The following is a 55,144-nucleotide window of genomic DNA, read 5'->3' as shown; positions in this document are numbered from 1 at the left end:
CAGTCTGTGCCAATCTCAGGTACGCGGCGTGCAGCCTTAACGAAAACTGTCCCAACTCCGTCAATCCGATGCTGACGCCGGAATTGCTTTCTCGAAAAAACAAGCGAAAATCCGCGGCATTGCGAATTCACATCTCGATCTCGCCATGCGAATCAAACCAACATTGGCAATGTTGTCGCGCGGCACAAGTTCGTACTGACTTCAAGCACTTGGCCTCAGTGGACCGATCGCGCTATAGTTGTGAACGTGGATATGGGCAAGCACCTCTCGGTTAGCACCGGCGAGCTTGACGGCTTCGAAGGACTCCACGACGCCGTCAAAGGTTCGCATGTCGAAGTCATGCAGCTCGAGCGCGGCAAGCTGCGCGGCACTTTGTCCCACGTCGGGATCGGCGATTTTTCGCTCAGCATCGGCGCGTTCAATGTCGGGGTCCGCACCCAGCGCACGTCCGCCGACGACAAGCTGATCATCGGCATGCTGCTTCATGCGACCGACCGCGTCACCCATTGGGCGTTCGACATGCAGCCGGCCGACGTGCTGGTGATCCCTCCGTCGGTCGAGCATGACGGGGTGTTTCACCGGGCCTCGTCCTATGCGGCGATTCGCTTCGACATGGCCGATCTTCCCGACCTGTTCGGCGGCGAGCCGCGGCTCGCCGATGCCGCGACATGGCAGGCGAAGAACCACTTTCGCGCCGACCCCGCCATCGGCATGAGCGCCGCCGACCGGCTGCCGCAGATCATCGCGCATCTTGCCCGGTATCCGGACGCGCTGTCGGAGGCGTCGGCCGAATTCTGGAAGCGCGCGATCATCGACTGCGTGACCGCGACGGTCGTCACGTCGCTGCCGCCAGACGGAACGAGCTATCTGCCGTCGGCGATGAAGCTGGTGCGCGACGTCGAGGACTATCTGCACGCCGCGGGCGCCCGCCCGGTCCATGTCTCGGAAATCTGCACCGAGCTCCGGCTGTCGCGGCGCAGCCTGCACCGCGCCTTCCATGAGGTGTTCGGCGTCGGCCCGGTGACGTTCCTGCGCTACAAGCGGCTCTGCATGATCCGTTCGATCCTGCGCGAGAGCAGGCCGGAGCAGACCACCGTTTCCAAGGTTGCGATCGAACAGGGCTTCATCGAGCTCGGGCGCTTCTCGCAGTACTACCGCGCGATGTTCGGAGAATACCCGTCGCAGACGCTTGGCTACGCCGGCTAGAACGAACCGGCCTCAGCGCCTGCGCGCGCTCATTTCGATCGCCCCGGATCGCCATTGCCGGACAGCACCTGCGCGGCGCCGCCGACGCCGCGGCGGAAGGCTTCATCGAAGGTGACGCCGCGGAACTGCCATTTGTAGTCCCGGCCGTGCCAGGCCATCCGCCATTGCGTGGCCCAGCCGAGATCCTTGTCGTCCCAGACCAGTCGCCCGACCAGGGTGGCCTCGCCACCCTGCGGCGCGACGATCGGGGCAAGCTTCGCCGGCTGCGTCTTCAAGAGCTCGGCCGCGGTGACGCCGGCGCTGGTCAGCGCGGAAGCGGCTGGCAGCACGAAGCGCATGCCGCGCTTGCCGGCCGCGGCCGCGAGCGCGTCGCGCTGCAAGTCGGACTGCGTGCCGTCTGATGTGACGATATAATCCTTCGGGCCGTGCAGCATCTCGACGAAGACGCCGAGCACCGGCCGCTGCGATCGCCACGCTTGAGGCCGAGCCTGGCGAGAATGCCGTCGATCTTGGTCTCGTCGAACGCCACCGTCAGGTCGTAGGGCCGGTCGCGGGTGCCCTGCTCGTCATGATGCGGCTTGCCGGCATACTGGTCGTGATAGTCGAAGCTGCTGACGAACTCTTTGGCCCTGGATTTATAGCCTGCGAGCCGGCGGTCGCTTGCCAGCATCGGCTGGCCGGAGACCTTGATCAGGACGTCCTCCAGGCATGCACCGAAGCCGATGATGCGGTTCGGTTCGCCCTGGCCGGTGACGACGGTCTGCGCGCGATAGAGGCTGTCGTCGGCAACCGCCATCGTGATGCCGCAACAAATCAATGCAGCGGCGAGCAGCATACGAACCACGCAGCGTGCGAAGGTGGCGATCGGATCGCGCTTCGTCTCAAGCAAGGCAGCCATCGTCACCTCCGCCCGGTTGCATCATCGCCAGCTCAGATTGGCGGTATTTTTCGGCACCGCCAAGTTGTTCGGGCATGGGCCATTCCATCGGCCGCACCGCGCTATGGCCACGCGCGGCAGCCATGACATATGCTCGGTGCATGTGCGGCAGCGCCGGAAGCGCTGCCCAGGACAACAACATCCAGGAGACGTCCCGTGAAATGCTATGAGTTGCAAGGCCCCGGCGGCGTCGATGCGCTTGCGCTGGTCGACAAGCCGGTTCCGCAGGCCGGTCCGGGCGAAGTGCTGGTGCGGCTGAAGGCGGCGACGCTGAACTATCGCGACCTGCTCACGGTCAAGGGCGGCTACGGCTCGCGCCAGAAATTTCCGCTGGTACCGGTCTCCGACGGCGCCGGCGTCGTCGAGTCGGTCGGCCCCGGAGTCAAGAGCTTCGCGCCCGGCGACCGCGTGACCGGCAGTTTCTTCGAAAGCTGGCTCGGCGGCGAGCCGAGCGAGGCGCGGATGCGCGCAGCGCTCGGCGGCAGCGTCGACGGCGTGCTGACCGAATACCGCGTCTTCCCGGCGCACGCGCTGGTGCGCACGCCGGACCATCTGAGCGACATCGAGGCTGCGGCGCTGCCATGCGCCGGCCTCACGGCGTGGAGCGCGGTGGTCAAGCTCGGCGACATCAAGCCGGGACAGACGGTGCTGACCCAGGGCACCGGCGGCGTCTCGCTGTTCGCGCTGCAATTCGCCAAGATGTGCGGCGCCCGCGTCATCGCCACCTCTTCCAGCGATACCAAGATCGCGCGGCTGAAACAACTCGGCGCCGATGTCACGCTCAACTACAAGACCACGCCCGACTGGGGCAAGAAGGCGCGCGAGCTGACCGGGCGCGGCGTCGATCTGGTCGTCGAGGTCGGCGGCGTCGGCACGCTGAACGAGTCGATCCGCGCAACCAGAATCGGCGGCACGATCGCCTTCATCGGCGTGCTCGCAGGTCCTGCCTCCTCCGACAGCCGGCTGCCGCTGATGGTGATGCAGCAGCAACGCCTGCAGGGCGTCACCGTCGGTTCGATCGAGGATCTGCAGGCGCTGTGCGACGGCATCAGCATGCATGGCGTCAAGCCTGTCGTCGACAAGGTGTTCGCGTTCGACCAGGTCAAGGATGCGTTCGCCCACATGGCGAGCGGCGCGCATTTCGGCAAGATCGCGATTGCGATCGGCTAGTATCGGCGCGGCCAAGCCCTAGCGCCCCGTGAACTGGGCCTTGCGCTTCTCGACGAAGGCCTTGCGGCCTTCCTGCGCGTCGACGGTTTCCCGGATCACCTGCTGCAGCTCGATCTCGCGACGGAACTGTTCGGCATAGCTCGCGTGCTCGCTCTCCTCGAGCAGCTGCCGCGTCGCGACCAGCGCGCGCGTCGGGCCGTCGGCGAGGCGGCCGGCGAGCACTCTTGCCTCGTCGAGCAGCCTTGCGTCATCGACGACGTCGCGCACCAGGCCCCACTCCTTGGCCCGCTCGGCCGGCAGCGGCTCGTTCAGCAGCATCAGGTCGAGCGCGCGCTGGCGGCCGATCAGGCGCGGCAACAGCCAGGTCGAGCCGAGATCGGGCACCAGGCCGATCCGGCTGAACACCTGGATGAAGCTTGCCGAGCGCGCGGCCAGGATGATGTCGCCGGACATCGCAAGGCTGAAGCCGCCGCCGGCTGCGACGCCGTTGACCGCGACCACCACCGGCATCTGGCACTCGCGCAAGGCCTTCATCGCCGGCCAATAGTGCTTCATCACGCCGAGATAGATATTGTCGCCGAGCGAATTGAACGCCTTCAGGTTCTGCCCGGAGCAGAAACCGCGCCCCTCCCCGGTCAGGATCAGGGCGCGAATACCGGGTTCGACCCCCATCTCGCCGATCGCACGGGCGAGATCGCCGAGCAGTTCCGGCGTCATCGCGTTCAGGCTGTCGGGATCGTTCAGCGTCAGGATGCCGACCTTGCCGTCCCGCTCGCGCTTCACACTGCTCATTTTCCGCTCCCTGAAATTGGTTCTTGTTGTTGCACTGACAGTGCCATGCCTGACATGCTACGCCAACGTGACCCGCCCGCAACAAGAACAGCGAAAGCAACGCCATGTCCGATCAGTTCTCCAACTCGCAAGTGATCCGCAAGCCGGCCGTCAGCGCCAAGGGCGGCATCGTCGCTGCGCAATCGCGCAAGGCGGCCGAAGTCGGCGCCGAGGTCCTGGCAGCGGGCGGCGATTGCGTCGACGCCGTGATTGCAACCACCTTTGCTCTTGGTGTGCTGGAGCCGTGGATGAGCGGCGCCGGCGGCGGCGGCGCGATGGTGCTTTACCGCGCCAAGGAGAACCGCGTCGAGGTGATCGACTACGGCATGCGCGCGCCCGACGGCCTGCGCCTCGATGACTATCCGCTGACCGGCGGCGCGGCCTCCGACCTGTTCCCCTGGGCGCGGGTCAAGGACGACCGCAACCTGCACGGCCCCGGCTCGATCGCCGTGCCGGGCGTGGTCGCCGGCATGGAAGAGGCGCATCGCCGCCACGCCAAAATGCCGTGGAAGGATCTGCTGGCGCCGAGCGTCAAGCTCGCCGGCGAAGGCTTGCAGGTCGATTGGTGGACCACCGACATGATCGCAAGCTCCGCCGCCGATCTGCGGCGCTATCCGGCCAGCGCCGCAGCCTATCTGCAGGATGGCCTGCCGCCGAACGCGCAATGGGGCATCCGCTCGGTGGTCCGCATGCCGCAGGACGCGTTGAAGGCGACGATGGCGCAGCTTGCCGCGGCGGGTCCGCGCGATTTCTACGAGGGCGATCTGGCGCGCAGCATCGCCGACGATATTCAGGCCGCCGGCGGCGCGCTGTCGGTGCGCGATCTCGCCGCCTTCCGGGCCCATCTGCGCGAGCCGCTCAGGATTCTCTATCGCGGCGGCACGGTCTATGCGACGCCGGAACTGACCGCGGGCCCCACCATGGCACGCACGCTGGGTCTGCTGCAGAAGGCGTTGGCGCCGGCGCAAGGCGGCCCGGATGCGGCGGCTTACGCGGCCTATGCCGAGGCACTGCAAGCGGCCTATCGCGAACGCCTGAAGGACATGGGCGACGTCGACGGCCGCCGCGCGCTCGGCGCCGAGGCGGTCGCGCCAAGCTGCACCACGCATTTCTCGGCAGTCGACCGCGACGGCAACCTGGCCGCCGTGACGCAGACGTTGCTGTCGACCTTCGGCTCCAAATTCGTGACGCCGAACACCGGCCTCACCATGAACAACGGCATCATGTGGTTCGATCCGGTGCAGGGCAATCCGAACTCGCTCGCGCCCGGCAAGCGCTGCCTGACCAACTACACGCCTGTGGTAGCGGAAGCGGCCGATGGCCGCCGTCTCGCCGCTGGCGCATCCGGCGGCCGCCGCATCCTGCCCGCGGTGTCGCAGCTCATCTCCTTCGTGATGGACTTCGGCATGGATCTCGACACCGCGATCCATCAGCCGCGGATCGACGCCAGCGAAGGCGCCATCGTGATCGGCGACGTCCGCCTGCCGCAAGCCGTGCGCGAGGCGCTGCGCGGCCGCTTCGACTATGAGGAGGCACGCATCCAGACCCAGCCGAAGAAGTTCGCCTGCCCCAGCATCGTGCTGCGCGACGGCACGACAAACAGCGGCGCCACCGAGCCATTCCACCCGTGGAGCGATGCCATCGCGGAAGGGTGAGAAGGTCGCGGCGCGCACAACAACAACAATCTCGGGAGGCCGTCTTGAACTACGAGCAGATCACATGCGACATCGACGGCCCCCTGATGATCGTCACGCTCAACCGACCGGACAAGCTTAACGCCTACACCGGCACGATGGGCGCGGAGATCGCCGACGCTTTTCAGCGTGCTGACCAGGACGACGACGTCCGCGCCATCATCGTCACCGGCGCAGGCCGCGCGTTCTGCGCCGGTGCGGACGTCTCCGGCGGCGCCAACAGCTTCGACACCTCCGGCAGCCACGGCGCTGGCGTGTTCGCAAGCGCCGGCCAGCGCAGCGGCCGCTTCGTCGAGGCGATCTTCAACTGCCGAAAACCCTCGATCGCCGCGATCAACGGCGCTGCGGTCGGCGTCGGCATCACCATGACGCTGCCGATGGATATCCGCATCGCCTCGCGCGGCGCCAAGATCGGCTTCATCTTCGCGCGCCGCGGGCTGGTGCCGGAGGCCGGCAGCGCCTGGTTCCTGCCAAAGCTCGTCGGCCTGCCGCAGTCGCTGCGCTGGTGCCTGTCCGGCCGCACCTTCGATGCGGACGAGGCGCAGGCCGGCGGCCTCGTCAGCGAGGTGGTCGAGCCCGACGCCCTGCTCGAACGGGCGCGGCAGATCGCCCATGAGATGACGGCGGAAACCTCGGCGGTGTCGGTCGCGCTGACCCGCCAGATGCTCTGGCGCTTCGCCGGCGCACCCGACCCGTTCGAACTGCTCGCGATCGACAAGCCGATGTCGGTCGAGCGCGGCAGCCACGCCGACGTGCGCGAGGGCGTGCAGTCCTTCATCGAGAAGCGCAAGCCGGCCTTTCCCGGCAAGGTCTCGCAGGACATGCCGAGTCAGTATCCGTGGTGGCCGGCGGCGGAGTGAAGCGTGATCTCCACCGTCGTCCCGGTGAAAGCCGGGACCCATACTCCGCGGCAGATGTTGTCGGCGGGACTCGTCGTTGCAACATCGCGCAACAATCAGCATTTGTGCTAATGGGTCCCGGCCTTCGCCGGGACGACACCGAATGTATTGCGCGGCCGATGGGTCATACATCCGCGTTCTCGCGACACTATCTGCCCGAGCTTTCCAACGGACGCTGCGGCGCGTGACGCGTCTCCTCCGCTGCGCTATGGTGAGAAGCCTCATTCAACGATGAATTGGAGCACCGCCGGATGATTACCTGCTACCTGCGCTATGAGATCAGGCTAGGCAAGCTCGCCGACTTCGAAGCTTATGCCGCAATGTGGCTCGAGCTGCTGCCGCGGTTCGGCGGCGTCCATCACGGCTACTTCCTGCCGTCCGAGGGCGCGAGCGACGTCGCGCTGGCGATTTTCAGCTTTCCGAGCCTCGCGGCCTACGAGCAGTATCGAAAGGATTCCGCCGCCGATCCGGACGTGCAGAAGGCGATCGCTTTCGCAAAGGAGACCGGCTGCTTCACGCGCTATGACCGGTCGTTCTTCCGGCCGTTGTTTCCGAAAGCGGCCGAGCAGCAAGCGCGGTGACCGGATTGAGTGAAGCACGTGCAGACGTACCGCCCGGCGCGCAACTTCTCGGACGCGAGTGGCTGGGCTTCGACGGCGAGGTCACCTCGATCCGCTTCGAAGCGAAACCTTCGTTCACCAACCGGCATGGCACGATCCAGGGCGGCTTCCTCGCCGCAATGCTGGATTCGGCCACGGGCCTCGGCGCGCTTGCAGCCCTTCCCGCAACACAGACGGTGATCACCAAGACCCTCGCTACGCGATTTCTCAAGCCGGCGCGCACAGGTCCGATCACGGCCAAGGCGAAGGTCGTCTCGCAGACCGGGCGCGACATGATCGTTGAAGCCGACCTGATCGATGCGGAGAACGTAACGGTCGCCACCGCCACCGCCGAGTTGCGAATTCTCGACAAGCGATAGCCAGATGCGTTGGTCTGCCTTTCTGTTGTCCGCTCTGGCTTTGCTCAGCCTCTCCGCCGCACAGGCGGCCGGACTGCGGGCTTTCAACGTTCCCGCGAGCAGTGACGGGCCCGCGATCAGAGGGGTGGTATGGAGTCCCCGCGCTGAGACGCCGCGCGAGATCGATGCCCGCGGCGGCCGAACATTCTTCGGCGTGAACGACTGCCCGATTGTCGGGACAAAACTTCCCCTCATCGTGATCTCGCATGGACGACGCGGATGGCTCGGCGGGCATCACGACACCGCCGCTGCGCTGGCGGATGCCGGCTTCATGGTGCTGACGTTCAATCATCCGACCGACACTGAACGCGACACCAGCGGCACCGACAGTCTTGCCGCTACGGTCGAACGGCCCGCCGACATCAAGCGCGCGATCGACTACGCGCTTCAGGGATGGCCCGATGCTGCTCACATCGACGCCGGACGAATCGGCCTCTACGGTTTCTCCTGGGGCGGCTATACCGCCCTCGCGGCGATTGGCGGCGAGCCCGATCTCCGCAAGGACCTGCCGAACTGCCAGACCTCGAGCTTGCGCGCCTGCAAGGAACTCGAAAGCGGAGAAAAGCCGAGCGGACCGGTCGTCCATGATCCGCGGATCAAGGCCGCCGTCATCGTCGATCCCTATCCTGTGCTGTTCTTTGCGGCCGAGAATCTGAAAGCCGTGACGATTCCGATCCAACTGTGGAGCTCGGACCCCGCGCAGAAAGCCGACGGCCTCTCCGGATGCTGTGCCGCCCCCATCAACGACCGGCTTCCGGCCAAACCGGACTTTCACCTGGTGAAGGACGCGAAGCACTTCTCTTTCCTCGCGACTTGCACGCCGGAGGAGACAGCGAAGATGGCCGGCATTTGTACCGACGCGCCGGGCTTCGACCGCGTCGCCTTTCATCAGCGCTTCCACGCCGCGGCCATCGCGTTCTTCAGGATGCACCTCGGCGACGCCGGGACACGATGACGAACGCGGTTGGCCCCCGAGCCGGCGGTGGCGGCGGCTCGCCGGAATGCATGCAGATGGAGGAGGATCGAGTCTTACCGATATCGAAGCCTCCTCGCATCGCATTCGCCTAGGCGGGTTTCTGCACCGGAGCCGCATCGAAGCCGACCCTCGGAAAGTGAAGATTCACTTTGCCGACCGAGGGGTCTTCGTGCCGGATCACAATCTCATCTTGTGTCCATGCGAGAATGTTTCCGTGCACGGGATTGCCGTAGTCATCGGGAGTGACGCTGACCCAGTCGCCTCGCCGAATTCCGACATTCTGCGCTTCCGATGACCAGCTGTCGGGTTCGCTCGGTTGATGGCCACGGGCAACCTCGATCGCCTCGTCTGGCGTCATGTCCGTGTGCCTGCCGTGCCCAAGAGCCGCAACGCGTGCATACCAGGGGTCAACAATATCAGCGAAAGCAATCAGCTTCGCGATCTCCGGGCCGCCATTCTGCCGTGCGAACCAGATCGGATGATAAACCGATAAGTCGGCCGCTGAAGGATCGTTTCCGAGGACAAACTTGCGGCCATCAGCGAGAACTTCGGCGAGCCACGCAAGATGGGCGTTGAGCCGCTGCAAATAGATCGCCCGTTTCGGAAGCAGCACGTCCGGGTCCAGATTGACACGGAATAGCGGACGCCGTTCGTCGACCAGCTCCTGCGGGATTTTTCCGCCCATATTGCCGATGGTGAGGCATACCGCGTTCAGGAAGGAGCCCTTTTCGATCCACCAGCCGAAGATCTTGGCGAGGCCCTCCTGCCCATTGGGATAAAGCGCGGTCGGGCCGCCCAGCTTTTCGATGACCTGAAGTATGAGCAGCGTATCGCAATAGAACTCTGCTCCGATTTGGAGGATCGGCGTGCGCCGATAGCCTCCCGTCATCGGCGTGAGCTTGGGACGCGGCGTCCAGACCGGGATCTCGACCGAGCGCCAGCTCTGGCCCTTGAGGCCCAGAGCCAGGCGCGTCTTCTCCGAATAAGGCGAGAGCTGGTAGTGATGCAGAATGACTTCGGACATGGGTTTCTCTCCCTGGGATTTACCTTGAGCCGAGCTACTTCTGCGGCGCGGGCAGTTCGACACCGAGAAACTCGAACGCAGTCTCGCCGTTGGTCCAGCCATGCAGGGTATTCGGCTGAAAGACGATTACGTCGTCCGGCTTGTAGGCGACTTCACCAATCTGCCCGCCGCCCTTGTCGTTCAGGGACAGCTTGCCGCTTCCGCTGATGACATAGAGGATGTAGGGCAGCGCGCCGTCGTGAACGGCAATCGAGCCTTTGGCGTCGACGTGTCCGCGCATGACGTGGGTGGCCGCCCCGGGTAGGTCATAGAGCATTCCATAGTTGAAGCCCTGGTTCTGCTTGCCGTTGGGCATCACCGGCACGGCTGCAAGCGCGGATGCCTCCTTCTTCACGGCGACCGGGTTGTTTCCCTGACCGTTCTCGATGACATAGATTCCGCCGGCGCATGCTGGAACGGTGGCGGCAAGTGCAGCCAGCAACGTCGCAGCACAAACTAGACCACGCATATCTTCCTCCCTCGTTGATCACTTGTTTGAAGTCATGAGTCGAGCGCGGCTCCGGGCCGCTGGCAGCAGCGGCCCGCCGATGGTGCGGATTGAACGCCGGATCAGCCTCCGGTGCGCGCATCCAGGAAGAGTTGCGTGAACGGCTTGGCCAGGACGGGCTCGAGCTTCGGCACAATGGCCTTGATATCGGGCGTGACCATGTGGGCGTCGAGCGCAGCCTTGTCCTTCCAGCGCTCGAACGTCAGGAAGCGGCCCGGCTCGCCGATCACTTCCATCAACGTGTAGACGATGCACCCCGGTTCCTTGGCCGACGTTTCGGCAAAGGGAACGAGCAGCGCGCGCAGCTCATCCGCCTTGTCCTTCTTGGAGACGATCTCCGCAATCACGAAGTAGCCGCTCTGTCCGGCGGCCTCGGCCGATGAGGCAACCAGAACCGCGGCCGCCACGGAACCGATGGCGGCAGCTCCCACAAAGGCACGGCGATCCATTTCCGACATGCAATTCCTCCCCTCTCTGTTTGTTTTCATTTGCAATCCGGCCGTTGAACGCGCGCGGGCCAGATGCCTCATGTCAATGATGTGCAAATAATTTGCACACAAAGTAACGAGAGTCAATGCTTTGTGGTATGATATGCTGTAACCACAGAAAATTGTGCCCGTTCGGCTTGGCTGACGCGACGGCTAACGATAGGATTTGGCTCAACGATTTGTTGTGCCAGCGGACTGACAGGAATGAAGACCCGAACGACGAACGCGCGACGCGAACCAAGGAATCGCCCTTCACAGGGCTCCATCGCACCGGTCGAGATGCCGGGCCTCGACAGTCACCTTTGCTTTGCGCTCTACAGTGCAAGCAACCACATGACGCGGCTGTTCGTCCCGTTCCTGAAGAAGCTTGGCGTCACCTATCCGCAGTATCTGGTTCTGGTCGTGCTTTGGGAGCGCGGAGCACGGGGCGTCGGAGACCTGGCCTCGGCGCTGCAAATGGACCTCGGCTCGCTCTCGCCGATGCTCAAACGTCTTGAAGCCAAGGGATTGGTGACACGGCGGCGACAGCCCAACGATGAGCGGCGCGTGCTTGTCGATCTAACTGCCAAGGGCGTGTCGCTTCGCCAGCGGACCGAGCAGATGCTGGGCGAGTTCTACTGCTTCCTCAACATGCCCCTGGATGAGCTTTTCGACCTGAAGGACCGGCTGCGCCACTTCGTGAACTCGGCGGGGCCCAAGGAGACCGCACCGTCGCCCGTCAAGCTCACGGAGCCGGCGCTTTGAAAGCGCCGCAGACGATCTCTCTTACACCCCGAGCTTGTCCCGCACCCGCCCGGTCAACACCGCGGCGGTGACGCCGACCCGCCAGAACGCGTGCATCGGCATCGGCTTGATGCCGGTCACGGGCATATCGATCTCGGCCTTCGAGCCGCCGATCAGGCGGCGGGCGAGTTGCGCGCCCATCGCAGTCGATAGCGCAACGCCGCGGCCGTTGCAGCCGAGCGAGATCAGCAAGTTCTCCGCCGGCTCATGGACATGCGGATAATGATCGGCAGTGATGGCGAGGCGGCTGTTCCAGCCATGGGTCCAGTTGACGCCCTTGAGCTGCGGCCACAGCCGCTCGGCGTAGCGGATCAGATAGGCGACGTCGGTCGGCTTGCTGATCCAGCGCATCGGGCCACGGCCGCCCATCAAGAGGCGGTTGTGCTGATCGATGCGGTAGTAGACGGTGATATGGCCGCTCTCGTAGAGCACCGGGCGCGTTGGCATGATCGAACGCGCGACCTCGTCGGATAGCGGCGCGGTGGCCGCGATCGACGAGAACACCGGCACGATGGTGCGGCGAAGCGCGGGCCAGAGATCGTCGGTGAAGCCATTGGTCGCGATCAGCACCTTGTCGGCGTGCACGATAGCGCGCGGGGTTTTGATCCGCCAACGGCCGCCGTCACTGTGCAGCGACAGCGCCGGCGTCTCGCCATGGACGGCAACGCCGGCTCCGATTGCGGCGCGCGCCAGGCCGCGGGCATAGCTCAGCGGATGCAGGTCGCCGCCGCGGGCATCGAGCATCGCGCAGAGATAGCGGTCGCTGCCGGTCGTCGTGCGCAGCTCGGCGGCGTTGAGCAGCTTCACCGGCATGCCGCGCCGGATGCACTGTTTCGCGGTGGTCTCGATTGCGGCAGCACTCGCCTCATTGTAGGCGGCGCGCAGCGTGCCGTTCTGCCGCGCCTCGCAGGGGATCTGGTAGCGGCGGATCAGGTCATGGGTGAAGTTGGTGGTGCCGTAGGAGAATTCGATCATGCGGCGGCCGAGATCGGCGCCGAAATCCCGCTCGATCTGGTCGGGGTCGTGCTTCAGCCCGGGATTGGTCTGCCCGCCATTGTTGCCGGAGGCGCCCCAGCCGGGCTCCTGCGCCTCAAGCACGGTCGCGTGCACGCCCTGCTCGGCGAGGTGCAGCGCGGTCGACAGGCCGGTGAAGCCGCCGCCGATGATCGCGACCGGCACGCTCTTGTCCGTTGTGAGCGGTGGCGTCGGCGTCGCCTCCACCGCGGTGTCGGCATAGAGACTCGGGGGCAGCGGGAGACGTTCAGGTGCATTCATAGAGAGTACCGGATCATAGCGGATGCAGCACGCGGCGCAGGAAATCCTGGGTGCGTGGGTGCTGCGGTTGGTTGAGGACGGATTTGGCGGCGCCCTGCTCGACGATCACGCCGCCGTCGATGAACAGCACGCGATCGGCGACGTCGCGGGCAAAGCCCATCTCGTGCGTGACCACCACCATGGTCATGCCGTCGTCGGCGAGCTTGCGCATCACCGACAGCACGTCTCCGACCAGCTCGGGATCGAGCGCGGACGTCGGCTCGTCGAACAGGATCGCCTTCGGCTGCATCGCCAGCGCGCGGGCGATCGCGACGCGCTGCTGCTGGCCGCCGGAGAGCTTTGGCGGGTGCACCTCGGCCTTGTCGGCGAGACCGACCTGCGCGAGCAGCGCGCGACCGCGGGCAATCGCCTGCTCGTGCGGCTCCTTCTTCACATAAAGCGGGCCCTCGATGACGTTTTCGAGCGCGGTGCGATGCGGAAACAGGTTGAAGCGCTGGAACACCATCGAGACCTGGGTGCGGATCGCGACGATCGAGCGGTCATTGCTGTCGACGCGCGCGCCCTCGACGCTGATCTCGCCGCGATCGTAGCTCTCGAGCCCGTTGATGCAGCGCAGGATGGTCGACTTGCCGGAGCCCGAGGGACCGATGATGCAGACCACCTCGCTCTTGGCGACCGAGGCGGTGATGCCCTTCAGCACCTCGACCTTGCCGAAACTCTTGTGGACGTCGTTGAGCTCGATCATTTGCGGTTCGCCTTGTTCTCGAAGTGCCGAACCAGCAGGATGAGCGGAATGCTCATGGTGAGGTACATCAGCGCCACCAGCGTGAACACGCTGGTATTCTTGAAGGTCGAGGAGGCGATCAGCTTGCCCTGCAGCGCGAGCTCGGCGACCGTGATGGTGGACGCCTGCGAGGAATCCTTCAGCATCATGATCATGATGTTGCCGTAGGGCGGCAGGATGATCCGGACCGCCTGCGGCAGCACCACGCGGCGCATGGTGAGCCACCAGCCCATGCCGATGGTCTGCGCCGCCTCGATCTGCCCCTTGTCGATCGCCTCGATCCCGGCGCGGAAGTTTTCCGCCTGATAGGCCGAGTATGCAATGCCGAGCCCGATGATCGCGGCCTGCAGCGCCGAGAGCGCGATGCCGAAATCCGGCATCACGAAATAGATGTAGAACAGCAGCACGATGATCGGGATGCCGCGGATCACATTGATCAGCGCGGCGCTGAGCCAAACGAGGATGCGGATGCCGGACACTCGCATCAAGGCCCACACCAGCCCGAGCACGGTCGACAGCGCGAGCGAGCCGACTGTGACGACGATGGTCAGCCAGACACCCTGCAACAGGATCGGCACGAACTCGACGGCGTCGTGGAAGAATTTTTGCATCGGCTCAGAGATATCCAGTCCCGTTACGCTCGACCGTCATGCTGAGGTGCGAGCCTTGCGGCGCGCTTGCGCCGCTGGGCGAGCCTCGAAGGGTGCACGCCCCGGCTGGTGGCCGTCGACCCTTCGAGGCTCGCTCCGCGAGCACCTCAGGGTGACGGATCACGGTCTCACGACGCGTTGGCCTTCTGGCCCCATTTCTCCAGGATCTTTGCAATCGTGCCGTTGGCCTTCAGCTTCGCCAGCGAGGCGTTGATCTTGGCGAGCAGTTCGGTGTCGCTCTTGCGCACGCCGATCGCAACCGTGCCGACGGTGACGGGCTTGTAACCCTCGACCAGGCGGACGTCGGCGAAATTGCCTTGCTGCAGATTGTAGGCGAGGATCGGATAGTCGGCGAAGCCGGCCTTGAGGCGGCCGGCATTCACGTCGCGCAGGATGTCGGGAATGGTGTCGTAGACCTTGACCTCGCTGAACAGCCCGGTCTTCTTCAGCGCATCGACGAACGCAGTGCCGACCTGGGCGCCGACCACCGTGCCTTTCAGATCCTCCTGCGAGGCGTAGGCCTTGGTGTCGGTCTTCGGCACCACCAAGCCTTCACCGTAGGTGTAGACTGGCTCGGAGAAGTCGATCACCTCCTTGCGGGCGGCGGTGGCGAACATAGCCGCGGCGATGATGTCGATCTTGTTTGCGGTCAGCGAGGGGATCAGCGCCGAGAACTGCATCGGCTCGATCTGCACGGAGAAGCCGGCATCCTTGCCGATCTCGGTGGCGAGATCGACCATGATGCCCTGGATCGAATTGGTCTTGGTGTCGAGGAAGGTGAAGGGGATGCCGGTCGGCGTCGAGCGACCTTGAGCACCTGCTGCGCCTGTGACGGCGCGCTCAAGGCAAGGGCAAGCGCCGCGACCGCGGCCTGAACGAGACGCTGAAACGACATCGCACCACCTCCCGAGATCGGCCCCGGCGCCGCATCGCCCGCTGTATCGGCGGTTTTGGTTGCGGGCGACGCCGTTCCGGCCTATTTTCACCAATATGAAATTGTGGTCACGAAACCGCGGCCAATGCAAGCGGTTTTCATGCACATGAAGGAAGCTGTGTGACGTGAGCGGCGGCAAGAGAATGCGCAAAGGCGCGGCAGCGAGGCCCGCGACGGCACGCCGCGCCGCCAAGAAACTGCCGAGCAAGCCGGCCGAGCCGGCGATGGATCTGGCGGTCGGACGCCGCATCCGCGACCTGCGCCGCACCAAGCAGATGTCGCTGGAGGTCGTTGCCGCGCGCACCGATTTGTCGATCGGCTTCATCAGCCAGATCGAGCGCGGCCTGTCGTCGCCGTCGCTGCGCGTGCTGGCGACCTTGGCCGACGTACTCGGCGTCGGCATCGCCGCGCTGTTCGGCGCGACGCCGAAAGATGACGGCGCCGGCGGTGTCGTGACCCGCGAAGTGCAGCGCGCCGAGCTGAAACTGTGGCGCACCGGCATTTCAAAGCAATTGCTGAGCCCGGCCGGCAGCGAGAGCCGCCTCAACCTGTTCCTGGTGCATCTCGACCCCGGCGGCAACACCGGCGACGAGTTCTACACCCATGACGGCGAAGAGGCCGGCCTCGTGCTCCAGGGCGAGATGACGCTGACTGTCGATACCGAGACCTGGACGCTGAAGCAGGGCGACAGCTTCCGCTTCGCGAGTCGTAGGCCGCACCGGTTTTCCAATCCCGCCACCGATGCGAGGGCCGTGGTGCTTTGGGTGAATTGCGTGACGGCGGCGGGGTAAGTGCGGCGCTCTCTCCGTTCGTCGTCCCGGCGAAGGCCGGGACCCATTGCCACCAGTCTTGATGATCGCAGGGAAAGCGGCCCCAGCGTCGTGCCACAACTCACATTTGGGGTAATGGGTCCCGGCCTTCGCCGGGACGACACTGATTGTCGCCTCGCTATCGCATCAAACTGACAACCCCATCACCACTTCCTCGATCTTGATCGGGAAATTCCGCACCCGGATGCCGGTGGCATGGAAGACGGCGTTGGCGACTGCGCCGGCGCTGCCGGTGATGCCGATCTCGCCGACGCCCTTGATGCCGAGCGGATTGACGTGCGGATCGTGCTCGTCGACCATGATCACGTCCATCGTCGGCACGTCGGCATTCACCGGCACATGATACTCGGCGAGGTTCGCGTTCAGGATGCGCCCCGAACGATGGTCCATCACCGCCTCCTCGTGCAGCGCGAACGAGAGGCCCCAGATCATGCCGCCGCGCAGCTGGCTCTGCACCATCAGCGGATTGATGATGCGGCCGGCGGCGAACGCACCGACCATCCGCGTGGCGCGGATCTGGCCGAGCTCCGGATCGACCTTGACCTCGGCGAACACGGCGCCATGCGCGTGCATTGCATATTGCGATTGCGCCGCCGCGTCGGCCGCACCAGTGCCGCTGCCCTCGACCTCGGCGACGCCGGCGCGCGCCAGGATCTCGGCAAAGCTTTCGCTGCGCGCATCGTCGTCCCGGCGATAGAGCCGTCCACCCCGCGCCACCACGCCGGCGTTGCCGGCGCCGAACAGCGGCGAGCGTTCATCCGAGGTCGCAAGCTCGGCGAGTTTTGCGATCACGGCAGCACCTGCGTTATGGATCGCGGCGCCGACGGTTGCGGTATGGCCCGAACCGCCGGCGATGCCGGCGTCGGGCAGATCGGAGCTGCCGGAGCGGAACGTCAGCCGATCGATATCAAGCCCGAGCGAATCGGCCGAGATCTGCGCAAGCGCAGTCCAGGCGCCCTGCCCCATGTCGTGCGCGCCGGTCTCCATCACGCCCTTGCCGTCGGCGCGGATCACCGCGCGCGCATTGCCCTGGAACATGATCGCCGGGAAGGTCGCCGTCCCCATGCCCCAGCCGACCAGAAAACCGTTCTCGTCACGCATCTGCCTCGGCTGCAGCGGACGTCCCGCCCAGCCGAAACGTTCGGCCGCCTTGGCGTAGCACTGGCGCAGCGCCTTGGAGGAGAACGGCTTGCCGGTGGTCGGCTCGACCTCGGCATAGTTCTTCAGCCGGAACTCCAGCGGATCGATGCCGCAGGCGAACGCCGCCTCGTCGATCGCGCTTTCCAGCACGATCGATCCGGTGGCCTCGCCCGGCGCGCGCATGAACAGCGGCGTGCCGGTGTCGACGCGCACGGCTTCATGCGCGGTGCGGATCGCCGGGCTGGCATAAAGCGTGTGCGAGGCGTCGGCCGCTGGCTCGTAGAAATCGTCGAAGCTCGAGGTTGTGACGCGCGCCTCATGATTGATCACAGTCAGCGCACCGGCATCGTCGGTGCCGATCCGGATGCGCTGGCGGGTCGGCGGACGGTGGCCGACCGGACCATACATCTGGCTGCGCCGCAGCACGAGCTTGACCGGACGCCCGATCAGCTTGGCGGCCATGATACCGAGCACCTGCGGCCCGGAGATCAGCCCCTTGGAGCCGAAGCCGCCGCCGAGGAACGGGCTGTTGATATGGATGTTCGCCGGCGGAATGCCGAACAGCCCGGCGATGCGCATCTGCGCGAAGCCCATACCCTGGCTCGGCGTATCGATGAACAGCCGGTCGCCATCCCACACCGCGACGATCGCATGCGGCTCCATCGCGTTGTGATATTGCGCCGGGGTCTCGTAGGTGGAGTCGGTCAGCTTCGATGCCACAGCCATGCCGGCATTGATGTCGCCGTGACGGACCTCGGCAGGATTGCCGATTCCGACCACCGGCGGTGCATAGGCCTCGCCGGCGTCGAGACCGACGCGTGAGATCTCGACCTGGTAACGCGGCGACAGCAGCGCGGCACCTTCGGTCGCGGCCTCCAGCGTCTCGGCGATCACGACCGCGATCGCCTGGTTGGCGTAGCGCACCTCGTCGCTCTGCAACAGTTCCATGCGGAAGGCGAACGGATTGCCCTTGGCGTCGGGATCTTCCGCGAGCTCGGGCTTGTGCGTCGGCGTCATCACGTCGATCACGCCGGGATGGCGCTTGGCGGCGGCGACATCGAGCGATTTGACCCGGCCGCGCGCGATGCAGCTGGTCGCGATCACGGCATAGACCATGCCGGGCGGATGATTGTCGGCGGCATAGCGCGCCTTGCCGGTGACCTTCAGCACGCCGTCGGTGCGGGTTAGCGGTTGGCCAATGTTCGAGCCATGTCGGATATGGGCGGGGTCGCGGGTCAGACTGATCTCAAGCGTCATGCGTCACGCTCCTGCAACGGACGAGAAGGGAGAGCCGGGCAGCGCGGCAATGCGGTCCGGCGTGCCTCTGGCAGCAAGGGTGAGCGCGCGCACGACGATGCGCTGCGCGAGCTCGATCTTGAAAGCGTTGTCGCCGGACGGCTTTGCGCCTGACAGCGCGGCACGCGCCGCCTCGCGATAAACAGCCGCATCCGGTGCGGCACCCGCGAGCACCTGCTCGGCCTCGCGCGCCCGCCACGGCTTGGCCGCGACGCCGCCGAGCGCGAGCCGGGCTTCGCGGATCTTGCCGTCCTCGATGCGCAGGCCAGCTGCGGCCGAGACCACGGCGAAGGCATAGGAGGTGCGCTCGCGGACCTTGATGTAGCGGGCATGCCTGGCGAAGCCTTGCGCCGTGGCCGGCAGCCGCAGCGCGACGATCAGATCGCCGCGCTCGAGCGCGGTCTCGCGCTCCGGCGTCTCGCCGGGCAGGCGATGCAGCTCCCCGAGTGGCAGCTCGCGCCGGCCGGCCTTGCCTTCGATCTCGACGACGGCGTCGAGCGCGACCAGTGGCACGGAGAAGTCCGACGGATGGGTTGCGATGCAGCCCTCGCTCCAGCCGAGCACCGCGTGCAGGCGATTCTCGCCTTTGAGCGCGTCGCAGCCGGCGCCCGGCCAGCGCCGGTTGCAGGCGCTGCCAGCGTCGTAGAAATAGGCGCAACGTGTCCGCTGCATCAGATTGCCGCCGACGGTCGCGGCATTGCGCAACTGGGCGGATGCGCCCGACAGCAGCGCCTCGGCGACCGCCGGATAGTTGCGCGCGAACTCGGCGTCATGCGCGAGATCGGCATTGCGCACCAGCGCGCCGATGCGAAGCGAACCGTCGGCGAGGCGCTCGATGCGATCGAGCCCAGGCAGTCGCGTCACATCGACGAGGACGCTCGGCCGGCTGACGCCGCCTTTCATCAGATCGAGCAGATTGGTGCCGGAGGCGAGATAGGTCGCGCCCTTCTCGGAGGCCGCCGCGATCGCATCCGCGACACTGGCCGGCCTGACATAATCGAAGTTCATCATGCGGAGCGCCTCTGCTTGGGAGCGTTGATGTCGGCCTGTGCCTCGAGCACGGCCTCGGTAATCCCCTGATAGGCGCCGCAGCGGCAGAGATTGCCGCTCATGCATTCGCGCACCCGCTCCGGATCGTCGCCGGCCTGCCCCTCCTGGATCAGGCCGATGCCGCTCATGATCTGGCCCGGCGTGCAGAAGCCGCACTGGAAGCCGTCATGAGCGATGAAGGCGGCCTGCACCGGATGCAGCTCGCCGCCGCGCCCGACGCCTTCGATGGTGATGATCTCGGCGCCGTCATGGCTGACGGCGAGCGCGAGGCAGGAATTGATGCGGCGGCCGTCGACCAGGATGGTGCATGCTCCGCATTGGCCGCGGTCGCATCCCTTCTTGGTGCCGGTGAGGTCGAGCCGCTCGCGCAACAGGTCGAGCAGAGTGACGCGGGGATCGTCGAGGACAATTTCCCGGCGGACGCCGTTGATGGTGAGACTGAGAGGGAGATTCATGCAGGGCTCCGATCCGTGTATGGTCGGGTTGAATCGAGGCAACGCGAACCCGTGGCCGCCGATCCAGGGGTCGGCGCGCCTTGTCAGGCCCGGTGCTGGTCGCCATATACGGAGGCATCCTCCGTTTACAAGGGAGGGTGAAAAGAAAAAGGAATGGCCGGTTCATCACCAGAAATTGTCCGCAAGCCGCGCGCCGATGCGGTGCGCAACCGCGAGCGCGTGCTGGAAGCAGCCAAGGCCGTGTTCTCGGCCGGCGGCAGCGAGGCGAGCCTGGAGGCCGTCGCGCGCCATGCCGGCGTCGGCATCGGCACGCTGTATCGCCACTTCCCGACCCGCGAGGCGCTGTACGAGGCGGTCTATCGCCGCGAAGTCGAGCAGCTCGGCGATCTGGCCGAGCAACTACAGAACGCGCCCGAACCGGTCGAGGCGTTGCGGCGCTGGCTGCGTGCCAATGTCCAGTTTGTCGCGACCAAGAAGGGCATGGTCGCCGCGCTGGCGCTGGTCGCGGCCGCCTCGAGCGAGCTGCAGGCCTATTCGTTCGATCGCCTGACCAAGGCGATCGGCACCCTGCTATCGCGCGCGGTTGCGGCCGGCGCGATCCGCGACGACATCAGCGCCGAGGACGTGCTGCGCGCGCTGATCGGCATGTGCTACATGCACGACCAGCCCGGCTGGCAGACCACCGCGCTCAGACTGTTGGACGTGTTCGTGGACGGCTTGCGGGTGCGGCCAGCGGCGAAGGCCGGCCGGAGACCGTCGCGCAAGGCATAGCTGGCCGGACGCGGTCAAAAAAGAAATCGGCAAATGTGAAAAAGTGCACAGACGATCTGCCTGGCGTCCGGCTAGATCGTAGCATTGACGCGTCCAAGCTCATATTTGCTCTAGTTCATATTTGCGATCCAGCCCGGCCAGCGCGCCGGGCTTTTCGTTGATCCATCGCAGTCGGCCGAACCGCACAGATATATCGTAATAAGATATATCACGCGCCAAGCACACGTTTGACGGCTGTCCAACATCCGCCAATTGAACGAAGGTCGAATGGGTCATCCGACGTTTCCATTCGCACGTCGTCCCCGGGAATGAGTATGCTGGCAAAAAACAGGTAGACGCGAAGGCCAACTCCGCGATCTGCCGACCGGCCATGGCGAGGAAAACGCGCGTTCGCGCTCGAGCTTTCGAGGACGACTCCCGGCATTCGGGAAAAGATGCGCCTGCCGTTCATTTGGATTGCAGAAATGAACGAGAGCATCTCATCTCCGTTTATCCGCTACCCCATTGGCACCTCGCTGCTGATGGCCGGCGTTCTGTTCGTCGGCATGGTCGCCTATCCGCTGCTGCCGGTGGCGCCGCTGCCGCAGGTCGACTTTCCGACCATCCAGATCTCCGCCAGCCTGCCCGGCGCCAGCCCCGAAACCATGGCCTCCTCCGTCGCGCAGCCGCTGGAGCGGCAATTCGCGCAGATTCCCGGCATTGCCAGATGACCTCGACGAGCTCGCTGGGGTCGACCGCGGTCACCATCCAGTTCGATCTGAACCGCAACATCGACGGCGCCGCCAACGATGTCCAGGCGGCGATCAATGCCGCAGGCGGCCAGTTGCCCAAGAACCTGCCGTCGCCGCCGACCTATCGCAAGGTCAACCCGGCGGACTCGCCTGTCCTGATACTGTCGGCGACCTCCGACACCCTGCCGCTGATCAACGTGAGCGATGCGGTCGACGCCCAGCTCGGGCAGCAGATCAGTCAGATTTCGGGTGTCGCCCAGGTGTTCATCGGCGGGCAGCAGAAGCCCGCCATTCGCGTGCAGGTCGATCCCGCCAAGCTGGTCGCCAAGGGGCTCTCACTGGAAGACATCCGCGGCCAGATCGCCATCACAACGACCGACAGTCCGAAAGGCAACATCGACGGCGCGAGCCGCGCCTACACGATCTACGCCAACGATCAGCTGCCGGATGCCAAGGACTGGAATGACGTCATCGTCGCCTACCGCAACGGCGGCCCGTTGCGGATCCGCGACATCGGCCGGGCCGTCGCCGCGCCGGAAGACATGAAACAGGCCGCCTGGGCCGATGGCCAGCGCGGCGTGTTCCTCGTCATCTTCAAGCAACCCGGTGCCAATGTCATCGGAACGGTCGACAAGATCAAGGAACAACTCCCGAGACTGATCGCCGCCATTCCGCCCGCCATCAAGATCAAGATCATCAGCGACCGGACGTTGACGATCCGCGCGGCGGTCGAGGACGTGCAGATCACGCTGCTGATCACCATCGTTCTCGTCGTCATGGTGATCTTCCTGTTCTTGCGCAGCTTCTGGGCCACGGTGATTCCGGCCGTCACCGTGCCGCTCGCGCTGCTCGGCGCCTGTGCGCTGATGTGGGTGTTCGGCTATACGCTCGACAATTTGTCGCTGATGGCCTTGACGATCGCGGTCGGCTTCGTGGTCGACGACGCCATCGTCATGCTGGAAAACATCACGCGCTATGTCGAGCAGGGCGAGCGGCCGCTCGCCGCGGCCCTACGAGGCGCGGGCGAGATCGGGTTCACCATCCTGTCGATCAGCATCTCGCTGGTCGCGGTGCTGATCCCGCTGCTCCTGATGGGCGGCGTGATCGGCAGGCTGTTCCGCGAGTTCGCGGTGACCCTGGCAATGGCGATCTTCGTCTCGCTGGTGGTGTCGCTGTCGCTGACCCCGATGATGGCATCGCGCTTCCTGCGCGCGCATGCCGAAACCAGGCACGGCCGGCTCTACCAATGGAGCGAAGCGGCGTTCGATCGGATGCTGCACGGCTATGAGCGCGGCCTCGATCTGGCTCTGCGCTGGAGCCGCACCACGCTGTGCATCTTCTTCGCAACGGTGGCCCTGTCGGTCTATCTGTTCGTGATCATCCCCAAGGGATTCTTCCCGCAACAGGACAACGGCTTCCTGATCGCCGTATCGCAGATGGCGCAGGATATCTCGTTTGCCGACATGAAGCGGCATCAGGAGGAGCTCAGCAGGATCGTCCGGGCCGATCCCGCGGTCGACAGCATGGCCGAGTTCATCGGCGGCGGCGGCACCGCGCTGAATTCGGGCCGCATGTACATCACGCTGAAGCCGCGCGAGGAGCGTAACGCGAGCGCCGAGCAGATCATCGCACGGCTGCGGCCGAAGCTCGAGGCGGTCGAAGGCGCGCGGCTCTACATGCAGGCCTCGCAGGACGTCCGGCTCGGCGGCCGCGCCACGCGGACGCAGTTCGAGTACACGCTGCAGGACGCCAACCTCGCCGAGCTGAACGAATGGGCGCCGAAGATCCTGGCTAGGCTCAAGACCCTGCCCGAACTGCGCGACGTCGCCACCGACCAGCAGACCGAGGGCACGACGCTGACGATGACCATCGATCGCGACACCGCCTCGCGCTTCGGCATCCAGCCGCAACTGATCGACGACACGCTTTACGACGCGTTCGGTCAGCGCCAGGTGACGCAATACTTCACCCAGCTCAACAGCTATCACGTCATCCTCGAGATCCTCCCCGAACTGCAGGGCAAGCTCGATACGCTCAACAAGCTCTACATCAAGTCGCCGACGACCGGCGACGAAGTGCCGCTCTCCGTGTTCGCCAAATGGACGACGGTTCCGGTGCGCCCGCTCGCGATCGCCCACCAGGGGCAGTTTCCGGCGACCACGATCAGCTTCAACCTCGCGCAAGGCATGGCACTGGGCCAAGCCACCGATGCGATCCAGAACGCCGTCGCCGACCTGGGCGCCCCGGGCACGCTCAGCTCGAGCTTCCAGGGCACCGCGCAGGCCTTCCAGCAATCACTGAGCTCAGTGCCGCTCCTGATCCTGGCCGCGCTGGTCGTGGTCTATCTGATCCTCGGCATGCTCTATGAAAGCTACATCCATCCGCTCACGATCCTGTCGACGCTGCCGTCGGCCGGGGTCGGCGCGCTGGCGATCCTGATGGCGTTCGGGTTCGATTTCAGCCTGATCGCGCTGATCGGCATCATCCTCCTGATCGGGATCGTGAAGAAGAACGGCATCATGATGGTCGACTTCGCGATCGCCGCCGAACGCGAGGAGCATCTGTCGCCGCAGGAATCGATCCGGAAGGCGGCGCTGCTGCGCTTCCGCCCGATCATGATGACGACGATGGCAGCGCTGCTCGGCGGCGTTCCGCTGATGCTGGGCACCGGAACGGGATCGGAAATCCGTCAGCCGCTCGGCTATGCGATGGTCGGCGGCCTGATCGTGAGCCAGGCGCTCACGCTGTTCACGACGCCGGTCGTGTATCTCTACCTCGACCGGCTCTCGAACGCGCTGTCGAGCTGGACGGCAACCAAGCAGGACGACGATGCCGAACCGCAGGTGAAGAACGCCGCCGAATAGCGGTTCGCCGGCGACCGCGACACCTCACCCGAACCTGTGATCGTAGCGCGTGATCGACAGCTCCTTGGTGTCGATCTCGGGCGTCTTCCCGGAGAGCATGTCGGCCAGCACCCGGCCCGAGCCGCAGGCCATGGTCCAGCCGAGCGTGCCGTGGCCGGTGTTGAGGTGCAGATTGTCAAAGCGCGTCGCGCCGATCACGGGCGGGCCGTCCGGCGTCATCGGGCGCAGGCCGCACCAGAAGGTGGCCTTGGCAAGATCGCCGCCGCGCGGAAACAGATCAGTCAGCGAGTGATCCAGCGTCGCGCGACGCGCGTCGTAGAGCTTGGTCGAATAGCCCGAGATCTCGGCGGTGCCGCCGACCCGGATGCGATCGCCGAGCCGTGTGATCGCGACCTTGTAGCTCTCATCCATCACGGTCGATTCAGGCGCGCCGCTGGCGTCCTTGATCGGCACCGTGATCGAGTAGCCCTTCACCGGGTAGACCGGCAGCGAGATGCCGAGCGGCCGCACGAGATGCGGCGAATGGCTGCCGAGCGCGAGGACATAGGCGTCCGCGGTCATCACGCCCGCGCTGGTCGCAACGCCGGTGATGCGGCTGGCATCCGCGTTCAGCCCGTCGATACCGACATTGAAATTGAAGCGCACGCCGATCTTCTCGGCTTCCAGCGCCAGGGCCTGCGTGAACATGTGGCAGTCGCCGGTCTCGTCATGCGGCAGCCGCAGCCCGCCGGCGAATTTCTGCTTCACACCGGCCAGCGCAGGCTCGGCGGCGATGCAGCCCTCGCGGTCGAGCACCTCGAACGGCACGCCGTACTGCTTGAGCACCGCGATGTCATCACCGGTGCCATCGAGCTGCTGCTGGTAACGGAACAGTTGTAGCGTGCCTTTCGCGCGCTCATCGTAGCGGATGCCAATCTCGTTGCGCAGCGCCTGCAGGCAGTCGCGGCTGTATTCCGCGATCGGGATCATGCGCGCCTTGTTCACCGCGTAGCGCGCCGTGGTGCAGTTGCGCAGCATCTTGAGCAGCCACAACCACATCACCGGATCAAGCTTCGGGCGGATCACCAGCGGGCCGTGCTTCATCAGCAGCCACTTCACCGCCTTCACCGGCACGCCGGGGCCGGCCCAGGGCGACGAATAGCCCGGCGAGACCTCGCCGGCATTGGCAAAGGAGGTTTCGAGCGCAGGCTTCGGCTGACGGTCGATCACCGTCACCTCATGGCCGGCGCGCGCGAGATAGTAGGCCGACGTGACGCCGATCACGCCACTGCCGAGAACAAGGACCTTCACTTTTCCTCACATCGCGAAAACGCAATCGCCGCTGCGAAACCAGTCTGCTTCGCAACGGCGACAGCAATTTGTAGAGCTAGCGATTATCTCGCTAGCAATTATCAGGCCACGCGCTTGATCGAGTCGCCCAGGATCGAGACGATGTCGTCGATATGCGACTTCTCGACGATCAAGGGCGGCGACAGCGCGAGCGAGTCGCCGCTCATGCGGAAGTAGAGGCCGGTGTTGAAGCAATCGACCATCACGTCGTAACCGCGCGCGCCGACGACGCCGTCACGCGGCGAGAGCTCGACCGCGCCCATCAGACCCTGGTTGCGGATGTCGACGACGTTCGGCAAGCCCTTCAGCGAGTGCAGGGCGTCGCGCCAGTAGTCGGCGATCGAGGCGCCGCGGGTCAGCAGGGCCTCGTCCTTGTAGATGTCGAGCGTGGCGAGACCCGCCGCGCAGGCCACCGGATGCGCCGAATAGGTGTAGCCGTGGAACAGCTCCATGGCGTTGTCGGGGCCGACCATCAGCCCGTCATGGACCTGGCGGCTGGCGAACACCGCGCCGCACGGCACGGTGCCGTTGGTGATGCCCTTGGCGGTCGTCATCATGTCGGGCGTCACGCCGTAGAAATTGGCGGCGAACGGGGTGCCGAGGCGGCCGAAACCGGTGATGACCTCGTCGAAGATCAAGAGGATGCCGTGCTTGGTGCAGAGCTCGCGCAGCCGCTGCAGATAGCCCTTCGGCGCCGGCAGCACCGCGGTCGAGCCGGGCACCGGCTCGACGATCACCGCGGCGATGGTGTCGGCGCCATGCAGCGCGACCATCCGCTCGACGTCGTCGGCGAGCTCGGCGCCATGATCCGGCTGGTCCTTGGCGAAGGCGTTGCGGGCGAGATCATGGGTATGGCGGATGTGGTCGACGCCCGGCAGATGGGTCGCGAACTGACGGCGGTTGGCGACCATGCCGCCGACCGACATGCCGCCGAAGCCGACGCGTGGTAGCCGCGCTCGCGGCCGATCAGACGGGTACGGGTCGGCTGGCCGGCGGCGCGGTGATAGGCCAGCGCGATCTTCAGCGCGGTATCGACCGACTCGGAGCCCGAATTGGTGAAGAAGATCCGGTCCAGCCCCTTCGGGGCGATCTCGGCGAGACGCTCGGCGAAATCGAACGCCAGCGGGTGACCCATGTTGAAGGACGGCGCGAAGTCCAGCGTCGACAGCTGGCGCTCGACCGCGGCCGCGATCTGCGGGCGGCCGTGGCCGGCGTTGACGCACCAGAGGCCGGCGGAGCCGTCGATCACCTGGCGGCCGTCGACCGAGGTGTAGTACATGCCCTTGGCGGAGGAGAACAGCCGCGGCGCTTTCTTGAACTGCCGGTTGGCCGTGAAGGGCATCCAGAACGAATCGGTCTTGATGGTGTTCGGAATCTGATGAACGGTCACGGCGGCGCTCCATTGTTGGTTCGCGTAGTCGGACCACTCTTCACGGCACTCAACAAGTCCTTTTCTGTCGCACCGCAAGCCATTGATCTTGTTGAGGCGGTCTGCGAAGATTTGTTCGATCCGCAACACCTGCAACAGGGATCCTGTCATGAGCGTCGACATCGGCGGTCGGCTTCGATTCATCCGCGCGCGGCACAAGCTGTCGCAGCGCGAGCTCGCCAAGCGCTCCGGCGTGACCAATTCGACGATCTCGCTGATCGAATCCAACCAGATGAATCCGTCGGTCGGCGCGCTCAAGCGCATCCTCGACGGCATCCCGATGGGGCTTGCGGAATTCTTCGCGATCGAGCCGGAGCGGCCGCGCAAGGCGTTCTACCGCGCCGACGAGCTGACCGAGATCGGCAAGAAGCCGATCTCCTATTTGCAGATCGGCGACAGCCTGTTCGGACGGGCGTTGCAGATCCTGAAAGAGCGCTACGAGCCCGGCAGCGACACCGGACGGGTGCCGCTGGTGCATGAGGGCGAGGAAGGCGGCATCGTGGTCTCGGGCCGGCTCGAGGTCACGGTCGACGACGAGCGGCGGGTGCTCAACGCCGGCGACGCCTATTACTTCGAGAGCCGCCGCCCGCACCGCTTCCGCTGCATCGGCGCCAAGCCGTGCGAGGTGATTTCGGCCTGCACGCCGCCGACGTTTTGACGCTGGACTATCCTTGCGTGCATGAATAAAATAATGCGCCTACTGGTGTATTAGTTCAAATTGCTTGCTTCTGGATCGTACAGCGGCGGCGAGAATGCGCGTCGCAGTTTGCCGACAACGGGATCTTTCCCGCAGACCGTAAAGCGTCAGCGCTTGTTCACGAAGGCCGCGACCGCCTCATCGACGACCCCGGGCTCGAACGACCTTCGGCTTGCCAAATAAGGCGCCCGGATCAAACCAGCCTTTGCTCACAGCCTTTGTCGGGGAGTGTCCAAGATGGCAAAACGGATTGCACTGCATCAACTCGTCGAGAAGATCCAGTCCGGCAAGCTCACGCCCCAGGAAGCGCGCGACTACTTCCTGGTCGAACCCAATGCTCATCGGCCGTTCGACTTCAACACCTACATCAATACGGACAATGTCGACGTCCGGAATCTCGAAGCCCTGGCGCGCGATGCCGACCAGCTTGTCCGGCACATTCCCGCTGCGCCGGCAGCCAGGAAGAAGAAAGCAGTCCGGCGACGCGTGACACCTCGCCCGATCGTGGCGGAAGGCGATTCCTGGTTCCGGCTCCCCCAGATATTTCCGTTCCCGAACACCTGCATCGATTACCTGCAGCAATTGGGCTACGCGATCACGAACCTCGCCCACTGGGGCGACACGCTCGACCAAATGCTGCTGGCCGGCCGGTTCTGGCCGTATATCGACGGCGGCGACGATCTGCTGCTCTTCTCGGCCGGCGGCAACGACATCATCGGTAACGGCGGGCTGGCCACGTTTCTCAACATGTTTGATGTCGACCACACCAAGCCAAGCGACGCACCGTACTACGTCAAGCAGGGGTTCTTCGACAATCTGGAGGTGGTCGTCTCCAATCTCGAGCTGGGCTTGATCCGCCCAATGGCCGCGCGCCACGCCAACAAGAAGATCATCATGCACGGATACGACTACGCGATTCCGCGCCCCCAAGGAGAGTGGCTCGGATCGCCGATGCAATCGCAGGGTCTCGATCCCACCTTCAACGCCGGCCTGTGCCAAGCCATCGTTCGTTTGATGATCGACGCGTACAATGTCAGGCTGAAAGCACTCGCATCGAAATACAAGGATCTGTTCATTTACCTCGACCTCCGTGGAACGATCGGAAAAGCCGAGTGGTATGATGAACTCCACGGCAATGACGCCGCAGCAAGGAAAATCGCCGCCAAGTTCGCCAAGGCGATCGATGCCGCGACGGTAACGACGCTTCAGAAGTCGGTCGCCAGGGTCTATCTCCCCTCGCGCGCCGCGGCGTAGGTTTGCAGCGAACGCCGGTTCGGTCTTGTCGGCGCGGAAACCGCGCCGGGTCTGAGTGACGAAGCACGCCTCCGCCTGGCCCACAGGGCGAGTTGCGCATTGCCCTGAACCAAAGTCTCGCAGCCAGCAACTAATGCAGCGCAGGTGTGCTCGTTCCCATTGCCAGGCGCCGCAAATCATGTCCGCCCTCCCTCGCCTCATTGCATTCGCCGTCGCCGCTTCCGCCCTGCCCCCGACCACGGCATTTGCGATGGACGACTACCTGCGCGCATCGAGCAGCGCGCCGACCGCGATCACACTCTGCGGCGATACCAGTGATGACCGGATCAAGACCGCCGACTGCAGGAAGGCCGGTACCGACAGGCTGGTGGCGCAGATCGACAAGGCGTTCGACACGGCGCTCGCGAAGATGCCGGCGAACGTCAAGCCGCTGCTGAAGCGCGACCAGGCCTGGTTCAACGAGATGATCATCGACGCCGCCGAGGTGCTGGCCGATGCCGACGCCGACGAGCTGAAGCAGAAATTTGCCGAGACGTTGCGGCGCCGCGCGGCCGCGCTCGAGGCAATCGCATCCGGCCGGCCCGGCATCGCCGGCAGCTGGGTCAACGCCTTCGGCAGCATCACGCTGACGCCGGCCGACGGCGGCGCCTATCGCCTCGCCGCCGATCTGCGCGGCGACTATGGCGGCGAGCGCAGGCGAACCTGCAAGCTGACCGCCGACCTGAAGCCCGCGGGCGGCTGGCTCTCCGGGCCGGTGGTGATCGAGAGGGACCGGCCGGCCGACAAGACCAAGGCCGACGCAGCCGCCACTCCCGCAAAGCCGCCGTCGTTGAAGCTCCGCCGCCAGGGCGAGACCTTGCGGATCGTCGGGACCATCGATGACGAGGACTGGGACGGGCTCAACGACTGTTCGTCGATGTGGCAGGTCACCGGCAGCTACTTTGCCGCCGGCAAGGACGTGGCATCCGACAAGTCCGACACCGCGTTCGCCGCGCCGACCTTCGACTGCACGAAACCTGAGACCGCGACCGACGAGGAAATCTGCGCCGATCCTGATCTCGCCGCCAACGACCAGCGGCTGAACCGCGCCTGGAAGGCATTGCAGCCGCGGCTCGACGAGGCGACCCGGCGCGCTCTGATCGACGACCAGCGCAATTGGGTGAAGAGCCAGACCGAGCAGTATCCGGAGTTCCTGCATCCGGCCTGGAACAAGCAGAGCTCACAGGTCCACTTCACGGTCGATGCACGCGATCACGTCAATGGCTTGCAGCGCGAACGCCTGGCGCTGCTCGAAGGCTTTGACGACAAGCGCAGCGGGCTGGCCGGCATCTGGCTCGCCTACAACGCCGTCATCAAGGTCACCGCCGACGGCAACGGCGCCGTGACGGCCAAGGGGTGGAAATGGGACCAGGGCGACTGGAAGGCCGGCTGCGACTACGAGATGACCGGCAAGATGGCAGGCGGCACGTTCCGCTCCGACGAGCGGCGCAAGAATCCCGACACGCTCGAGCGCGACCATGCGATGCTGATCGTCAACCGGCTCGACGATGTCTTTGCCAAGAAGCGCGACGGGAAGGACGGCACCGACGACGGCGCCGATGAGGCCAAGTGCAAGCGCCGGCTCGACAACTCCTCGCCCGCGCGGCTGTTTCCGGCCCGCCCCTCGCCCGACATCGATAATTTCAAGGGCTCGATCCGGTAACCGCGCGGCCTGACGGCTGCGCCGTCACAAGTTGCGGGTCTGCCGGTCGCCATAGGCGATCACGAATGCGACCGTCGCGAACATCATGGTCACGGCAATGACGACGAGAATGGTATCAAAGTTCTGGTGCTCCTCCAAGCTTGACGAACAAACGCTAATGCGCCGGCCGGAAGGAGCCTTGCGGCAGATCAATTTTGACCGAAATCGTCTGGGCATGAAACCGCGGCGATTCTTTTGCGTATGCTCAACCATCGAAGGAAGCATTCCATGCGCGCGATCGCCCTCATTGCCGCCATCCTGTTCGCCCTCGCCTCGCCTGCCGCTGCCGACGACGTCAGCGCCGCGCAGGACGTGATCCGCGCCCAGGAGCAGGCGTTCGGCCGCGACGACGCAGCTAGCGCCTATTCCTATGCGGCGCCCGCGATCCGGCAGCTCTTTCCGCAGGCCGAGATCTTCATGTCGATGGTGCAGAGCCAGTACGCGCCGGTCTATCGCCACAAGAGCTTCGAGTTCGGCGAGGCGCGCAGCGAAGGCGACCGGATCGCGCAGCGCGTTCACATCGTTGACGCCAATGGCGAGGCGTGGGAGGCGCTCTACACGCTGGAGCGGCAGGCCGACGGCAGCCTGAAGATCACCGGCTGCTCATTGCTGAAGGCCGGTCAAGCGGTGTGATCGCCACGATCGGCCGCGCAATGGTCGCTTCAGGACAGGCCCTTCCTCAAGCGCAGCCGATCTTCGAGCCAGTCGAAGATGACTTCGTTGGCCAGGGTCGGATTATCGATATGTCCTTGCATGGCGGCGGTTTCGGCGCGCCGGAACAGGATCAAGCTGGCGTCGCGATGAATGTTGCCCAACTGGTTGCCGAATTCGGTCAAGGCGCCCGGAAGAAGCAGCCTGCTTCGCCCGCGGTGACCAGCAGCGGGCATTCGATGCTTCGCGAGATCGCGTTGGCTTCCTCGAGCCATCCGGTCTGCTCGTTGTCGCCTGCTTGCCGATAGAAGAAGCTTCTCTCGTGCGAGTCCCAAATTCCGGCATCGCAAACCGCTGCGGCAAACCGGGCGTCGCTGGCCGCCGCACGGGCGACCAGCGAGGAATTGCACGCGTCCGCCACGATGGCGATCCGCGTGCTGTCGACGCCGGGCTTCTCGGAAAGAAAGTCCAGCACGCGGCTCATGGCGGCTTCGAATCTGTGGCCCTCGAGCCGTTCCGGTGACAAGGCCGCCTGCGTTCCCAGCAGGTCCACGGCGAGCAGCGAGAAGCCGCGCTCGTTCGCATGACCGGCGTATTTGGTGATCAACTCTTCCTTGTACGAACCAGGCTCGCCGATGCAGACGATGACCGGCCCATCGTCGCGAAACGCCGACGGCAGATAGTAGGCCTGCAGCGACAGGTCTTCGGTCCACGGAATCGAGAGCACCTGGCCCGCCGGAACCCGGGTCTTCAAAAAGCTGGTTGCGCATCGCCGCATGCCGTCGACGCACGTGTCAGCAAATCGTTGGCATATCCGGGAGGCCTAGCGGCGGCGTGAAAGTAGGTCGTGGCCCGAAGCCAATTGCGACGGGCGGTGACCAGATTGTTGTTCAGCAACGAATGCTCGGCGCGCGCCTCGTTCAGTTCCGCGGTCTTGATCCACTGCTCGGACCACGAGCTTTCCGAAGCGAGGTTGATCCTGCTCAAGGTCAACCAGCATTCGGAGACCGTCGAACCGCCTTCCTGTGCTGCGGCCAGCAGCTTGACGAACTCCGCCGACAAATCCTCTCGATCCGGCCAGGCAGGCCAGCCCTTGTCATCGAACTCGACGCTGCTTGACGAGGCACCGCGCGCCCCACAGTGGTCATGCATGTTTCGTCAACTCGTTCGCACCCGGCTCCGCTGCCGGTATGCGTTATCGGGACGAGTCCGCTTGTTGTTGTCGACGAGCCGCCGCTTCGGTAGCCGCGCGACGTTGGCGTCGAAATCGCACACGCCAATCACCCAGCTCTCCCAAGAAAATATTCCAATCTCGTATCATATAATTGAAGTAATTCGACGGCGGCAAATGTTGATATGGCGGCGCAGGAATGCGTTGCGCTTATGCCTGAGGGCCGAACGTTGCTGCAGCAATCGTTGCCGAGCAGATGCTCGGTAATGTTCCGCTTGCGAACCTGCCGCCGTGCAAGCCTGCTCACGGGATCGCGAGAACCGGCGCGCCGCCGCTCACTCGGTCGTGACCGCGCAGAGCTGACCGCGAACGCGCTGGCATATCCACGCACCGCTAAACGACTGCACTGTCGCCGTCCCTAACCGGGTAGTCCTGCATCGCCTGCGCCCGATCGCTGGAGTTGATGCAGCGATCGACGAGATCGCGAAAGATCGAGAACTCTTCATCGTCCATGCAATCGAGCCCGACGTCATTGATGTTGAGCTGCATCAGCACGGGCGAGTCTGCGCGCGATCCTATCGCCTTCAAATGAAAAACCTCCGGCAGGGCATTGCCGGAGGTTCTGGAGGCTAGTTCATGAAGAAGTTTGATATCTCCTCGTCATGGTCGGCAGAGCAACCGACACCAAGTTTGTACATGATAGACTAATGTTAGTAAATCATACAATGCGCTCTTCTTTCAAAATCAAAGCCTCGACAGTTTCCTGTCGAGGCTTTGGGTCGTGATCAAGTCCGGATCAACCGGGCTTTACCAGTTGCGCTGCGCGCGGAGCAGCAGCATGTAGGTATCCTGGTTGCTGAGCGAGTAGACAGCGGCCGGCTTGCCGATCGCAGCGCTACCCGGGTAGGTGATCGTGCCAGCGTAGTTCTGATCCAGATGGGTGTAGGTGAAGTCAGCCGAGAAGGTCAGGTTCTTCACCGGAGTCCACTGGGTCTGCGTGCCGATCTGAGCAATGCTGTAGTCGGGGTTGCACGAGGTCAGGTTCGAGGTGGCGCCGATCAGGACGCCGAACGATCCGCCCACGCCAGTCCCGCCCGGGCCGCAGATGTAGCTCTTGGCGGTGCCGTTGTAGTTGACCTGGGCCCACGCACCATAGACGCTGGTGTTCCAATAGGGGTTCCAGTTGTGGACGTACGCACCGCGCACGCCGTACGTCGTGATCAACTGCTGCTGACCGCCGGAGACGAACACGCTGTCCGGCGCGATGCCGAAGCCGATGCTCTGATAGGCACCGGGAACGCTGGTGTTGCCGAAGTAGGTGAACGCACCGGCACCCGAGAGATCCTGGATGTTGTAGCGCGTCGCACCGTTGGTGTAGACGCCCTGCAAGTTGATGGTGTCGCCAGGTCCGGTCGGAATGTTCTTGATCGACAAGGCCAACTGACCAGCCCAGCCCCACTTGTCGTCCGGATGACCGGTCAACTCAGTGCCGCCGTAGTAGGCGCGTGGTTGTCATGCGCCGCGAACGACGCCTGGAACAGACCCCAGGCCTGGTCGACGCGCAGCATCGCGACGAGGTCCGGAGCAATCGTGCCGGCATAGTCGCTCGCGCCGTAGGGACCGAGAGCACCGGTACCCAGCACACCGAGATTCTGCACACCGGCCTGATAGTAGGCCGATTGATCCTGGGCCGACAACGCCAGCGACACGCCGTTGCCGAACTGCGCGGTGTAGGTGAACTGGTTGACACCGGTGATCGTGCCGCCGCCGCCGACGAGACCGTCGAAGTTGTTGCCGGGATAGTTGGCCCACGGCGCCGAGAACTGCGAGACCGCCTTACCCATGGTGAAGCCGGCGAACTGGACGAAGGCGTAATAGACGCCGACCGTGCCGGCGGCGACACCGCCCGAGCTGGCGTTGTTCGGAGCAGCGGACGTTCCGATCGGCGAGTAGACCGTCGAGCCTGCCGCGGCGCCCGCGCCATAGCTGTCCGAGGTCCAGCTGAAGGTCGCATCGAAGAAGGTGCGAACCACGCCGTATTCGGTCGCAGTGCGGGTGTCGACGTTGAGGTCTTCACGCGAGCGCCAGGTATAGCCGTTGGTGAAGCGGTTCTGTGCACCACCGGCGCCAGCGTAGTTGCCGGTGTGATCCGAGTTGGTGTTCGCCAGAACGTCCATACGCAGGTAGCCGCCCAGCTTGATGCAGGTGTCGGTGCCCGGAATAAAGTAGAAGCCCGGACCATAGAGCGAGCAGACCTTCACGTACTCCACTGCCTTGGCCTTGACCGGAAGGTCGGCCGCCATGGCTCCACTGCTCGCGGCGAGAGCTGCCGCCGAGCCCAACAAAAGGCCCTTAACTATCTTCATGCTATCCTCCAAGTGATGCCTTGCACTGCTGGCAAAGCGACAAACGTTCCCCTCCCGAAAACCGCTGCCGCGCAGCCATTTTCAAGATGCTCGTGGTCAACTCGGCCACTGCAGGCGTGAGATGGTGGATGCCCCCCATCTACGATGCGGAACAATGCAATTGGAAGGTCACATATTCAACTTATATTAGTTAGTCATTCTATCTTTGCGCACCCTTGTGTCATTCAGGCAACGCCCGCACGAACATTTTCGTCCGGCGCCCGCTTCAAAGATTGCTCGATATCCGTGAAGATGAATTTTTGTTAAGGTAGGTCATGACCGAGCGCAAATCGACCGACAAACTGCAGGACGCGGCTGAGCGATTGGCTTGGGAGATCGTGTCGACCAGCGTCCGCCTGGACGAGTTGCGCGGCATCTGGGCCAAGATGATCGGAATCACCGGCCCGCAATGGATGATCATGACGGTGCTGGCGAATGCCGAGGACCGCAGCGTCGGCCTGCCCGTCGGCGCGGTTTCGAGGGCGCTGCGCGTCGATCAGTCATTCGTGGTGACGCAGTCGAAGCTGCTCGAAAAGAAGAACCTCGTGCGCCGCAAGAGCTCGACCGAGGATGCCCGCGTCGTGAACCTGTCGCTGACCGAGCATGCCAAGAAGCAGATGGCGAACCTGTCCGCGCAACGCCGGGAGTTGAACGAGTTCGTCTATGCCGACCTCGATCTGCGCGAGTTGCAGCAACTGACCGGCAAGATGGATTCGATCAAGAACCGCCTCGAAAAGGCGATCGCGAGAATCTCGGTCGACCTCTAGGTAGCCGTCGACATCTCCTCGGAAAACCGCTTCGCACTTTTCCGGATCATGCCATCGCGAGCCGCTGCCGCGACCGCAGCAGAAGCAGCAGGATGATGCTGACGTTGAGCAGGTTCCAGGCGAGGCCATTGGCGAAGGCCGCGGTATAGGAACCGGTGGCGTCGAAGATCACGCCCGAGATCCAGCCGCCAAACGACATGCCGAACACCGAGGCGAAGATCACGATGCCGATCCTGGTCGCAGCCTCGGACGCCGGCATCGCGTCGCGCACGATGATGGCATAGCTCGGCACGATGCCGCCCTGGAACAGGCCGAACATCGCCGAGATGACGTAAAGCGAGGTCAGGCTGTCGAAGAACAGATAGAACAGCAGCGCCGAGCCCTGCGCGATCGAGCCGATCAAGAGCGTGCGGATGCCGCCGATCCTGTCGGCGAGGAATCCGGAGCCGATCCGGCTGATGATGCCGAAGCCGAGCATCAGCGACAGCATCTCGGCGCCGCGCGCCACGCCGTAGCCGAGATCGCCGCAATAGGCGACGATGTGGACCTGCGGCATCGACATCGCCACGCAGCAGGAGATCGACGCCAGCGACAGGATCGCGGTCAGCGCGTTGGTGGAGAGCCTGAGGTCGACCCGCGGCGGCGCCGCGTTGACATGGCTGCGCCGCGTCGCCGCCCCCATCAACAACCGCAGCACCACGAGCGCCAGCGCCATCGCGACCGCGGTGAAGACGCCGATCGCGATATGGGTGGTGCGCCAGCCGATACTCTGCATGCCGAAATTGACCAGCGGCGGCCACACCGTGCCGCCGACATAATTGCCGCTCGCGGCGATCGCGACCGCAAGGCCGCGGTAGCGCTCGAACCAGTGCGAGGCCTCCGCCATCAACGGGCCGAAGGTCGCCGCCGACGACAGGCCGATCGCAAAATGCAGCAGGATGAAGGCCAGGATCGACGGCGCGTAGCCGGCACCGATATAGCCGAGGCCGAGAATGCCGATCCCGGCACCGATTGCCGCGACGATTCCGTAGCGGTCGCTGATCTTGCCGGTCACGACCTGGCCGAGGCCGAAGCCGAGCATCACCATCGTGAAGGCGAGCGAGGCCGTTCCGCGGGTCGCGCCGAAATCGGTCTGCACCATCGGCAACGCCACCACGACCGACCACATGCCGACGCTGCCGAGCGAGCCGATCACCACGGCCACGACAAGGCGCAGCCATGCCCGGCGCGAGTCGGGAATGAACGTTGCGGCTTCGGGGGAATATTCAGAAGAAATTACCACGGCACGCGGAACTTCGTCGGCAATTGCCTCAAGGTCAAGCCACATTGCCGAGAGATTAGGCATGCAGCAGCAAGGGGACGCGCTTGCCGCGACGGGAAGTCGCCGGGTCAATTGCCGAAGTTCGGATCCTGCGACTGGAACGGGCCGCACTTCGCGTGCGTGGCGAACCGCTGGTCGAAGTCGACGGTGCCACCGGCGACCGGAATGCGGGTCGGCGGCAGGCCCCGAAGGTATTGGTCGACGGTCACGATCTTCTCGTCGGTGCTCAGGGTGACACGCACCGGCTCGAGCGGCTTGCCCTTGTTCACAGCCGTCAGGTCGAGCGCGTAGTAGCCGATCACCGATTGCCCGCCCCGCATGTGGCGATCGACCGATAGCGGCAGATAGACCTCCATCCGGACGTCCTCACCTTCGCAAGCGATCATGCGGATCATCACGGCGTCGGCGCCCGGCGGCTTGGCGGTCGCGGCGGTTGCAGCGCAAATGGAAATGGCTGCGACCAGGCCGCGCCACACGAACGCATATCCGTCAATCACGCCAATGGTGCAGCGCATCGGTTCTGTCATCTCTGACCAAGAGGGTTCACGTCGCAGTTGGTCGAACGCCGGGCCCGGCAAGTTCAACTTCCGGCAGGCTCCCGGCGAACGCGGGAATATCGTCCGCCGAACCGTGATCCATGCTGACGAGGAAATCTGATACAATGCGAGCCGGTTCACACTGGCGGCTCGCCAACCGGACCTATCATCCCGCCGGATGGCGCGCAGCTCGCAGCGTATGAGGATCGAAGCGCACACTGTCGGAGGCTCACCATGCATTCGTCGTCAGCAGAGTGGTTACCCGTTGCGTCAGCACCGTCGGACCGGGAGCTCGAGGTCTGCATCCTCGACTATGACGGCATGGTCCATGCGCTGATGTTCCCGTGCCACCGGGACGGCGCTGAGTGGGTCGACCATGCCGGCAGCAGGCACCTCGACATCCAGCCGACACATTGGCGCAATTGGATGACGTCGGCCAACTGACGCCGCCTTGACCGGCCTGAGACGGCCGCCGCCGATCTCGCGCGGGTCCGCATATTGCGCTAGATTTGCCGCGTGAGGTTCAAGGGTGGGCCAGGAGGCTCGTCATGGAATCACACGTGATCCCTTTCGAGAATCGTTGGACCAACGGCGAGCATGCCTGGGAGTGGCATTGCGAGCTCGAACGGCTGGGCGTGCCGACGGTCCGGACGATGTATTGCGAGCATGAGACGCACTATCGCGGCGAGTCGGCGGTGGTGTTCGACATCCCTGCAGGCTTTGTCCATGACTGGCTGGCGTTCCACGACCGGCGCGCCGCCCGGCGGCAATTGCTGTGGCGCGCCAGCGTCATCACGCTCGGCCTCATCGCCGCATCGGGCGCCGTGCTCGGCATGTTGAGATAGGGGCCACGCCCCCCGTCCCCGGAACAGCCGGACGGTCCGCCCCGCCCTTTCCGGCCGAAATGCCCTGCCCGAGCGCCTGTGACACCAGGCGCAGCCCTTTAGGGAGCAAATATTAACCCTTTGCTAACCATACACCCGGCAAGAATTGCCGAGTGAAGTCGAGTGTCGTCGAACGCGTCTAACGGGCGGAGATCCCCGTGAACGCCAGCGCGGTGCCTCACTTTCGGAACGGCGGCCCTGCGGCCGTCGCGCAGACGCTTGGCGGCCGCGGCCGCCAGTCGCGGGGGAGAGCGGCTACCATGGTCGACGTCACGGCGGGTCAGGGCACGGCAGGCAAGAGCGGATTGCCGAGCCTCGGCGAGATCGGCGACATCCTAAAGCGCGGTGATATCGCGCTGGCGGTCGGCGTCCTCACCATCCTGGTGGTGCTGATCCTGCCGCTGCCCTCGATCGTGCTCGACCTCTTCCTGGCGGTCTCGATCACGGTCTCGATCCTGATCCTGATGACCTCGTTGTTCATCCAGGCGCCGCTGGAATTCTCGTCGTTTCCGACCATCCTCCTGATCTCGACCATGCTGCGGCTGTCGCTGAACATGGCCTCGACCCGGCTGATCCTGAGCCACGGCCATGAGGGCACGGCGGCCGCCGGCCACGTCATCGAGGCCTTCGGCAACTTCGTGATGGGCGGCAACTTCGTGATCGGCATCATCGTGTTCGCGATCCTGGTGATCGTGAACTTCGTGGTCATCACCAAGGGTTCGGGCCGTATCGCCGAAGTCGCGGCACGCTTCCAGTTGGACTCGATGCCCGGCAAGCAGATGGCGATCGACGCCGACCTCTCCGCCGGCCTGATCGACGAGAAGGCCGCCAAAGAGCGACGCAAGGCGCTGGAAGACGAGAGCGGCTTCTTCGGCGCGATGGACGGTGCCTCGAAATTCGTCCGCGGCGACGCCATCGCCGGCCTCCTGATCGTCGGCATCAACATCGTCGGCGGCATCATCATCGGCGTCGCCCAGCAGGGCCTCTCGTTCAGCGAAGCCGCCCGCACCTACACCGTGCTGACCGTCGGCGACGGCCTCGTCACCCAGGTGCCGGCGCTGATCGTCTCGACCGCCGCCGGCCTGCTCGTCTCCAAGGCCGGCATCACCGGCGCCGCCGACAAGGCGCTGATGCGCCAGCTCTCCGGCTATCCGCAGGCGCTCGGCATGTCGGCCGGCGTCATGCTGGTGCTCGGGCTACTGCCGGGCATTCCGACCCTGCCCTTCCTGGCGCTGGGCTCCGGCGCCGCGATGCTGGCCTGGAACGCGCGCAAGCAGAAGCGGGCGGCGAAGGCGGCCGAAACCGCGGCAGCCGCAGCCCCCGCTGCAGCCGCGGCCGCCGCCGCTGCCGCTGCGGAAGAGCCGATCGCCGCCGCGCTGAAGATCGACGACCTCAAGATCGAGCTCGGCTACGCGCTGCTGCCGCTGGTCAACGGTCCTGACGGCACCGACCGCCTCACCGAGCAGATCAAGGCGCTGCGCCGCTCGCTCGCGATCGAGATGGGTTTCGTGATGCCGGCAGTGCGCATCCTCGACAACGTCCAGCTCGAGGCCAACAGCTACGCCATCAAGATCAAGGAAGTCGACGCCGGCAGCGGCAAGATCTGGCCGGCCCAGTTCATGGTCATGGACCCCGCCGGCAACCAGGTGCAATTGCCCGGCATCCATACCATCGAGCCGACCTTCGGCCTGCCCGCGACCTGGGTCGATGCCGGCCTGAAGGAAGAGGCCGCGCTTAAGGGCTACACCGTGGTCGACGCCGCCACGGTGCTGTCGACGCACCTGACCGAACTGCTCAAGACCAACATGTCGGATCTGCTGTCCTACGGCGAGGTGCAGAAGCTGTTGAAGGATCTGCCGAAGGAGCAGGGCGAGCTGATCAAGGACATCGTGCCGAGCCAGGTCACGGTGTCGGGCATCCAGCGCGTGCTGCAATTGCTGCTCGCCGAGCGCATCTCGATCCGCGATCTCTCGACCATCCTCGAGGGCATCGCCGACGCGTTGGCGTTCTCGCGCAATCCGGCAACCATGGTCGAGCACGTCCGCGCCCGGCTCGCCCGGCAGATCTGCGCCCAGAACACATCGCCGAACGGCTACCTGCCGCTGATCGCACTGTCGGCGCGCTGGGAGCAGGCATTTGCCGAGTCGATCGTCGGCACCGGCGACGACCGGAGCCTCGCGATGCAGCCCTCGAAGCTCTCGGAATTCATGACCGCCGTGCGCAACGCCTTCGAACAGGCGGCGCGCGAAGGCGAGGCGCCGGTGCTGGTGACGTCGGCCGCGATCCGGCCGTTCGTTCGCTCGCTGGTGGAGCGGTTCCGCTCGCAGACCACTGTCTTGTCGCAGGCCGAAATCCATCCGCGCGCCCGCCTGAAGACGGTCGGCAGCGTCTAGGGCTTCGGTCCTGACCGAGGCGGAACCGAAGCTCTGGGTTGTTGCCTGACGCGGTTCCTTCACGCCAACCGGGCGCGTCCGCTTCGTTCGAAAACGCTCTAGCGGCCGCAAATCACTCGCGTTTTGGTCTGTGTTTTCTCGCCACAGGCAACTGATTTATGTGGAACAGGCCGAAACGGCCCCATCTGGGATGCAGCATTCCAGCGTCGACCCAAGGCACTGATATTACATTGATTTAATGCATTTCAGATTACCAAAGGGTCATCTTTGATCGCGACCGATCACGTCTCATCACGCCCTTGTGATGCCCTCTGGGGAACGGAATCGGCAAATCCTACGTTAGCGAGGCACGAGACGTTGAACCGGGCAACAGACCGAACCGACAAATTGACAGAGAGCAGGAAGGCGGCAGGAGACTTCCATGAACCACTCGATCTACAGCGCTGATCGTACGACGCACCTGAAGATTGTGGTCGTGGCCTTGGTCGCCGGTATCCTGGTCGCTGGTTTCGGCATCTCGGCACACAATTCGTCGGACGAGGGTTACACCCAGACTGCGCGTATCATGAAGGCCGGCAAGCCGGTCGCGATCACCAGCACGAACAACTCGCTCGTCCGCTAACAGGAGAGTTTCACGGAATTCACGTAGCTCTTTACAGCCCCCAAAGTCGCTGCGTGGATATTTAAGACCCCCAACTACCCCCAAGTTGACTATCGAAAACGCCCGCTCCCCACGGGCGTTTTCTTTTTTGTGCGGCGGGTATGGCTCTCTCCACGTCATTGCGAGCCAACGGGTCGCGCAAAATGCGCGCCCGATGACGGGCTCCGCGAAGCAATCCATGTCTCCGCATCTGCGGAAGCGTGGATTGCTTCGTCGCTCGGCTCCTCGCAATGACGGGGTTTACAGCTTCCGACAGTCTCCGACGACGAGGCGCCCGGCCTATCGCGGCGCCGAACCTGACGCAGGCGGCACGGTCTCGATCAGCTTGCCGGTGAAGATCGGCGCCGAGGTCGGCTGGCCGTTCGGCGAACCGCCGGCCTGTTCGACGGTCACCGCATAGGTGGCGCCGTTGATCACGTCGGGATCGTAGCCCGACAGCACCGGACGCGCGGTGAAGTCATCGGCGCCGATCACGCCGAGCGAGCGCGGCTGCGGCAGCTTGTCGGAGATCAGCCAGAGCTCGAAGCTCTTGCCGGGCTCCGAGGCGGCACCGACCTTGCGCACGGTGAAGTTCTTGGTTGCGCCGTCGATCGTCATGATGAAGGCCGGCCCGCCATTCTGGCCTTGCAGCAGCGCGACATATTGCGCCGACGGCGTGAAGGCCGGCGCCGGCGTCTTCACTTCCACGGTCTGAATGCGCGGCTTCGGCCGGATCGCGTTCGGCAAGGCATCGGGCCGATAGATCTGCAGGCCGAGCGTCACCAGCAGCGCAGCCGCGATCGCGGTCGCGGCCGACGCGATGCCGCGCCAGCGCTTCACGCGGCTGGTCAACGCGACCACATTGCTGTCGTCGCCAAAGCGCGGTCGGACCGACGGCCGCCGGACTTCGGCCGGCTGCTGGATCCCGGGTTGCTGCGAAGGCTCCGGATCGAACGCCGAGCCGAATTCGACATCGTCTGCGATCTGCGTCGGCGGTGGCGGCGTTACCGTCGCGGCCGGCGTCTCGGGCAGCGCCAGCGGCGGCTGCGGCGCGGTGGCATGGCCGATCGCCGCCTTGATGTTCTCCCAGACCACCGGACGCGGCTCGACCAGGCCGACCATCTGGTTCAGCGGCCCGAGCCTGAATTCCCAGGCCTGCACCAGCGCGGCGAACTCGCTGTCCACGGCCATCATGGTCTCGACCTGCGTGCGCTCGTCGGCATCGAGCGTACCGAGCGCATGTTCCGCGGCGAGCGCGATATGGTCTTCGCTATAGGCCATCAATCAGAGTCCAAGACACTCCCGGATATCCATCAGGCTGCGGCGCAGCCAGGTCTTCACCGTGTTCACCGGTGTCTCGAACTTTGCGGCGAGCTGCTCGCGGCTCCAGCCGTTGTAATAGGCGAGCAGCACGAGCTTCTGACGATCGGGCTCCAGTCGACCGACGCACTCGAGCAACCGCTTCAACTCTTCCGTCATCTCCCGTCGCGCCAGCGGATCGGGCTGGTCGGCGGCGACTTCCATCGCGGCCGGCTCCTCTTCCAGCGAGGACTCGCCTCGCTTGCGCACCACATCGATCGCGCGGTTGCGCGCGATCGACGTCATCCACGTGATCGGGGAAGACAGGGCTGGGTTGAACTGCCCGGCGCTGTTCCAGATCTTGACGTAAGCCTCCTGGATGACCTCCTCGGCGAGGTCCTGTCGCCGCAAGATACGGAGCACCACGCCAAAGAGTTTCGCGCGGGTCGCGGCGTACAGCCGCTCAAAGGCGGCCTCATCCCCTTTGGCGACGGCGGCGATCAGCCAGACCAGCTCAGCCGGCGTCAGCATTCAGCGCCCTCCAAGCCTGCATCCCCCATTGCCCCATTGCCACCGCGCTGCCGATCATCCGGTCCGGATCGGTGGTAGCATATTTTGGGACACCACCATCCGCCAAGTCCCCTGCCCGGTGGCCGGCTTGTGGACAGCGCCCAGCAAAAAGCCCGGGCGATCGGCCCGGGCTCGCAAGATGGTCAGCGGAGAGAGCGAGGGATCAGGCGATGACGCCGAGACGGGCCCGCATCAGGCCGATCGAATCCATGTCGGCTTGCTCGCGGGCGCTCTCCTCCGCGCGTTCGCGCGCCTGGTCACGCTCGTCGAGCAGTTCGACCTTCTTCAGCTCCTCGAAGGCTTCCGACAGCAGCGCCTTGGCGTCGTCGAGCTGGGCACGCAGCTCGTCGGCCGAGCGGGTCAGGTTCTCGCGGCGCTGGATCGCGGCCTTGGCATAGGTGGGATAGGCGAAGTGCGAGGGATCGTTGATCCCGGCGCGCTCCTGCTCGGTCTGGATCTCGCGCTCGAGCTCGACGGACATGCGCTGGAAGTCGGCGATCATGCCCTCGATCTGGGTAACCCGACGGCGCTTTTCATCGACCTGAAATTTCTTCAGGCGGATCAGCGTTTCACGTGACTTCATCGACTCATACTCCCCAGAAGTCCCAAATCCGAACGCGGGACAGAGCCGGCTCCCCGCTGGGCCCCGCCGGCATAGCTATGGTGTGCCGGGGATGATGGCCTGACAAAGTTAGCGTTCCGTTTCCAAACCCGACAGGATTTGAGCCAGTTGCCGGTAGCCGTCGCCGAGACTGGTCGCCTCGTCCTTGGCCTGGCGCAGGAAGCTTTCCAGCGGCTCGTGCAGCCGGATCGCCTCGTCGACCTCGGGGCTGGAACCCGGCCGGTAGGCACCGAGCCGGATCAGTTCCTCCATGTCGGCATAGGTCGCCATCACCTGCCGCGCCTTGTTGATGAAGGGCAGGAAATTGGGATCGGCCGACTTCGGCATGGTACGCGAGACCGACTTGAGGATGTTGACGGCGGGATAGCGGCCACGCTCGGCGATCGCCCGCTGCATCACGATGTGACCGTCGAGGATGCCGCGCACCGCGTCGGCGATCGGCTCGTTGTGATCGTCACCGTCGACCAGCACGGTGAAGATTGCGGTGATGGTGCCGGCGCCGGTGCCCGGCCCTGCGCGCTCCAGGAGCTTCGGCAATTCCGTGAACACGGTCGGCGTGTAGCCCTTGGCGGTCGGCGGCTCGCCCGCGGAAAGCCCGATCTCGCGCTGCGCCATCGCAAAGCGCGTCACCGAGTCCATCAGGCAAAGCACGTCCTGGTCCTCGTCGCGGAAATACTCCGCGATGGCCAGCGTGAGGTACGCCGCCTGGCGCCGCATCAGCGCCGGCTCGTCCGAGGTCGCGACCACCACCACCGAGCGCGCCAGGCCGTCCTCGCCGAGATCCTCCTGGAGGAATTCCTGCACCTCGCGGCCGCGTTCGCCGATCAGCCCGATCACCGAGATCGCGGCATCGACGTTGCGGGCCAGCATCGACAGCAGCACCGACTTGCCGACGCCGCTTCCGGCGAAGATGCCGAGCCGCTGGCCGCGGCAGCAGGTCAGGAAAGTATTAAGCCCGCGGACGCCGAGGTCGAGCGGCGGCCCGACCCGCTTGCGCGAATGCGCCGGCGGCGGCGAGTTGCGGTAGGACATCGGCGAGGCGCCCTGCACCAGCGGGCCCTTGCCGTCGATCGGTTCGCCCATCGCATTGACGACGCGGCCGAGCCAGGCCGGCGACGGCCGCACCTGGCTCGCCGCATTGGCGATCATGGCGCGGCAGCCGCGCCTGACACCCTCGAGCCCGCCGAACGGCATCACCACCGCGTTTTCGCCGGAGAAGCCGATCACCTCGGCCGGGATGAAGCGGCCGGCGCCGACGTCGATCACGATGCGGGCGCCGACCGACATCGCGTGAATCGGCCCCGCGATCTCGACCATCAGCCCGCGGACGCCGACGACACGGCCATAAATATTGACGCCGTCGATGTCGCCGATCTGCTCCGCGAGGGCCTTCATTGCGAAAACCTTAAGTTTCCGCGATTTTGCTCCAGCCGCTTAACTTCGTGTTTACCCGCATCATTAATCATTGCGTCACTGTCTTTGGTGACTGAGGTCGCTTGCCCATCAGAAGAAGGGCGAGTCGCGAGAGTCGGTTAGGCCCGTCTCTTAATGTGGAAACTGAACGAGCGCGGTTAGGAAAAGCTTCTTCTACGCAATATCTTAGGGCGATTCGACAAAAATTGCACGGTTAGAGCTTGCGTCGAGGAATCAGTTTTTGTTAACCATATCTCGTCAGGATCCGAATCAGTTGTTCAAAGGCGTTTTGTGAGTGCCGCAAGTGCGGCCGACCTGACGCCCGGAGCGGCGACTATAGGGGACTGGCATGCGCGTTTTGCTGATTGAAGATGATAGCGCCGTCGCGCAGTCGATCGAATTGATGCTCAAATCCGAGAGTTTCAACGTCTACACGACGGATCTCGGTGAAGAAGGCGTCGATCTCGGCAAGCTTTACGACTACGACATCATCCTGCTCGACCTCAACCTGCCCGACATGTCCGGCTACGACGTGCTCAAGCAGCTCCGGGTGTCGAAGATCAAGACTCCCATTCTGATCCTCTCCGGCCTCGCCGGCATCGAGGACAAGGTCAAGGGTCTCGGCGTCGGCGCCGACGACTACATGACCAAACCCTTCCACAAGGACGAGCTGGTCGCCCGCATCCACGCGATCGTCCGCCGCTCCAAGGGTCACGCCCAGTCGGTCATCCAGACCGGCGATCTCGTGGTCAATCTGGACACCAAGACGGTCGAGGTCGGCGGCCAGCGCGTGCACCTGACCGGCAAGGAATACCAGATGCTGGAGCTGCTCTCGCTCCGCAAGGGCACCACGCTCACCAAGGAAATGTTCCTCAATCACCTCTACGGCGGCATGGATGAGCCGGAGCTGAAGATCATCGACGTCTTCATCTGCAAGCTCCGCAAGAAACTCGCCAACGCCTCCGAGGGCCGCAACTTCATCGAGACCGTGTGGGGCCGCGGCTACGTGCTGCGCGAGCCGCACGAGGCCGACGAGCGCATTCCCGCCTGACGCTTTCTACAGCAAACCTCCTCAACCCCGCCGCAAATGGCGGGGTTTTTGTTTTTGGAAAGCTACGCCACCGGGACCGCGGCCAGGGCGGCGAGAACATCCGCGCCCCTGGGAACGCCGAGCCCGGTGCACGCGCTCCAGCCAAGGCCGGCATCGTAGCCCTTGCCGCCGACGCGGTTGTTGCCCTGCTCGACCGCGCGGAAGGCGCCGGGGTTGGCGTAGAGCGCCGCATTGAGGAAGCCGATCTGCTCTCCGCGCGCGGCGATCGCAATCGCGACCAGGGCGGCCCATAGCGGGGTTGCGGCGCTGGTCCCGCTCATCGCCATCGCCTGCCCGTTGACAATGATGCGATAGCCCGGGCTTGCCGCGGCAGCGCAGGCGACGTCCGGCACGCCGCGCCGGATCGCGCCGTCGTTCTGCGACTTCGGCAGCGTCAGATGCGACTGATAGTCGGGGACGGGAAACGCATCGCTGATGCCGCCGCCGGTGCCGATCGCGCCGGCGTTCCAGACCGCCTCAGCTCCGGCCGACCCATTACCCGCGGCAAGCCCCGGCTGCGTGCCGCCGCAGCTCGTCGCATAGGGGCTCGAGGCCGGAAACCAGACATGGACCTTGCCGTCGGTCAGGCCACTGGTTGCAAGCTGATCGCCAGAGGCGAACAGCACGCTGACCCGCAGCCGCGCGGCATCGGCGAGCACCGCCTGCATCGCATCGCGACCCGGCGCGGTCCAGAATTTCTCGGCACTGCCCCAGCTGACCGAGATCACCTGCGGCGCATGCTCCTCATCGAACACCGCCTGATGGATCGCATCGGTGAGACCGGCGGCGGAGTTCTCGGCAAAGTAGACCACGATCTTGCTCTTCGGCAGCAGGCCGGCGAGCACCTGGAGGTCGAGCGCGAGCTCCTGGTCGGCGACATCGTTGCTGCCGAGACCGCTGTCGTTGCCGGTCTGCGGCACATTGACGACGACCGGCGGCTCGCGGTTCATGCCGGTCAGCGCCATCGCAAGATCGCTCGCGAGATAGCCGCCGCCGAGCGCGATGATGCCGACGCAGATCGACGACACGTCGCGATCGAGCGGAATGCCGTAGCGGGCCGCGATCTCGGTCGGCCACAACCCGCTGTCGCTCCCCGTATCGTCGGCCGTGGCTGTATCAGCCCGGGCCTGCACCAGCGGCGTCCTGGTCCGGAGCGGGCGCTGATCGAAGCCGAGGATAGCGCGGGTCCATGGCGCGATCTCGGCCGGCACCGTCAGGCCGCCGACCCGCGCACGAAATTCGCGCTGCCCGTCACGATAGATGCGAAGCGTTGCGCCGAAGGTCTCGGCCATCTGCCTAACCGTGCCTTCAAGCACGACGGTGCGGGCGACAAGATCGGTGGCGACGACATTAAATCCGCGCTCCGCCGCCAATCGTGCGATCCGCGCGGCGGCGCGGGCATGGCTGCGATGGCGCTGCGTCGCGAGCTGGTGCCGCGTGACCGGCCCCGCGAGCCTAGCCAGATCACCGGCGCTGCCCGGCGCAAACTTGTCGGGCGTGCGCCGCTTCACATAGACCACGATGGAAATCCGCTCGTCCGGATCGACATCGCCGACCAGCGTCGCGCCATCAGGCGCGGCGCGGTTGCTGCCGGGAAGCGGAACCCTGCGCTCGCGTGAGCCGGCCATCACTGCGGCCTCACTTCCCGGTGCATGGCGTCGGCTGCACCGGATTTTGCGTATCGTCATAGGCGCAGAAAGGGATCGACCAGACGAAGTCCGCCGCAGTCGCAATCCGCGTGAGGCCCGGCTTGCCCTCGAAGATCGGCGGCTGGCTTGCGAACTTCCAGTACCATTCGGGCAGCAGCGGCCCGAGCGGCGCGACCGGACCATTCGGACCAAACGAGATGAATCCCGCCTGCGATGCGGGCGTGCCGTCCGCCTTGAAGGCCGCGCGGCCGTGGCAGGTGATGCAGGACGACGTCGCGACGAAGCCGTCCTCGGTGACGGAGTTGCCGACCCTGATGTCGAGCCCGACATTGTCGACGAAATCGACCTGCGATCCCTTCAGGCAGTAATTGCTGTAGACGGGATCGATGTCGGCGCTCGACAGCATCGCCGCCAGTGCGGGCGTCTTCACGCAATCCGGATAGCCCTGGCCCGCGATCCGGTTCGACGGCACGAACGCGGTCTGCGCGCCGAAACTATCGCGGCAGCCGATGATGTCGCAGCGGCCCGGATTGAAGCGGTGCTCGAACGTCGCCCAGGTCCAGTTCGGCACCTGCTTGCTGATCACATGCATCGAGACCAGGGCGTACTGCACGCCGGCCGCGCTGTTGACGTGATAGAGCTGCGGCGCTTGGGCCACCGTCACTTTGTTGTTGGTGAATTGCGGGATGTCGCTGACCGGCACCCAGTTTCCCTTCACCTCGATGGAATCGGCCGGGAACGACAGCGTCTTGCCGAATGCGGCCTTCACGCCCGACAGCTTGTAGAGGTTGTTCTGAACGATGAAGTCGAATGTCGCCTTGTTGTGACGGGTCTCCTCCATCTGCCCCTGCGCGGCGCCCGGCGGCAGCGCCGGCAGCAATCCGCCGCTCTGCTGCACGCCCTCCCGCGCCACCTGCGGCAGGATCGGCGGACGCAGCGACGGCGGCGTCGCGGCCGCCGGAAACTGCGGATTGGGCTGGAACAGGTCGGTATCGCTCGCCCAGGTCTCGAACGTCGAATTGCTGCCGCCGGCGCGGGTATTGGCCTGGATGAAGAGCTGCCAGGCGACCTGATCCGGCGCGGTCATCGCGGGATTCGGCGGCGACTGCGCCGCGGCCGGAACGGCGGGAAGCGCAAACAGAACACAGACGAGCAGCGTGTCGATCGACCTTCGCATCTTTGCTCTCCACATCGGGGTTCAAGGTTGGAATCCGTCCCCCATCCAGCTCGCATAGAGATCGAGCGAGTCCCGCGACCATCGGTGACCGGGCGGCATGAAGCCGGACGACAGCGCGGCGAAGACGCGGCGTGCGTTGGCGTGATCGGCAAAGTCGTCATTGCCGGCCGGGTCGCCCATCCAGTCGGCGTCGCCGAGCCGAACGCCCTTTGGCGCCATGCAGGCGATGTCGCCTGGTCGAAACATCGGCAGGATGTCGTTGCCAAAACTGGTCGTCATCGGGATCACCGAGCCCATTCGCGACATTCACTTCTGGTTGCATATCGTATAGACGACCATCACAGGAGCCGCTGTGAAGCCGCTCACATCGCCGCGCAGCAATTTCCGGCTGCCGTCCACGCGCACCGGTGCACAAGCCGGTGGCGGGATCGAACCGGAGCTTCGCGAACTGCGACCAATCAGCTATAGGATGACCATCTAGGGCTGTTCGGGCGCATCACATGATCCTGCAATCCCTCGCCGGCCTGCCGGCGTTCCTGGTCTATTTCTGCACGGCGCTGATCGCCGTGGTCGCCTACCTCTTCGTCTACACGCGCGTCACGCCGCATGACGAATTCCAGCTGATCCGCGACAACGATTCGGCGGCGGCGATTGCGCTCGGCCTCAGCCTGCTCGGCTTCGTGCTGCCGGTGGTCAGCGCCATCGCCCACTCCGCCAATGTGATCGACTGCATGATCTGGAGCATCATCGCGCTGATCGTGCAGATCATCGTCTACTACATCGTGAAGATTCCGGTGCCGAACCTGTCGGCGCGGATCGCCTCCGGCGAAATGGCGGCGGCGATCTGGCTCGGGCTGTCGTCGCTGGCCGCAGGCGCGCTGAACGCTGCCTGCATGATCTACTGAGCCATTGAGCCAAACCATGGCGCGCAAACCCAACCCGGAATTCGGCAAGCGGCGCCCGGTCGTGCCGGCGGTGCCGCCGCGGCCGGATCCGCCTTCCAAGCGCTCCAACCATGTCGCGCTGCTGATGATGGGCACGCTCGCGGTCGGCGGCGGCGCATACGCACTGATGCCGCGGCAGAATTGCCAGCCGATCCCGCCGACACCCCCGGGCGTCACCGCGCCGGCCGTCCCGCAACCCGGCGCGGATTGCACGCAGCGCAGTTCGTCGTCCGGATCGGGCGGCAGCGGCGGCGGCTCGTCGCGCAGCAGCTTCTACAGTGGCAGCTCCTCGTCCGGCGGCTCCTCATCCTCGTCGAGCTCGACATCAAGCTCATCGGTGAGCCGCGGCGGTTTCGGCTCGTTCGCACATGCATTCGGTTTCGGCGGCGGCTGATGAGCACTTTGGCGTGTCGTCACGTGCTTTCACTTGCCCGCCGCTCGGAGCTGATGGAAGCTCGGCGCGGCTCAGCAAACGGCAGAGCAGAAGGCAGGGATTGCGTCGATGAAACGCTCGCGCCGGGTCTGGCTGAAAATGATGGGCAGCGTCGCGATCGGTGCAGCGTCGATCGGCCTGACACAAGGTCACGCCCGCAGTCGCCACCACCATGCCGGACACAAAACGAAGCGAGACCCGGAGCAAGTGTCAGTGTACCCCTCCGGCGGCTTCGGCGGCGCGCCGCGCGGCTTCGCCCATTTCGGGCATCCCTCGCATGGTGGCGGCTGACACCAAACTGAGATCACGGTCCCCTTCATGCAACGCATCGCATGTCCCGAGCGCGACGATTGGCAGGCCACCGCCGAGAGCGCCGGCTTCACCTTCCACACCATCGACGGCGAACGCTACTGGGACGAGCGCGCCTACTACGCCTTCACGCTCGACGAGATCGAGCGTTCGATCGAGGCGCCGACCGGCGAGATCGATGCAATGTGCCTCGAGCTCGCCGGACGCGCGGTCAGGGATGAGCGCTATCTGCGCCGGCTCAAGATTCCGGAAGCGTTCTGGGACCTGATCGCGGCGAGCTGGCGCCGCAAGGATCCAAGCCTCTACGGCCGGCTCGACCTCACCTTCGACGGCAGCAGCGCGGCCAAGCTGCTCGAATACAATGCCGACACGCCGACCTCGATCTTCGAAGCGGCGGTGTTTCAGTGGACCTGGCTAGAACAGGCGATCGCGCGCAACATCATCCCGAAGCGTGCCGACCAGTTCAACTCGATCCACGAGCGGCTGATCGAGGCCTGGAAGACGATCGGCGCCAACCGTCCGCTGCACCTCACCGGACTGACCGGCAATGCCGAGGACGCCGGCACGCTTGCCTATCTCGAGGACACCGCGGCGCAAGCCGGGCTGGAGACGACGCTGCTCGATATCGAGGAGATTGGGCTGCGTGACGACGGCCAGTTCGTCGATCTCGACGAAAGCCCGATCGCGCTCGCCTTCAAGCTCTATCCGTGGGAGTGGATGTTTCACGACACGTTCGGCAAGAACCTCGCGACCGCGCCGACGCAATGGATCGAGCCGCCATGGAAGGCGATCCTGTCCAACAAGGGCATCCTGCCGCTGTTGTGGGAGCTGTTCCCAAACCACCCCAATTTGCTGCCGGCCTGGTTCGACGACGACCCGCAGGCCGCGCAGCTCGGCACCTCCTTCGTGCGCAAGCCGATCTATTCGCGCGAAGGCGCCAACGTCGAACTGGTCAGCGGTGGCGTCACGCTGGTCGCCGAGCAAGGCCCCTACGGCGCCGAAGGCTTCATCCGCCAGGCGCTGGTGCCGCTGCCGAATTTTTCCGGGCAGTATCCGGTACTCGGAAGCTGGCTGGTCGACCACACGCCCTGCGGGCTTTCGATCCGCGAAGACGAAAATCCGATCACCGGCAACACCTCGCGCTTCCTGCCGCACGCGATTTTGTAGAAGCGAAGCAATGACGTGGAAAGAGTCCTCGGCCTCCTAACGCAGGAGACGCGCGCTCATCGCGCAGCAGACGCAACCGCCTTCAGCACATGCAACGCGGCGCCGGCGCGTGCGACCGGAGCGGTGCTGGGCTGGTAGAGCCCGCGGCGGTCGGGATAGGGCCTGAACAGGTTGGTGATGCCGACCACTGATTCCGCTGCGCCGAGCGCCAGCACGCCGTCGGGCTCCAGCATCCGGGAGATCTTGCCGAAGATGCCCGCCTTGGTCTGCTGATCGAAATAGATCAGCACGTTGCGGCAGAAGATCGCGTCAAAGGTGCCGAGATGCGAGATGTCCTGCAGCAGATTGAGCTGGCGGTGCTGCACCATGCCGCGAATGTCGGCGTTGAGCTGCCAGAGCTCGCCCTGCTGCGTGAAGTACTTCACCAGCAGCTGGATCGGCAGGCCGCGCTGCACCTCGAACTGACTGAACAGGCCGGCCTTGGACTTCTCCAGCACCGCCTGCGACAGGTCGGTGGCGATGATCTCGATGCGCCAGCCAGCGAACAGCGCGGTCATCTCCTTCAGCAGCATCGCGATCGAATACGGCTCCTGCCCGGTCGACGATGCCGCGCACCAGATCCGCAGGCTGCGGCGCGCCGCGCGCGCCTGTGCCAGCGCCGGCAGCACCGCGTCCTTCAGATGATCGAACGGGACCTTGTCGCGGAAGAAGAAGGTCTCGTTGGTGGTCATCGCTTCGACCACTTCCGACGTCAGCTTCTCGGCGCCGCCCTTCATCCGCAGCACGAGTTCGGCAATCCCGGCAAGGTTCGATCTGCGTGCCAAAGGCAGCAGGCGGCTCTCGACGAGATATTGCTTGTCGCTCGACAGATCGAGCCCGGAGCGTTCCTTCAGCAGCTTGCGCAGATACTCGTAGTCCAGCGGCGTCACGAACGGTCTCCGGCAAACACGCGAACAAGCTTCGGTGCGATCTGATTGAGCGGCAGCACGGCGGCGCAGATCCCGGCATTGACCGCAGCACCGGGCATGCCCCACACCACGCTGGTGGCTTCGTCCTGGGCGATCACGCTGCCGCCGGCGGCGACGATGTCCTTGCCGCCGCGCATGCCGTCGGAGCCCATGCCGGTCAGGATCACCGACATGATGCTGCCCTGCCAGATATCGATCGCGGAGGTGAACATCGGGTCCACCGCGGGCTTGCAGAAATTGACCGGCGGCCCGTCGTCGAGCGCGATGGTGGCGTCGATGCCGTGGCGGACGATGCGCATATGGCGCGCACCGGGTGCCAGATAGATCTGGCCCGGCTTGATGCTCTCGCCGTCGATCCCCTCATGCGCCGGCCGCTTGCTGGTGCGCGCCAGATGCTCGGCGAGAATGGTGGTGAAGGTCGGCGGCATGTGCTGGGTGATCAGCACCGGGACGCGATCGATCACAGGGCCGATCTCTGCGACCAATGTCATCAGCGCCTGCGGCCCGCCGGTGGAAGAGCCGATCAGCAGCACCTTCGGCTGCAGCAGACCGAACGAACGGCGTGCGATCTGGGCCGGCGCTGCGGGCGCAGCGGCGGGAGCCGGTGCACGCGCTCTGTCGTGAGCGGGCGCGAGCGGCGGGCTTGCCGTGGTGTGTACCACGCTGCGCCGCGCCTTGGCGCCGAGGTGACGGATCTTCTGGATCAGGTCGTGGCGGAAGGTTTCGGCGGCGGTCGCCTCTCGCGTGCTCTCCGGCTTCGGAATGTAGTCGGACGCACCGAGCGAGAGCGCCTTCAGGCTGATCTCCGCGTTGCGGCGGGTCAGCGTGGAGGCCATGATGACGACGAGATCGCGCTTCTTCGCCAGCAGCTGCGGCAGCGCCGAGATGCCGTCAAGGTCGGGCATCTCGATATCAAGCACCGCGACGTCGGGATTGATGCGCTCGAGCTGGTTGACGGCGTCGAGGCCGGTGCGCAGCGAGGCGACGACCTCCATGTCGGATTCGGCGCCGATCCAGCGCGAGATCATCCCACGGATCACCACGGAATCGTCGACCACCATCACCCGCACCTTGTCGGAACGGGTCGATGTCGGAACCGCAGTACTTGTCAACGCAACACTCATGACTTCACCAGCGACGCAACACGACGCACAACAACCGTTGAGCCGAAGGCTTCTGCCGCCGGATCGAACGTAGACTTAGATCAGCCCGACTTCCTGGAACTTCGCGGTGACGATGTCCCGGTCGAACGGCTTCATGATGTACTCGTTGGCACCGGCATGCAGCGCGCGTGCGATATGCGCGACGTCATTCTCGGTGGTGCAGAACACGACCTTGGGCTGATCGCCGCCGGGCATGCGGCGGAGATTGCCGAGAAATTCGTAGCCGTCCATGACCGGCATGTTCCAGTCGAGCAGCACGGCTTCCGGCATCGCGCGCTTGCAGGCCTCGAGCGCTTTCGCGCCGTCCTCGGCCTCGACGATCGTGAAATCGAGCCCTTCCAGGATACGGCGGGCGACCTTGCGAATGACGCTTGAGTCATCGACAACAAGACAGGTTCTCATCTGCGACCTCTACTTCCTCATCCCCGGTGGGATGTTTCAGTTCTTCAATTCCAGCGGCCCGTCTCAGGCCGCTTTGGCATCAGGCACCAGTTCGAGCACACGATCGATGTCGAGGACGACCATGAGCTGGCCGTCGAGGCGGTGGACGCCGCCGGCGAGCTTGGCCATGCGGGGATCGAGATTGACCGGGTTGTCCTCGCGGCTGTCGTCGGGCAGCCGCAGCACCTCGCCGATCTGGTCGATCAGGAGGCCATAGGATTCGCCGCGCTGGTCGACCCCGACCGCCATCGGCGGCCTGCCGTCGTCGGCCTTCGGCAGCCCGAGCCGGGCGCGCATGTCGACCACGGTGACGATGCGGCCGCGCAGG

Annotated in this window: 57 protein-coding genes and 4 pseudogenes; 25 read left to right on the top strand and 36 right to left on the bottom strand. The window is 64.9% G+C overall.

The window, feature by feature from the left end:
- Window positions 1-252: 252 nt before the first annotated feature.
- Window positions 253-1,206, top strand: a complete 954-nt coding sequence (locus tag ALC15_RS07355) for a helix-turn-helix domain-containing protein (protein WP_050626660.1) — start codon at window positions 253-255, stop codon at window positions 1,204-1,206.
- 29 nt (window positions 1,207-1,235) lie between these two features.
- Here ALC15_RS07355 and ALC15_RS48155 read toward each other — a convergent pair whose 3' ends face one another.
- Window positions 1,236-1,535: a hypothetical protein gene (locus ALC15_RS48155; RefSeq protein ID WP_488240839.1), complete on the bottom strand. Its 300-nt coding sequence runs from the start codon at window positions 1,533-1,535 to the stop codon at window positions 1,236-1,238.
- Window positions 1,511-2,104 (bottom strand): hypothetical protein, encoded by a 594-nt coding sequence (locus tag ALC15_RS48150; protein ID WP_488240838.1) that lies wholly within the window; start codon window positions 2,102-2,104, stop codon window positions 1,511-1,513. The genes ALC15_RS48155 and ALC15_RS48150 overlap by 25 nt, the downstream gene beginning before the upstream one ends.
- Before the next feature lie 195 nt (window positions 2,105-2,299).
- Between ALC15_RS48150 and ALC15_RS07345 the strand changes: the two genes are divergently transcribed.
- Window positions 2,300-3,313, top strand: coding sequence for a zinc-dependent alcohol dehydrogenase family protein (locus ALC15_RS07345; RefSeq protein ID WP_050626659.1), 1,014 nt, complete (start codon window positions 2,300-2,302; stop codon window positions 3,311-3,313).
- Window positions 3,314-3,331: 18 nt separating this feature from the next.
- On the opposite strand, the gene ALC15_RS07340 is transcribed toward ALC15_RS07345, so the two are convergent.
- Window positions 3,332-4,105: an enoyl-CoA hydratase-related protein gene (locus tag ALC15_RS07340; RefSeq protein WP_050626658.1), complete on the bottom strand. Its 774-nt coding sequence runs from the start codon at window positions 4,103-4,105 to the stop codon at window positions 3,332-3,334.
- Between the two features lie 104 nt (window positions 4,106-4,209).
- Between ALC15_RS07340 and ALC15_RS07335 the strand changes: the two genes are divergently transcribed.
- The 5 genes from ALC15_RS07335 (at window position 4,210) to ALC15_RS07315 (ending at window position 8,710) form a co-directional block, all read left to right on the top strand.
- Complete coding sequence (locus ALC15_RS07335; protein WP_050626657.1) at window positions 4,210-5,799, top strand: gamma-glutamyltransferase; 1,590 nt, start codon at window positions 4,210-4,212, stop codon at window positions 5,797-5,799.
- A gap of 44 nt (window positions 5,800-5,843) precedes the next feature.
- On the top strand, window positions 5,844-6,698 hold the full coding sequence (locus ALC15_RS07330; protein WP_050626656.1) for an enoyl-CoA hydratase-related protein: 855 nt from the start codon (window positions 5,844-5,846) through the stop codon (window positions 6,696-6,698).
- Window positions 6,699-6,988: 290 nt separating this feature from the next.
- Window positions 6,989-7,318, top strand: a complete 330-nt coding sequence (locus ALC15_RS07325) for an NIPSNAP family protein (RefSeq protein WP_050626655.1) — start codon at window positions 6,989-6,991, stop codon at window positions 7,316-7,318.
- The gene (locus tag ALC15_RS07320) at window positions 7,315-7,716 is read left to right on the top strand and encodes a PaaI family thioesterase (protein WP_063781797.1); all 402 of its coding nucleotides are present in this window, start codon (window positions 7,315-7,317) and stop codon (window positions 7,714-7,716) included. The genes ALC15_RS07325 and ALC15_RS07320 overlap by 4 nt, the downstream gene beginning before the upstream one ends.
- Window positions 7,717-7,840: 124 nt before the next feature.
- Entirely contained in the window at window positions 7,841-8,710 is an 870-nt protein-coding gene (locus ALC15_RS07315; RefSeq protein ID WP_244485978.1) for an alpha/beta hydrolase family protein, read from the top strand.
- Window positions 8,711-8,819: 109 nt separating this feature from the next.
- Here the strand turns inward: ALC15_RS07315 and ALC15_RS07310 are convergent, their stop codons facing one another.
- From ALC15_RS07310 to ALC15_RS41670, 3 genes are all read right to left on the bottom strand, one after another.
- Window positions 8,820-9,755: a glutathione S-transferase family protein gene (locus ALC15_RS07310; RefSeq protein ID WP_050626653.1), complete on the bottom strand. Its 936-nt coding sequence runs from the start codon at window positions 9,753-9,755 to the stop codon at window positions 8,820-8,822.
- A 34-nt stretch (window positions 9,756-9,789) separates the two neighbouring features.
- Complete coding sequence (locus ALC15_RS07305; protein ID WP_128089466.1) at window positions 9,790-10,263, bottom strand: cupin domain-containing protein; 474 nt, start codon at window positions 10,261-10,263, stop codon at window positions 9,790-9,792.
- A 101-nt stretch (window positions 10,264-10,364) separates the two neighbouring features.
- Window positions 10,365-10,832 (bottom strand): putative quinol monooxygenase, encoded by a 468-nt coding sequence (locus ALC15_RS41670; protein ID WP_094193741.1) that lies wholly within the window; start codon window positions 10,830-10,832, stop codon window positions 10,365-10,367.
- A 162-nt stretch (window positions 10,833-10,994) separates the two neighbouring features.
- Here ALC15_RS41670 and ALC15_RS07295 point away from each other — a divergent pair, with 162 nt between their 5' ends.
- Window positions 10,995-11,534 (top strand): MarR family winged helix-turn-helix transcriptional regulator, encoded by a 540-nt coding sequence (locus ALC15_RS07295; protein ID WP_094193740.1) that lies wholly within the window; start codon window positions 10,995-10,997, stop codon window positions 11,532-11,534.
- Between the two features lie 21 nt (window positions 11,535-11,555).
- On the opposite strand, the gene ALC15_RS07290 is transcribed toward ALC15_RS07295, so the two are convergent.
- From ALC15_RS07290 to ALC15_RS07275, 4 genes and pseudogenes are all read right to left on the bottom strand, one after another.
- Entirely contained in the window at window positions 11,556-12,848 is a 1,293-nt protein-coding gene (locus ALC15_RS07290; protein WP_050626649.1) for an NAD(P)/FAD-dependent oxidoreductase, read from the bottom strand.
- A 13-nt stretch (window positions 12,849-12,861) separates the two neighbouring features.
- A complete protein-coding gene (locus ALC15_RS07285; protein ID WP_050626648.1) occupies window positions 12,862-13,593 on the bottom strand; it encodes an amino acid ABC transporter ATP-binding protein in 732 nt (243 codons plus the stop codon).
- Window positions 13,590-14,243: an amino acid ABC transporter permease gene (locus tag ALC15_RS07280; protein WP_050626647.1), complete on the bottom strand. Its 654-nt coding sequence runs from the start codon at window positions 14,241-14,243 to the stop codon at window positions 13,590-13,592. Before ALC15_RS07280 ends, ALC15_RS07285 begins: the two co-directional genes overlap by 4 nt.
- Window positions 14,244-14,410: 167 nt before the next feature.
- Window positions 14,411-15,177: pseudogene (locus tag ALC15_RS07275) on the bottom strand (ABC transporter substrate-binding protein).
- Window positions 15,178-15,341: 164 nt separating this feature from the next.
- Between ALC15_RS07275 and ALC15_RS07270 the strand changes: the two are divergent.
- A complete protein-coding gene (locus ALC15_RS07270; RefSeq protein ID WP_094193739.1) occupies window positions 15,342-16,007 on the top strand; it encodes a cupin domain-containing protein in 666 nt (221 codons plus the stop codon).
- 165 nt (window positions 16,008-16,172) lie between these two features.
- Here ALC15_RS07270 and ALC15_RS07265 read toward each other — a convergent pair whose 3' ends face one another.
- From ALC15_RS07265 to ALC15_RS07255, 3 genes are read right to left on the bottom strand one after another with little or no spacing between them, the layout of a single operon-like run.
- A complete protein-coding gene (locus tag ALC15_RS07265; RefSeq protein ID WP_050626646.1) occupies window positions 16,173-18,443 on the bottom strand; it encodes a xanthine dehydrogenase family protein molybdopterin-binding subunit in 2,271 nt (756 codons plus the stop codon).
- Window positions 18,444-18,446: 3 nt separating this feature from the next.
- On the bottom strand, window positions 18,447-19,493 hold the full coding sequence (locus ALC15_RS07260; protein WP_050626645.1) for an FAD binding domain-containing protein: 1,047 nt from the start codon (window positions 19,491-19,493) through the stop codon (window positions 18,447-18,449).
- Window positions 19,490-19,987, bottom strand: a complete 498-nt coding sequence (locus tag ALC15_RS07255) for a (2Fe-2S)-binding protein (RefSeq protein ID WP_050626644.1) — start codon at window positions 19,985-19,987, stop codon at window positions 19,490-19,492. Before ALC15_RS07255 ends, ALC15_RS07260 begins: the two co-directional genes overlap by 4 nt.
- A 153-nt stretch (window positions 19,988-20,140) precedes the next feature.
- Here ALC15_RS07255 and ALC15_RS07250 point away from each other — a divergent pair, with 153 nt between their 5' ends.
- A complete protein-coding gene (locus ALC15_RS07250; protein ID WP_050626643.1) occupies window positions 20,141-20,758 on the top strand; it encodes a TetR/AcrR family transcriptional regulator in 618 nt (205 codons plus the stop codon).
- Between the two features lie 99 nt (window positions 20,759-20,857).
- Here ALC15_RS07250 and ALC15_RS44085 read toward each other — a convergent pair whose 3' ends face one another.
- Window positions 20,858-21,034 (bottom strand): hypothetical protein, encoded by a 177-nt coding sequence (locus ALC15_RS44085; RefSeq protein WP_157860875.1) that lies wholly within the window; start codon window positions 21,032-21,034, stop codon window positions 20,858-20,860.
- Window positions 21,035-21,222: 188 nt separating this feature from the next.
- Between ALC15_RS44085 and ALC15_RS07245 the strand changes: the two are divergent.
- A pseudogene (locus tag ALC15_RS07245) lies at window positions 21,223-24,353 on the top strand (multidrug efflux RND transporter permease subunit).
- Window positions 24,354-24,377: 24 nt separating this feature from the next.
- On the opposite strand, the gene ALC15_RS07240 reads toward ALC15_RS07245, so the two are convergent.
- Entirely contained in the window at window positions 24,378-25,643 is a 1,266-nt protein-coding gene (locus ALC15_RS07240; RefSeq protein ID WP_050626642.1) for a D-amino acid dehydrogenase, read from the bottom strand.
- A 101-nt stretch (window positions 25,644-25,744) separates the two neighbouring features.
- Window positions 25,745-27,024, bottom strand: a pseudogene (gene aptA, locus ALC15_RS07235) (omega-aminotransferase AptA).
- A gap of 196 nt (window positions 27,025-27,220) precedes the next feature.
- Here aptA and ALC15_RS07230 point away from each other — a divergent pair.
- A complete protein-coding gene (locus tag ALC15_RS07230) occupies window positions 27,221-27,769 on the top strand; it encodes a cupin domain-containing protein (protein ID WP_018273259.1) in 549 nt (182 codons plus the stop codon).
- Between the two features lie 177 nt (window positions 27,770-27,946).
- Here ALC15_RS07230 and ALC15_RS45420 read toward each other — a convergent pair whose 3' ends face one another.
- Window positions 27,947-28,246, bottom strand: a complete 300-nt coding sequence (locus tag ALC15_RS45420) for a hypothetical protein (RefSeq protein ID WP_157860874.1) — start codon at window positions 28,244-28,246, stop codon at window positions 27,947-27,949.
- Between the two features lie 66 nt (window positions 28,247-28,312).
- Between ALC15_RS45420 and ALC15_RS07225 the strand changes: the two genes are divergently transcribed.
- Complete coding sequence (locus ALC15_RS07225; RefSeq protein ID WP_157860873.1) at window positions 28,313-29,062, top strand: SGNH/GDSL hydrolase family protein; 750 nt, start codon at window positions 28,313-28,315, stop codon at window positions 29,060-29,062.
- Window positions 29,063-29,240: 178 nt separating this feature from the next.
- Complete coding sequence (locus tag ALC15_RS07220) at window positions 29,241-30,764, top strand: lysozyme inhibitor LprI family protein (RefSeq protein WP_050626640.1); 1,524 nt, start codon at window positions 29,241-29,243, stop codon at window positions 30,762-30,764.
- A 24-nt stretch (window positions 30,765-30,788) separates the two neighbouring features.
- Here the strand turns inward: ALC15_RS07220 and ALC15_RS43190 are convergent, their stop codons facing one another.
- Window positions 30,789-31,016, bottom strand: a complete 228-nt coding sequence (locus ALC15_RS43190) for a hypothetical protein (protein ID WP_128089464.1) — start codon at window positions 31,014-31,016, stop codon at window positions 30,789-30,791.
- Between the two features lie 15 nt (window positions 31,017-31,031).
- On the opposite strand from ALC15_RS43190, the gene ALC15_RS07215 reads away from it, so the two are divergent.
- Window positions 31,032-31,436 carry a DUF4864 domain-containing protein gene (locus ALC15_RS07215; RefSeq protein WP_050626754.1) on the top strand — a complete coding sequence of 135 codons (405 nt, stop codon included), beginning with the start codon at window positions 31,032-31,034 and terminating at the stop codon, window positions 31,434-31,436.
- A 29-nt stretch (window positions 31,437-31,465) separates the two neighbouring features.
- Here the strand turns inward: ALC15_RS07215 and ALC15_RS44075 are convergent, their stop codons facing one another.
- From ALC15_RS44075 to ALC15_RS07200, 5 genes and pseudogenes are all read right to left on the bottom strand, one after another.
- On the bottom strand, window positions 31,466-31,639 hold the full coding sequence (locus ALC15_RS44075; protein ID WP_157860872.1) for a hypothetical protein: 174 nt from the start codon (window positions 31,637-31,639) through the stop codon (window positions 31,466-31,468).
- Window positions 31,636-32,181: a dienelactone hydrolase family protein gene (locus ALC15_RS41665; RefSeq protein ID WP_128089463.1), complete on the bottom strand. Its 546-nt coding sequence runs from the start codon at window positions 32,179-32,181 to the stop codon at window positions 31,636-31,638. Before ALC15_RS41665 ends, ALC15_RS44075 begins: the two co-directional genes overlap by 4 nt.
- Window positions 32,182-32,204: 23 nt before the next feature.
- Entirely contained in the window at window positions 32,205-32,516 is a 312-nt protein-coding gene (locus ALC15_RS41660; protein ID WP_050626638.1) for a hypothetical protein, read from the bottom strand.
- Window positions 32,517-33,018: 502 nt separating this feature from the next.
- Entirely contained in the window at window positions 33,019-33,180 is a 162-nt protein-coding gene (locus tag ALC15_RS44070; RefSeq protein WP_157860871.1) for a hypothetical protein, read from the bottom strand.
- A gap of 252 nt (window positions 33,181-33,432) precedes the next feature.
- Window positions 33,433-34,991: pseudogene (locus ALC15_RS07200) on the bottom strand (porin).
- Between the two features lie 314 nt (window positions 34,992-35,305).
- On the opposite strand from ALC15_RS07200, the gene ALC15_RS07195 reads away from it, so the two are divergent.
- Window positions 35,306-35,797, top strand: coding sequence for a MarR family winged helix-turn-helix transcriptional regulator (locus tag ALC15_RS07195; protein WP_050626637.1), 492 nt, complete (start codon window positions 35,306-35,308; stop codon window positions 35,795-35,797).
- Between the two features lie 46 nt (window positions 35,798-35,843).
- Here the strand turns inward: ALC15_RS07195 and ALC15_RS07190 are convergent, their stop codons facing one another.
- Both ALC15_RS07190 and ALC15_RS07185 read right to left on the bottom strand, forming a co-directional pair.
- The gene (locus ALC15_RS07190; RefSeq protein WP_050626753.1) at window positions 35,844-37,079 is read right to left on the bottom strand and encodes an MFS transporter; all 1,236 of its coding nucleotides are present in this window, start codon (window positions 37,077-37,079) and stop codon (window positions 35,844-35,846) included.
- A 107-nt stretch (window positions 37,080-37,186) separates the two neighbouring features.
- Entirely contained in the window at window positions 37,187-37,696 is a 510-nt protein-coding gene (locus ALC15_RS07185; protein WP_244485977.1) for a hypothetical protein, read from the bottom strand.
- A gap of 192 nt (window positions 37,697-37,888) precedes the next feature.
- Between ALC15_RS07185 and ALC15_RS44065 the strand changes: the two genes are divergently transcribed.
- From ALC15_RS44065 to ALC15_RS07165, 4 genes are all read left to right on the top strand, one after another.
- The gene (locus tag ALC15_RS44065) at window positions 37,889-38,098 is read left to right on the top strand and encodes a hypothetical protein (protein ID WP_050626636.1); all 210 of its coding nucleotides are present in this window, start codon (window positions 37,889-37,891) and stop codon (window positions 38,096-38,098) included.
- Window positions 38,099-38,202: 104 nt separating this feature from the next.
- Window positions 38,203-38,499, top strand: coding sequence for a hypothetical protein (locus ALC15_RS07175; protein WP_050626635.1), 297 nt, complete (start codon window positions 38,203-38,205; stop codon window positions 38,497-38,499).
- Window positions 38,500-38,798: 299 nt separating this feature from the next.
- Complete coding sequence (flhA, locus tag ALC15_RS07170; protein ID WP_050626634.1) at window positions 38,799-40,931, top strand: flagellar biosynthesis protein FlhA; 2,133 nt, start codon at window positions 38,799-38,801, stop codon at window positions 40,929-40,931.
- Window positions 40,932-41,352: 421 nt separating this feature from the next.
- A complete protein-coding gene (locus tag ALC15_RS07165) occupies window positions 41,353-41,553 on the top strand; it encodes a hypothetical protein (protein WP_050626633.1) in 201 nt (66 codons plus the stop codon).
- A 318-nt stretch (window positions 41,554-41,871) separates the two neighbouring features.
- On the opposite strand, the gene ALC15_RS07160 is transcribed toward ALC15_RS07165, so the two are convergent.
- The 4 genes from ALC15_RS07160 to fliI all read right to left on the bottom strand — a co-directional run bounded on the left by ALC15_RS07160 (window position 41,872) and on the right by fliI (window position 45,457).
- Entirely contained in the window at window positions 41,872-42,852 is a 981-nt protein-coding gene (locus tag ALC15_RS07160; protein WP_050626751.1) for an anti-sigma factor, read from the bottom strand.
- A gap of 3 nt (window positions 42,853-42,855) precedes the next feature.
- Window positions 42,856-43,401: a sigma-70 family RNA polymerase sigma factor gene (locus tag ALC15_RS07155; RefSeq protein ID WP_050425319.1), complete on the bottom strand. Its 546-nt coding sequence runs from the start codon at window positions 43,399-43,401 to the stop codon at window positions 42,856-42,858.
- A 202-nt stretch (window positions 43,402-43,603) separates the two neighbouring features.
- Window positions 43,604-44,023: a flagellar export protein FliJ gene (fliJ, locus tag ALC15_RS07150; RefSeq protein WP_021081901.1), complete on the bottom strand. Its 420-nt coding sequence runs from the start codon at window positions 44,021-44,023 to the stop codon at window positions 43,604-43,606.
- 108 nt (window positions 44,024-44,131) lie between these two features.
- A complete protein-coding gene (gene fliI, locus ALC15_RS07145; protein ID WP_050626632.1) occupies window positions 44,132-45,457 on the bottom strand; it encodes a flagellar protein export ATPase FliI in 1,326 nt (441 codons plus the stop codon).
- 367 nt (window positions 45,458-45,824) lie between these two features.
- On the opposite strand from fliI, the gene ctrA reads away from it, so the two are divergent.
- Entirely contained in the window at window positions 45,825-46,526 is a 702-nt protein-coding gene (ctrA, locus tag ALC15_RS07140; protein WP_016848562.1) for a response regulator transcription factor CtrA, read from the top strand.
- A gap of 62 nt (window positions 46,527-46,588) precedes the next feature.
- On the opposite strand, the gene ALC15_RS07135 is transcribed toward ctrA, so the two are convergent.
- Genes ALC15_RS07135 through ALC15_RS07125 form a run of 3 tightly spaced genes read right to left on the bottom strand, consistent with a single transcriptional unit; the run spans window position 46,589 to window position 49,670 of the window.
- Window positions 46,589-48,193 (bottom strand): S53 family peptidase, encoded by a 1,605-nt coding sequence (locus ALC15_RS07135; protein WP_050626631.1) that lies wholly within the window; start codon window positions 48,191-48,193, stop codon window positions 46,589-46,591.
- A 10-nt stretch (window positions 48,194-48,203) separates the two neighbouring features.
- Complete coding sequence (locus ALC15_RS44530; protein ID WP_050626630.1) at window positions 48,204-49,391, bottom strand: hypothetical protein; 1,188 nt, start codon at window positions 49,389-49,391, stop codon at window positions 48,204-48,206.
- Between the two features lie 21 nt (window positions 49,392-49,412).
- Entirely contained in the window at window positions 49,413-49,670 is a 258-nt protein-coding gene (locus ALC15_RS07125; RefSeq protein ID WP_128089462.1) for a hypothetical protein, read from the bottom strand.
- Between the two features lie 221 nt (window positions 49,671-49,891).
- Between ALC15_RS07125 and ALC15_RS07120 the strand changes: the two genes are divergently transcribed.
- From ALC15_RS07120 to ALC15_RS07105, 4 genes are all read left to right on the top strand, one after another.
- A complete protein-coding gene (locus ALC15_RS07120; protein ID WP_050626628.1) occupies window positions 49,892-50,296 on the top strand; it encodes a DUF350 domain-containing protein in 405 nt (134 codons plus the stop codon).
- A 16-nt stretch (window positions 50,297-50,312) separates the two neighbouring features.
- Window positions 50,313-50,729: a hypothetical protein gene (locus ALC15_RS07115; RefSeq protein ID WP_050626627.1), complete on the top strand. Its 417-nt coding sequence runs from the start codon at window positions 50,313-50,315 to the stop codon at window positions 50,727-50,729.
- 108 nt (window positions 50,730-50,837) lie between these two features.
- Window positions 50,838-51,059, top strand: coding sequence for a hypothetical protein (locus ALC15_RS07110; RefSeq protein WP_050626626.1), 222 nt, complete (start codon window positions 50,838-50,840; stop codon window positions 51,057-51,059).
- 27 nt (window positions 51,060-51,086) lie between these two features.
- Window positions 51,087-52,244: a glutathionylspermidine synthase family protein gene (locus ALC15_RS07105; protein WP_050626625.1), complete on the top strand. Its 1,158-nt coding sequence runs from the start codon at window positions 51,087-51,089 to the stop codon at window positions 52,242-52,244.
- A 56-nt stretch (window positions 52,245-52,300) separates the two neighbouring features.
- Here the strand turns inward: ALC15_RS07105 and ALC15_RS07100 are convergent, their stop codons facing one another.
- The 4 genes from ALC15_RS07100 to ALC15_RS07085 form a co-directional block, all read right to left on the bottom strand.
- The gene (locus ALC15_RS07100) at window positions 52,301-53,173 is read right to left on the bottom strand and encodes a CheR family methyltransferase (protein ID WP_050626624.1); all 873 of its coding nucleotides are present in this window, start codon (window positions 53,171-53,173) and stop codon (window positions 52,301-52,303) included.
- Complete coding sequence (locus tag ALC15_RS07095; protein WP_050626623.1) at window positions 53,170-54,336, bottom strand: protein-glutamate methylesterase/protein-glutamine glutaminase; 1,167 nt, start codon at window positions 54,334-54,336, stop codon at window positions 53,170-53,172. The genes ALC15_RS07100 and ALC15_RS07095 overlap by 4 nt, the downstream gene beginning before the upstream one ends.
- A gap of 75 nt (window positions 54,337-54,411) precedes the next feature.
- On the bottom strand, window positions 54,412-54,777 hold the full coding sequence (locus tag ALC15_RS07090; protein WP_021081912.1) for a response regulator: 366 nt from the start codon (window positions 54,775-54,777) through the stop codon (window positions 54,412-54,414).
- 63 nt (window positions 54,778-54,840) lie between these two features.
- Window positions 54,841-55,144: chemotaxis protein CheW (locus ALC15_RS07085; protein WP_200914648.1), on the bottom strand; the 304-nt coding region annotated here is incomplete at its 5' end.

This window comes from Bradyrhizobium viridifuturi (assembly GCF_001238275.1).
Classification (GTDB): Bacteria; Pseudomonadota; Alphaproteobacteria; order Rhizobiales; family Xanthobacteraceae; genus Bradyrhizobium; species Bradyrhizobium viridifuturi.
This window is presented reverse-complemented; position numbering and strand designations above follow the sequence as displayed.

Excerpts from the sequence above, each read along its gene's own strand:
- ALC15_RS07355 (WP_050626660.1), top strand. The coding sequence starts at position 253 with ATGGGCAAGCACCTCTCGGTTAGCACCGGCGAGCTTGACGGCTTCGAA.
- ALC15_RS48150 (WP_488240838.1), bottom strand. The coding sequence starts at position 2,104 with ATGGCTGCCTTGCTTGAGACGAAGCGCGATCCGATCGCCACCTTCGCA.
- ALC15_RS07340 (WP_050626658.1), bottom strand. The coding sequence starts at position 4,105 with ATGAGCAGTGTGAAGCGCGAGCGGGACGGCAAGGTCGGCATCCTGACG.
- ALC15_RS07335 (WP_050626657.1), top strand. The coding sequence starts at position 4,210 with ATGTCCGATCAGTTCTCCAACTCGCAAGTGATCCGCAAGCCGGCCGTC.
- ALC15_RS07325 (WP_050626655.1), top strand. The coding sequence starts at position 6,989 with ATGATTACCTGCTACCTGCGCTATGAGATCAGGCTAGGCAAGCTCGCC.
- ALC15_RS07310 (WP_050626653.1), bottom strand. The coding sequence starts at position 9,755 with ATGTCCGAAGTCATTCTGCATCACTACCAGCTCTCGCCTTATTCGGAG.
- ALC15_RS07305 (WP_128089466.1), bottom strand. The coding sequence starts at position 10,263 with ATGCGTGGTCTAGTTTGTGCTGCGACGTTGCTGGCTGCACTTGCCGCC.
- ALC15_RS41670 (WP_094193741.1), bottom strand. The coding sequence starts at position 10,832 with ATGAGGCATCTGGCCCGCGCGCGTTCAACGGCCGGATTGCAAATGAAA.
- ALC15_RS07295 (WP_094193740.1), top strand. The coding sequence starts at position 10,995 with ATGAAGACCCGAACGACGAACGCGCGACGCGAACCAAGGAATCGCCCT.
- ALC15_RS07290 (WP_050626649.1), bottom strand. The coding sequence starts at position 12,848 with ATGAATGCACCTGAACGTCTCCCGCTGCCCCCGAGTCTCTATGCCGAC.
- ALC15_RS07285 (WP_050626648.1), bottom strand. The coding sequence starts at position 13,593 with ATGATCGAGCTCAACGACGTCCACAAGAGTTTCGGCAAGGTCGAGGTG.
- ALC15_RS07280 (WP_050626647.1), bottom strand. The coding sequence starts at position 14,243 with ATGCAAAAATTCTTCCACGACGCCGTCGAGTTCGTGCCGATCCTGTTG.
- ALC15_RS07265 (WP_050626646.1), bottom strand. The coding sequence starts at position 18,443 with ATGACGCTTGAGATCAGTCTGACCCGCGACCCCGCCCATATCCGACAT.
- ALC15_RS07260 (WP_050626645.1), bottom strand. The coding sequence starts at position 19,493 with ATGATGAACTTCGATTATGTCAGGCCGGCCAGTGTCGCGGATGCGATC.
- ALC15_RS07255 (WP_050626644.1), bottom strand. The coding sequence starts at position 19,987 with ATGAATCTCCCTCTCAGTCTCACCATCAACGGCGTCCGCCGGGAAATT.
- ALC15_RS07250 (WP_050626643.1), top strand. The coding sequence starts at position 20,141 with ATGGCCGGTTCATCACCAGAAATTGTCCGCAAGCCGCGCGCCGATGCG.
- ALC15_RS44085 (WP_157860875.1), bottom strand. The coding sequence starts at position 21,034 with ATGACCCATTCGACCTTCGTTCAATTGGCGGATGTTGGACAGCCGTCA.
- ALC15_RS07230 (WP_018273259.1), top strand. The coding sequence starts at position 27,221 with ATGAGCGTCGACATCGGCGGTCGGCTTCGATTCATCCGCGCGCGGCAC.
- ALC15_RS07220 (WP_050626640.1), top strand. The coding sequence starts at position 29,241 with ATGTCCGCCCTCCCTCGCCTCATTGCATTCGCCGTCGCCGCTTCCGCC.
- ALC15_RS43190 (WP_128089464.1), bottom strand. The coding sequence starts at position 31,016 with ATGGTTGAGCATACGCAAAAGAATCGCCGCGGTTTCATGCCCAGACGA.
- ALC15_RS07215 (WP_050626754.1), top strand. The coding sequence starts at position 31,032 with ATGCGCGCGATCGCCCTCATTGCCGCCATCCTGTTCGCCCTCGCCTCG.
- ALC15_RS07195 (WP_050626637.1), top strand. The coding sequence starts at position 35,306 with ATGACCGAGCGCAAATCGACCGACAAACTGCAGGACGCGGCTGAGCGA.
- ALC15_RS44065 (WP_050626636.1), top strand. The coding sequence starts at position 37,889 with ATGCATTCGTCGTCAGCAGAGTGGTTACCCGTTGCGTCAGCACCGTCG.
- ALC15_RS07175 (WP_050626635.1), top strand. The coding sequence starts at position 38,203 with ATGGAATCACACGTGATCCCTTTCGAGAATCGTTGGACCAACGGCGAG.
- flhA (WP_050626634.1), top strand. The coding sequence starts at position 38,799 with ATGGTCGACGTCACGGCGGGTCAGGGCACGGCAGGCAAGAGCGGATTG.
- ALC15_RS07165 (WP_050626633.1), top strand. The coding sequence starts at position 41,353 with ATGAACCACTCGATCTACAGCGCTGATCGTACGACGCACCTGAAGATT.
- ALC15_RS07160 (WP_050626751.1), bottom strand. The coding sequence starts at position 42,852 with ATGGCCTATAGCGAAGACCATATCGCGCTCGCCGCGGAACATGCGCTC.
- ALC15_RS07155 (WP_050425319.1), bottom strand. The coding sequence starts at position 43,401 with ATGCTGACGCCGGCTGAGCTGGTCTGGCTGATCGCCGCCGTCGCCAAA.
- fliJ (WP_021081901.1), bottom strand. The coding sequence starts at position 44,023 with ATGAAGTCACGTGAAACGCTGATCCGCCTGAAGAAATTTCAGGTCGAT.
- fliI (WP_050626632.1), bottom strand. The coding sequence starts at position 45,457 with ATGAAGGCCCTCGCGGAGCAGATCGGCGACATCGACGGCGTCAATATT.
- ctrA (WP_016848562.1), top strand. The coding sequence starts at position 45,825 with ATGCGCGTTTTGCTGATTGAAGATGATAGCGCCGTCGCGCAGTCGATC.
- ALC15_RS07135 (WP_050626631.1), bottom strand. The coding sequence starts at position 48,193 with ATGGCCGGCTCACGCGAGCGCAGGGTTCCGCTTCCCGGCAGCAACCGC.
- ALC15_RS44530 (WP_050626630.1), bottom strand. The coding sequence starts at position 49,391 with ATGCGAAGGTCGATCGACACGCTGCTCGTCTGTGTTCTGTTTGCGCTT.
- ALC15_RS07125 (WP_128089462.1), bottom strand. The coding sequence starts at position 49,670 with ATGACGACCAGTTTTGGCAACGACATCCTGCCGATGTTTCGACCAGGC.
- ALC15_RS07120 (WP_050626628.1), top strand. The coding sequence starts at position 49,892 with ATGATCCTGCAATCCCTCGCCGGCCTGCCGGCGTTCCTGGTCTATTTC.
- ALC15_RS07115 (WP_050626627.1), top strand. The coding sequence starts at position 50,313 with ATGGCGCGCAAACCCAACCCGGAATTCGGCAAGCGGCGCCCGGTCGTG.
- ALC15_RS07110 (WP_050626626.1), top strand. The coding sequence starts at position 50,838 with ATGAAACGCTCGCGCCGGGTCTGGCTGAAAATGATGGGCAGCGTCGCG.
- ALC15_RS07105 (WP_050626625.1), top strand. The coding sequence starts at position 51,087 with ATGCAACGCATCGCATGTCCCGAGCGCGACGATTGGCAGGCCACCGCC.
- ALC15_RS07095 (WP_050626623.1), bottom strand. The coding sequence starts at position 54,336 with ATGAGTGTTGCGTTGACAAGTACTGCGGTTCCGACATCGACCCGTTCC.
- ALC15_RS07090 (WP_021081912.1), bottom strand. The coding sequence starts at position 54,777 with ATGAGAACCTGTCTTGTTGTCGATGACTCAAGCGTCATTCGCAAGGTC.